The organism is Streptomyces sp. TLI_146 (assembly GCF_002846415.1).
Taxonomy (GTDB): Bacteria; Actinomycetota; Actinomycetes; order Streptomycetales; family Streptomycetaceae; genus Streptomyces.
Genome location: NZ_PJMX01000001.1, coordinates 2,102,877 through 2,158,216 on the forward strand (window position 1 = coordinate 2,102,877; position 55,340 = coordinate 2,158,216).

The window sequence follows — 55,340 nt, forward strand, 5'->3', positions numbered from 1 at the left end:
TTCACCCGGTTCTACCGGCTGAGAAGCAGCTCACTGCCCGGGCCGCTGAACCGGGGCCATGCCGCCGGGGACATCTTCGACCACTACGCGGGCGTGCTGCACCCCGGCGATGCGGGCACCTTCGCGATCGCCCTGGGCACCCTGCCCGGCGACACGGAGCTGGACCGGCTGCGCCACTCCGACGCCTTCACCGCCGTCGCGCGCGCCACTCCGGGCCTGACCGCCTGGCTCGACGACGCCGTGAGCGCGCCCATCTCCGGCGTCCATGCGATCGGCGGCCCGGCCAACGTCCTGCGTGCCACCGCCGTACGCCCGCCCGTGGCGGGCCTGTTCCCGGTCGGGGACGCCGCCTGTGTCACCAACCCGCTCTACGGGCGGGGGATGTCGCTGGCGCTCGCGCAGGCCTTCGGCCTCGCCGACGCGCTGGCCGCGCACCCCGCGGCGGAACGGACCGAGGCCGCGGCCGGGTTCACCGACGCGCTCCTGCGGCCGTGGTACGAGCACGCGGCGAGCGTCGACCGGGAGCGGATCGGGCGCTGGAGCGCCCACGTGCACGGCCGCGCCCTGCCGCCCGCGTACTCCGGCTGCCCCAACACGTCCATACGGGCGGCCGCCGCCCAGGACGGGACGGTGTGGCGGGGGCTGATGCGGGTCCTGATGGGGCTGAGCACTCCGGACGAGGTGTTCGGGGACGAGAAGTTCCGTCACCGAGTGGCCCAGGCGCCCCGTGGCGCGGTTCCGGCGAGCACGGCGACCCAGCCCCGCCAGGAGCTCCTACACGCCCTCCTGGCGGCGGAAGGAGACCCGTCGTGACGCCCGTCGCAGCGCCGTCCTCCCGCCGCGTGCCCGCCGTGGCGGAAGGAGCGCGCCGCCGGGTCCTGCTGGCTCCGATCACGATCACCCCCTCCAAACCGCTCGCCCCGTCCCACCTGAAGGGTCTGTTCTGGACGGACGTGATGTACCGGGCGACCGCGTGTCTGGCGGACGTCGACTACCGCTACAGCCACTCCACGTACCACCTCACCGAACAGACCCTGGGGTTCTGGGAGTTCCTCGACCGCACCCACGGGGACACCGGTTACGCGGAGCTGACGGAGGACGACATCGGCTCGCTGTACGTACGCCACCGCGCGGCGGCTGACCGGGTTCCGGCCGCCGCGCTGCGCCCGTACGCCGACGCCGTCGAGCACCACGGCTGGGTGCACCCGGCCGCCACCCGGATCCTCGAACTGTGGCGGGGGCACTACGCCCGCCTCGGCCTGTACGACCCCGGGCTCCTCGCCCACCAACCGCCCGGCCTCGGCCTGGAGGAGATGCTGGAGCGGCTGCGCGCGCGTGGTCTGTGCCTGGACCACCGGGGGCTCGGCGGACCGGTCTACCTCGACCTGACCCGGCACGGCCTGCCGCTGCGGCAGATCGTCACCGCCGACGGCCGCCCCAACTACCTCGCCTGCGCCCTGCGCGAGCTCCTGCCGCTCGCTCCGGGGTACGACGAAGTGGTGTTCCTGTACGACCCCGAGCTCGACCCGGACTACCAGCTCCTCGCGCGCGTGCTCGCCCCGCTGGGGCCCATCGTGCACCGGGTCCCGGTCGGGCGCGTCCCGGTGGACGGCGAGATCCGCTCGGCCCGTGCGGGCGGCTGGCGGGGCCTGGACGCGGCCTCGCTGATCGAGGCGGCGTCCGCCGACCACGACGACGCGGCGCTCCGGCTCGGCATGCGGCTCTACTTCATCGCGACGCTGGGGCCGGGCCAGGGCCAGTCCCATCGGCCGGAGCTGCTGCACCAGTGTCTCAAGCGGGCCGGCCGTCTGCTGGCCGGTGCGCCCGCCACCGCCGAGCCGGGTCTGCCCGAGCGGCTGGGCGTCCACCGCCGCGACCACGCCCATGTGGACCCGTACCGGCTCACCACGAGCCTGCTCGGCCGGCGCCGCGCCGCGCCCGCGCGCGATCTGCTGGCGGAGGTGTTCCTGTGCCGCTGACCGAGCAGCGACGACCGGCGGGTGTTCCCGAGCCCCTGACCCAGCGACGGCTGCGCGCCGAGGCGTTCCGGCGGCTGCGGCGGGTGCGGCCCGAACTGGCCGCCGCCGAGGGCGAGTCGGATCTGGCCGCGCTGCTGGCGGCGCGCGCCCGGGCCGTCGAGCGGCCGGACGCCGACGCCGTGCAGGCGGTGGCGGTCGTGCGCCACTTCGACCCCGCCGCCTGGGTCCGGGACGCGGCGGCCTTCGCGCTCGGGCTCGCGCCCGGCACGGCGGCGGCCTGGCGGCGCTCATTCACCCGAACGGTGTTCCTGGCCGGGAACCCCGCGAACCTGCTGGGCCGTTACTCCTTCGACCGCCTGGCCGAGGACGGGTCGGTCGGCTGGTGCGGCCCGGCACCGGCCGGGAGCAGCGCGGGGCTGCGCCGCCTGCTCAAGCTGTTCCAGTCCACGGCCACGTTCCCGGTGGGCCCGCCGGGAACGGTCACGGTCCCGGCCCCGACCGCCAGTCGGGGTGCCCCCGGGACGCACCGGCAGGCCCCGACATCGGGGCCCGGCGCCGAACCGCTGCCGCAAGGCGCCGTCCCGCCGCGACCCGGCCCCCCGCCGAGGGCCGGGGTCCACCGCGACCTCTATGTGGCCGCCTCGGGTGTTCCCGTGCCCGAGGCGCTCGTCCACCTCAACCACCTGGTGGTCGAGGCGGCCCTGGACGGCCTGATCACGCCGGGAGACCGGCTGACGCTGCGCTCCGTCCCGAGCCTGACCGGCGCGACCGCGCCCTTCGCCGCGCTCCGCGTCGATGTCGACCGCACCCGTCCCGACCGGCTCCGCGCTTTCGCCGCACTGACCGAGGAGACTCCCGATGACTGACCGCACCACCGTTCCCGACGGCAGCACCCCGGGCACGCCGCCCGTCCGCCTGGGCATCCACGGCTCGCCCGACCTGGCCACCGCGATCGTCCGCGCGGCGGGCCGCGCCGAGAGCGGGGTCGAGCTGGTCGGGTACGACGTGGCCGACCCGTTCCGCGGGCTGCGGGCCAAGGAGCTGGACGTCATGATCGTCAAGTACGGGCTGCGGGAGCCGGATCTGGCGGTGAGCGAGCCCGTCGCGCTCGACCCGCGCGCGGTGATCGTCGGCGCCCACCACCCGCTCGCCGCGCACGCCTCCGTCTCGGTGGAGGAGGTGGCCGCCTACGAGGGATTCCGCTGCCCCGGCTCCTTCCCGGAGTACGTGTGGGACGAGGTGGTGCCGCCGCGCACCCCGAAGGGCCGCCGGATCCGGCGCGCGTACGACATGGGCACGGTGAAGGGCCTGATGGGGACGCTCTCGGGGACCGACGCCGTCCATCTGACGTTCCAGTCCTTGGAGGCCATCGCGCCGGCGCAGACGAGGGTGATCCCGATCTCCGACCTGCCGCCCGCGCCGGTCGCCCTGGCGTGGCTGCGCGATCCCGAACCGGCGGCGCACATAGCCCGATTCGTCGCGGACGCCGAGAACGGGAGCACGGCGCGATGACCGCGGCGGCCGACGGCCGGGTCCCGGTGGTCCTGCTGCACGCGCTCTCCCTGGACTCGTCGATGTGGGACGCGCAGCGGGAGGCCCTGGAGCGGCGTGGACACCTGGTCGTCGCTCCCGACCAGCGCGGCTTCGGCGCCACCGAGCTCGGCGACGAGCCGCCGTCGCTCGACACGGTCGCGGACGACCTGGCCCGCGAGCTGGACGAGCGCGGCATCGCGCGTGCGGTGCTGGTCGGGGTCTCGATGGGCGGCTATGCGGCGATGGCGTTCCTTCGTCGGCATCCCGGGCGGGCGCTGGCGCTCGCCCTGGTGTCCACGCGGGCGGACGCGGACGACGAGGCCGCGCGCACGGCAAGGGAAGGCTTCGCGGCCTTGATGGAGGACCCGGTGAAGGGCCCGGCGGTCATCGAGTCCACCGCGCCCCGGCTGGTCGGCGCCACCACGCACGCCGAGCGTCCGCAGGTGCTGGCCCGGGTCCGTAAGGCGGTGGCCGGGGCCTCTCCCGCGTCGCTGGCCTGGGCCCAGCGGGCGATCGCCGCCCGGGGGACGCGCTGGACGTCCTGAAGGCCACCGATGTTCCGGCCGTGGTGATCGTCGGGGAGGAGGACGAGCTGATCTCGGAGGCGGACACACGCGCCACGGTCGAGGCCCTTCCCCGGGGGCGTCTCGTGGTCGTCCCGGGCTCGGGACATCTGCCGCCGCTGGAGACACCGGAGGCGATCCAGCGCGAACTGGACGCCTTGCTCGCCAAATTGGACGCGTGCACGACGGAAGTGGAGCGCTGATGCTCACCGACGACCACCGGGCCTGGGGGTTCACCACCTCCACCGGACTCGGCTTCACCCACCACACCATCGTCGACGCCCACTTCGACGCGTGCCGGGACGCCTACCTCGGCCTGCTAGGGCAGGCGGGCATCCGGCCCGGCGCGCACGTCCTGGACGCGGGCTGCGGCGGCGGGGACTTCCTGCCATGGCTGGCCGACCTGGTCGGCCCGGAGGGCCGGGTCTCGGCGGTGGACCTGGCCGAGGAGAACGCGGCGCTGGCCGCCGAACGGCTGGCGGAATGGTCCCCCATCTGCCCGGTGGACATCCGCCGCGCCGATCTGCTGGAACTCCCCTTCGCGGACGCCACGTTCGACGCCGTCTGGTGCGCCAACACCGTGCAGTACCTGAACGACTCCGAACTGGCCCTCGCGCTGCGCGAGCTGCGGCGGGTGGTGCGGCCCGGCGGCACGATAGCGGTGAAGGACCTGGACGCCCACCTGATCACGGCCCGGCCGACGGACCCGTATCTCTTCGCGGACTTCTTCCGCGCGGCGGTACGCACTCCCGGATACGCGGCCCAGCTCCTGCGCACCCGTGATCTCCACCGCCATCTGAAGGCCGCGGGCCTGACCGAGGTGCGGCAACAGGCCGTCCTGATCGAGCACTTCTCCCCGCTCACCCCGCAGGCCCGGGCCTTCTACGCGCCGACCTGCGCCCGGCTCGCCGAACAGGCCCTGGCGCTCGGGCTGAGCGAGGAGTGGCGCCGCTTCGCGGACCCGGACGCGGCGGACCACCCGCTCGACGGACCCGACGGATATATCAGCGAGGGCAATGTGCTGGCCGTCGGGACGGTGCCCGGCGAGCGGGAATTGCGCGCGCCCGTCGCTCGTTCTGCGGGAGAGGAGCACATCTAACGGACCTGCGGTCCGCGGGAGGCACGGAGTGAACAGCGAGCAGGACACCATCCGCAGGATCCTCACCGAGACCGGGGACACCTGGGCGGTCGTGGGTCTGTCGTCCAACGAGCGGCGCGCGGCGTACGGAGTGGCGGCGGTGCTCCAGCGGTACGGCAAGCGGATCGTGCCCGTGCACCCCAAGGCCGAGACGGTCCACGGCGAGCAGGGCTATCCGTCGCTGGACGCGATTCCGTTCAAGGTCGACGTGGTGGATGTGTTCGTGAACAGCGAGCTGGCCGGTGACGTGGCCGACCAGGCCGTGGCCGCCGGGGCCGAGGCGGTCTGGTTCCAGCTCGGGGTGATCGACGACGCGGCGTACGAGCGGACCCGGGCGGCGGGGCTCGACATGGTCATGGACCGGTGCCCGGCGATCGAGATACCCCGGCTGGGCTGAGGCTCGCCCCGGAGGCCGGCCCCGGAGACCCGCCCGGGCGACTCGCACACGGCGCTGTACCGGCCGTGCCGCACACCCCGTTCTCGCCCGGTCGCGGCCCGCTGCCGCCTCCCGTCCGCTGTACCGGACCGCCCGGCGCGCTCATACTGGCGCCGTCCCCCAGCTCCCGAACAAACCCACGGGAGGCGTTCCTTGCTCAAGCTCGTCCGCACCCCGGACGGCCGGAAGCTGGCCGTCGAGAGCCGGGGGCACCCCCTGGGCAGACCGGTGTTCCTGCTGCACGGCACACCGGGCAGCCGGCACGGCCCCGCTCCCCGCAGCACCGTGCTCTACCGGATGGGCGTCCGCCTCATCACCTTCGACCGGCCGGGGTACGGGGACTCGGACCGGCGGCCGGGGCGCCGCGTCGTGCACGCGGCGGAGGACGTGGCGGCGATCGCCGACGCCCTGGGCATAGGCGAGTTCGCCGTGGTGGGGCGCTCCGGCGGCGCGCCGCACGCGCTGTCGTGTGCCGCGCGCCTTCCGGGGCGTACGGCCAAAGCGGTGGCGCTCGTACCGCTGGCGCCGCGCGACGCGGACGGCCTCGACTGGTTCGACGGCATGACCGAGGACAACGTCCGGGCGTACACGATCGCGGCGGGCGGCCCGGAGGCGGTGACCGCCGCGTTCGAGCTGCGGGCGGAGGAGATACGGGCGGATCCGAGGGCGACGGTCACCGCCATGCACGGCATGGTGCCGGAGCCGGACCGGGAGGTGCTGACGGACGCGGCGATCCGGGCGCTGCTCGTCCGCAACTTCGCGGAGGGGCTGCGCTGTTCGGCCGACGGATGGGTCGACGACGTGCTGGCGCTGAGCTCGCCCTGGCAGTTCCGGCCGGAGGACATCCGTACGCCGGTGCTGCTGTGGCACGGAGAGCAGGACGTCTTCGCGCCCGCGCAGCACACCCGGTGGCTGGCCGAGCGGATCCCGGGGGCACGCCTGGAAGTACCCCCGGACGCGGCGCACTTCGGCGCGCTCGCGGTGTTCACCCGCGCCCTGCGCTGGGCGGCGGCCTGCTCCTAGGCCGGACGACCGCCCGTGGCACGACAGGGCCCACCCGCCTCTGAACCTGCTGCCTGGACCAGAGACAAAGCGAGGAAAGCCCCCGTCCCTGGACCTCCCTAGACCGGCTGGATCTCGATGTCCCGGTCCAGCCGCTGCCAGGCGCGGGCCGCCTCCGCGATCGGATGGTCCACGCCCAGGCGTTCGGCGGCCGGTTCGATCACCGCCGCGCGCATCCCGGCCGCGTCGTCGCCCCGGTCCGCCGCCCGCAGGGTGACCGCCAGGTTCGACCGGCAGACCAGCACGTCCGGATGCCACGGCCCGAGCTTGTCGAGCAGTCCCTCCAGCGCCGCGTACTCCCACCGCTCGGCCAGGTCTACCCGGCCCAGGTCTCCGTACACGTTCGCCAGGTTGACGGCCGCGCAGAGCGTGAACGGGTGCTGGGGGCCGAGCGCCCGCTCCAGCCGGTCGCGGACCTCCTCGGCGTCCGCGACCGCCTCCTCGGCGCCTCCGGTCGCCCGCAGATGGACGACGGCGTTGGCCGCGCACGCCAGGCTGTAGGGGTGGGACTCGCCGAGCGTCCCCCGGTAGCCGTGCAGCATCTGCCGGGCCAGGTCGAGGGCGTGCGCCGGGTCGCCGGTGGCCGCGAGGTCCGCGGCGAGGCTCACCCCGCAGGCCAGGGTGTCGGGCGAGGCGGGCCCGTACCGGTCGCGGAACCGCTCGTACGTCTCGCCCGACAGCCGCATCGCCTCGTGCGGATGCCCGGCCCTGCGCAGCGAGACGGCCAGGCTCTTGGCGGCGCGCAGCACCTCGGGCGCGTGCGGGTCCAGGACCCGGCGCAGCCCGTCCACGACCTCCCGCAGGACCTCCACCGACACCGCGTACTCGCCGGTCTCCCGCAGGTCCCCGGCGAGGTTCATCTTGGTGACCAGGGTGTAGGGGTGGTCGTCGCCGAGCAGCATGCCGCGCCGCTCCACGGTCCGCTCGTCGAGCCGCCGGGCGGCCTCGCTGTCGCCGGTGAGGCGGTAGTCGATGGCCAGGTTGTGCGCGGCGATCAGGGTGCGCCGGTGGGCCTCCCCGAAGAGGCGGCGCATGCCCCGGTAGACCCACAGGTCGCGTTCGAGCGCCTCGTTGAACCTGCCGACGGCGCGCAGGTCGGCGGCCAGGCTGCCGGTGACGATCAGCACGCTGGGGTGGTCGTCGGCGGGATGGTCGGCGTGGAACAGGCGCAACTGGCGGGCGAGGGTGTCCTCGTCCATCGTCAGTGCTTCCTGGTATCTGCCCTGCGCGCGCAGGGCGTTGGCCAGCTCGAATCGGATGTTGAGGGTCTGCAGCGCGTCCTCGCCGAGCCGACGGCTCCAGATCCGGTCCAGCTGGGCGCCGAAGACCCGGGCGCTCTCCAGTTCGCCGCGCCGCAGGAGGTAGCGGATCCGGTCGACCATCAGGTCACGGGCCTTGGCGTCGTCGCTGTCCGCGATGCCGGAGGCGTTCAGATGGGGCCAGATCAGCTCGAAGGCGGGCCAGCTCTTGGGGTCGTTCACCGGGTCGTCCCGGTCGACGCCCTCGGTGGGCCGGGCCTGCGCCAGGATGCGGTGGACCACGCTCTTGGTCTCGGTCTGCTCCTCGGGGGTCAGCGCGTCGCGCACGGCCGCCTGGACGAGGCGGTGCACCTGGATGCTGCTGTCCGCCGGGTCCACCTTGGCCAGGGCGAACCGGTTCAGCGTCTGGATGACCCGGCCCAGCATGTACCGCTCGCGCAGATCGGCGTCGTACGGGAGCAGCGCGTCGAACATCGCGTCGCTGCCGATGAGCCGCATCGAAACGGGTTCGGCGGAGAAGAACGCGCAGATCTCCAGCAGGCGCACCGCGGCCCTGGACTCCTCGCGCAGCCTGCTGATGGAGATGGCCCAGGTCGCGCCGAACCGCAGCCCGTACCCCTCCGGCGTGCCGAGCGAGAGGACCGTGGTGCTCTGCTCCGCGAGCTGGCGCAGATAGGCGTCCACGGGCGTCGCCGTCTCGGCGAGCCAGGCCGCCGCCACCTCCACGGCCAGCGGCAGATCGCCCACCGCGTTGGCGACCAGGTCGGCGTCCTCCGGCGGCAGGCCCGCCACCCGCCAGGTCAGGTGCTCCACGCTCTCGAACCGGGTGAAGACCTCGACCTGGGTGGTCTCCACCCGGTTCGTGGCCGGTTTGTTGCGGCAGGTGGCGAGCAGATGGCCGTAGACGGCGGCGGGGAGCGGCCCGATGGCCGGGGGCAGCCGGCGCAGCGCCTCGTCCGGGTCCTCCACGTTGTCGAAGATCAGCAGCCAGCGCGGGTAGCGCTCGCCGCGCCACAGCTCCTGGAGGGCCGCCAGGGCCGCCTCGGCCACCACGTCCCCGGTCCGCAGGCCCATCTCGGCGGCGAGCTGCGCCAGCGAGGCCAGCACCAGGTCGGGCCGCTCCGCCTCGATCCACCACACCAGGTCGTAGTCGGCCCGGAAGCGGTGCGCGTATTCGAGCGCCACCTGTGTCTTGCCGACGCCGCCGAGTCCGTACAGGACCTGGGGCAGGCGCTGTGCGGAGCGGCTGTCGCCGCGCAGTTGGTCGCGGACCCGGTCGAGCAGGTCGGTGCGGCCGGTGAACCAGCTGTTGCGCGGCCGTACGTTCCAGATCCGGGGCGCGTTCCCGGGGAAGCGGGGCCGGTCGGGGGCGCACGGGAGCGCGGCGGCGGCCTCGGCCCGGCCCAGCGCGCCGAGCAGCGCGGCCGCCGCCTCGGCCTCGTCCACCCGCACCAGGTCCACCGCCCGCAGCCCGCCCGGCGGCGGTGTGAGCCGTACGTCGCCGACGCGCACGGGCAGCACCTGGCGGCGCCCGCCGGCCCGGTCCGGGGCGGGCCCGCTGTCCCACAGCCCGCGCCCCGCCCGGGACTTGAGGTAGGGCGGGGAGGCGATGTGCAGGACGCGGTGGGCGCCGTCCTCGCCGGTCTCCGGCTCCATCAGGGCGGAGCCGGGGTCGCGGACGTCCACCGGGAAGGTGCGGAAGCCCGCCGCGCCGAGCACGGCCGAGAGCCAGTCCACCCACATCCGGTCCTCGGACACGTGGTTGAGCACGATGTTCGCGGGCGAGGTGGGCCTGCGCCGGGTGAAGGCGGCGACATGGGCGAGCCGCAGCGACTCGTCGATCGGCGGAAGGCCGGTGACCTGCCCGTGGGTGAGCACCGAGGTGAGCCGCTCGCAGGCGGCGAGCAGGGAGCTGCCGAGGTTGGGCGGGTCGCCGAAGGTCGCCAGGACCTCCTCGTAGGCGTAGAAGGGCCGGTACGGAATCTCGACCGTGCCCCAGTAGCTGTCGGCGGACTCGCCGGTCAGGCCGCTGGGGAGGCCTTCGAAGTACTCCCGGGCGAGCGCCCGCCCGGCGTCGGCCTTCTCCTTCTCGCCCTCGTCGATACGGGTCGGCACGGGCAGGATGCGGATGTTCCGCTCCTGGTAGCGCTCCTCGATGTAGCGGGCGACGGCCGAGGCGCCGTCGATGCTCTGGTCGCTGAGGGTGAAGCAGACGACGAGGACCTGGGGCATCTGGACGGTGCAGATGTCGGCGATGTCGCTCAGCCCGGTGCGGCTGTCGATCAGGGTGAAGTCGTAGTGGCGGCGCATGTCGTCGGCCATGGCGTCGAAGAACTGGCCGCCGCCGGAGTGCTCGTAGAAGTGGTCCCAGTCCATCCGTCCCACGACCGAGGAGTAGTCGCGGTTGCGGCGGCCCGCCGAGAGGAAGTCCAGGCTGCCGCCACTGGGGAAGGACCAGTCGAGGGTGACGGCGTGCGGACGCACGCGCGCGTAGGCGCGGTGCCAGTCCGGGGCGCGCTCGCCGGGCCGCCGGGCCTCCTCCTGGTACTCGGTGATCAGGTTGATCAGGCCCGGCGTCGCCTCCAGGTCGCGCAGGTTGAGGAAGGGGTGGAAGAACCGGTGCAGTCCGGGCGCCTCCAGGTCCCAGTCGACGGCGAGCACCCGGTGGCCGTTGGCCGCCAGGATCCAGGCGCAGTTGGCGAGCGCCATCGTGCGTCCGGTGCCGCCCTTGTACGAGTAGAACGTGATGACGGTCCCGTCACGGTTCTCGGCCATCTGGGGGGCCCTCCACCTGCTCGGCCTTGCTCTTCCCGGCGGCGCGCTGTTCTCGCTGGTCCCCGGGGCGGGCGCGGGCCGCCCGGCCGAGCCCGACCCCGTCCGGCAGGACGTGGGGCAGCGGGCTGCCGGGCCCGGCCGGCCGACCCGTGCGCGCGGCGCTCTCGTAGTGCCTGACCGCCGACCGGACCGCCCTGGGGAGCTCCTGGCTGAAGGCTTCCAGAGTAGGCAGCCCGCCGCCCTGCGTCAGGTGGCCGGGACTCTGCCGCAGCCTTGTCGCGAGCACCTCGTCGGCGACATGGCGCAACTCGGCTTCGCGCGGCGGCGATTCGGGGTCGGCGCGGTTCCAGGGAACCATCACGCTGAGCCACGGGCGGGGCTCGGCGCAGAGCAGCCGCACCAGTTCCCGGTGGCGCGGCGAGTCCAGCGCCCAGCGGTCGAGCAGCAGCAGCCCGGGGGCTTCGGGCGGGCCCGGGCGCAGCAGCCGGTCGGCGCTGTCGTCGAACTCCGCGAGGCGCACGGTGTAGTTGAGGTTGACGACGAGGTCGGCGGTGTGGCGGGCCAGCGGCCGCGCGGACAGCGGGTGGTACGGGTTCCAGTCGCTGGGCCGGGGGCCGTAGCAGTCGGGGCCGCGCCCGCGCGGCAGTCCGTCACGGGAGCAGGCGAGGACGGTCACCTCCAGGTCGCGGCCGGGGCCGGGGGCCGTGCCGAACGCGGAGGTGAGCGTCGCGTAGTCCTGGAGCGGGTCGCCGTCGGCCACCCGGGTCCGCTCGGCGACGCTCACGATGCGCTTGGCGAGCTGGTAGACGGCGTGTTCGTAGTGGTCGCGCAGATAGCTGAGCTTGATCATCCCGTAGAAGCCCTCGTCGGCGTACTCCTCGCCGAAGTCCGCGTGGTCGAACCGCAACCGGCGGGCGGGCTCGGGGAGTTGGTGCGGCAGGACGGGGATCCAGAGCGCGGGGATGATCGCCGGGGGCGCGCGGTGCTCGCTGCGCGACTGGTGGAGGGTGTCGCGCTCGGCGAACGCGAACCACTCCCGGCCGCACTGCTCGCTGAGGAAGTAGCGCGGCGAGTAGAGCGGGACGAAGACGCGGCAGTGCGCCAGCGCCTCGGTGATCTGCCCCTGCCAGTCCTCACCGGGGCGTACGTGCTGGTCCATGAACCCGGCGGGCACCCCGGCCGGGAGCGCGGTCAGCTGCATCACGTGCGCGGACAGGTCGCGGAAGAAGCGCTGCACCCAGAGGTCGGGGTCCTTGTCCCGGGGATCGTTCTTCGGTGTGTGCGCGTAACTCAGGAAGAAGTACGGCCTCGGCTCGTGCCCCCCGCCCCGCGCGGCTCCGTGCAGCACCGCTCCCTCCCGGTCCGAGTGGGTGGGTCCCCAGTGTAGAAAGCGAGCGATCCGCGGCGGAACCGCTTGTACGAGCCGATTCGGGGGCGGCCGGTCACCCGCGCGGCGCGTTGCGGGCCCGCCAGGCGTCCCGGTGGCGCCGGGCGGAGTCGGCGGCCGCGGCGAGCGCCTCGGGTGCGACCCGCTCCTCCCGCCAGGCCGATGCGGTCTCCCCCATCCCGGCGACGAAGCGCTTGCCCGGGCCGGTGAGCGCGCCGCAGCGGGCGAGCGTGTCGATCGCCTCCGTCGTCTGCCGCCGCCAGCGCGCGAACTCCGCCTCGGCCCGGCCGCGCGCCGCCGGCGTGTCCGCGGTACTGCGCCGCACCCGCCAGAAGTCGGTGACCGCCAGGTGCGCGTACGCCCCTTGCAGCAGGGCGCCCAGCGGTCGCGGGTCGTCGCGCCAGGGGGCGTAGTAGCGGCCGGTGTCCTCCGGGTCGTACAGATCGCAGCTGTCCAGCACCGCGCCCAGCTTCACGTGCTGGAACTCGTGGACGATCAGGAGGGCGAGCAGCGCGGGGGCGGCCGGGCGGGCGGCGCCCACGGCTCCGAAGGCGTCCCGGCAGGTGGCGCTGGTGTCACTGCCCGCCCGCGGCCTCAGCGGGGTGATGGACCGCAGCCCGGCGGCGATCCCCGGTGCGTACGCGGGCAGATGACGCTGGATCAGGGACCAGGCCCCGGCGAGCGCGTCGGCCCAGGCGCGCGCCCCGGACGCCGGGAGCCGCTCGTCGGCGGGCCAGGGATAGCGGTCGCGCAGCGGGTCGGTGTCCTCCAGGGCGACGGTCCAGCCGCTCGCCTCGAAGAGCCGTACCGGCTGCCAGTGGGGGGTGCGGCCGTCCAGGCCCTCGCCCCATCCCATCTCGATCCTGCGGCCGCCCGCCCTTACGGTGAACCCGTAGGCCTGCGCGGTCAGTTCGGCCTCCTCGGCGCCGCCCGGCAGCAGGGCCCGGCCGATGCCGGGCAGCCGCAGGGTGCCTTCGCGCAGCGGTACGACGACGGTGTCGGCGCGCCGGGCGCGCAGCGCCGCCGACGCCGCGAGCTCGGCCAGACCGCCCGCGAGCGTGCCGGGTTCACGGCCGCCGAGGACGCCGAGCGCCCAGGGCCGGAAGTAGGGGTGGGCGAGGGCCGTCTCCAGGGCGTGCGGGGCCGCCGTGTCCAGGTCGAGCAGCAGCTCCCAGGCGGCGGCCGCCCGGCGGTCCGACGGGTCGGCCCGGCCGCCGACGGCGGCGAGCAGACCGCGGTTGAGGTCGAGCTGGGCCAGCGCCAGGCGGGCCACGGTGTCGGCGCCGCCGAATCCGGCGGCCAGCTCCTCGAAGTCGGCCGGTTCCAGGGCCTGTTCGGCCTCGGGCCGGACGGGCTCACCGGCCCGGGCGTGCGCCGGGCGCTCGGGGAGCGACTCGTGCGTGCGGATGTTCATGATCAGCGCCATCAGGTCGGGGCAGAACACGGACGGATTGTCGAAGCCGGTTCCGGTCCGGTAGCGGTGGGCGTAGAGGCCGCCGCCGCAGGACGCGACCACGGGACAGGAGGTGCACTGCGCGCAGAGCGCCTCGATGCCCTTCTGGCGGGCCAGCATCCCGGGGTGGGTGAGCACGTCGTCGAGGCTGTGCTCGAAGACGTTCATCCCGGTGGCCGGGGCGCCGTCGTAGGACGTCTTGAGGCTGTCGGCCTGCTCGAAGGTGCCGTCGGTCTCGACGACCACCAGATCGGCCGGGGCGAGCCCCAGGGATTCGGTGAGGCTGCTGCCGCCGCGCAGGGTGCGCTGCACGGATTCGAAGAGCCGTACGGGGACCGGGCGCCCCTGCCCGTCCCAGCGCCGGTACACGACGTCGAGCCAGTCCGCGTACGGCGTCGGCGAGCCCGTGGGGCGCGGCGGCGGGTGGTCCCAGGTGGCGTGCGGGAGCAGGAAGTCGATGCGCGGCGGGTGCAGCGCGGCCAGCGCGTCGTACACCGCGACCGGGTCGTTCGCCAGGTCGATGGTGCACAGCAGCCCGGCGAACAGCTCCCGGTAGCGGGGGCGGCCGAGCAGGGCGACCGCGTCGAGGACCCGGGCGTGGCTGCTGCGGCCGTCGGCGTAGCGGCGGTGGCGGTCGTTGGCGGCCTTGTCGCCGTCGAGCGAGATGCCGACGCGGATGCCGAGTTCGCGGAAGAGCTCACAGAACTCCTCGTCGAGCAGTACCCCGTTGGTGTGGATGCGCAGATCGAGGGCGCTGACGCCGCGCAGGGCGCGCCCCAGCTCCTCGGCGGCGCGTCTGAGGAGGGCGGGCCCGGCGAGCAGCGGCTCGCCGCCGTGCAGCACCACATGGACGGCGGGCAGCCGGTGGGCCCGGGCGTGGGCGGCGATCCCGGCCGCGGTGGCGGTCAGGGTCTCGTGCGAGACCGCCCTGGGCCGGCCGCGCCAGCTGGTGTCGGCGTGTTCGTACACATAGCAGTGGTCACACGCCAGGTCGCAGCGGCTGTGCATCTTCAGTACGACCTGCGACACCACCGGAGGCGACCGGTCCACGGCGGATGGCCTCCGGCTAGAGCGCCGACTGGAAGGCGGCGACCGGCACCGTCGAGGCGTGCTCGGCGGCGATCAGGCGCTGTACCGCCGCGGGGAGTTCCCCGCCGCGCGCCTTGGCAGCCTGTGTGTGCAGTGAGGGCCGTTCACGGCCCTGGCGGTCGGTCGCCGGACAAGGTCGTTCGGCGGCCGTGACGAGATGTCCCATGGATCCCCCCACCGGCGGGCGTGCGTCGCTGCGGGAGGGCTTTTGCCCTCTCCGCACTTGTCTTCCCCGCTTCGGCCACTCTCGCACAGGTCCGCGCCGGATCGGTCCGACTCCCGCGCATGGATGGCCAGTTCGCGCCACCCGCCGGAGGCCGACCATACGCCCCACGGGCCACTCTGGCACCGCGGGCCACGGCGCCGGAGCGGTCAGCGTTCGAACGGGACCGAGATCGCCATGGTCATCTCCACCGGCTCGGTGCCGTCGTTGCGGTAGGTGTGGCTCGTACTGGCCTCGAAGGAGACCGAGTGGCCCGCGGGGACGGGGTGTTCGACCCCGTCCACCACGAGGGTGAGGGTGCCCGCGGTGACATGGATGAGCTCGTGGGTGCCCGTCGGGTGCGGGTCGGAGGAGCTGCCGTCGCCCGGCATCAGGCGCCAGCGCCACATCTCCAGCGGGCCGGTGGCCTCGGTGCCCGCGAGCAGCGTGCTGGAGCTGCCCCGCTCGGTGGACCAGAGGCGGACGGCCTGGTCCGGCGGCACGATCCGCACGCTGGGCCCGCTCTCGTAGTCGAGCAGGGTCGTGATGCTCACGCCGAGGGCGTCGGCGATCTTCACCACGGTGCCGACGCTGGGGTTGGTGCGGGCCTGCTCGATCTGGATGAGCATGCCGCGGCTGACCCCGGCGCGGGAGGCGAGCGCGTCCAGGGTGAAGCCGCGCTCGGTGCGCCAGCGCTTGACGTTGCGGGCCAGGGAGTGGGTCAGCAGATCGAGGTCCGACACATTCCGTCCATGATGGGGGCCGCCAAGGACGACCGGCTAATATTTTGGATAACAAGTTCAGTATAGTGAACTACGGTCCGGTGCACCGGACCGTTCACCGCACTGTACTGCGAGGCGCTCCCATGACGGCACAGACGGCACTCTTCGCCCTGGCCACCAGCCTCCTGTGGGGGCTGGCCGACTTCGGCGGCGGGCTGCTCACCCGGCGCACGCCCGCGCTGACCGTGGTCGTCGTCTCGCAGACCATCGCCGTGGCCGTCCTCGGCGCGGTCGTCGTGGCGACCGGCGGGTGGCACGAGGCCGGGCCGCAGCTCTGGTTCGCGGTGGCGGCGGGCGCGGTCGGCCCGGTCGCGATGCTCAGCTTCTACAAGGCGCTGGCGCTCGGCCCGATGGGCGTGGTCTCCCCGCTCGGCTCGCTCGGCGTGGCCGTGCCGGTCGGCGTCGGCCTGGTCCTCGGCGAACGGCCGGGGCTGCTCCAGCTCGCCGGGATCGCCGTGGCGGTGGTCGGCATCCTCATGGCGGGCGGCCCGGAGTTCCGGGGCGCGCCGGTCCAGCGGCAGGCGATCGCGCTCACGCTGCTCGCCGCCTTCGGGTTCGGCGCGGTGATGGCGCTGATCGCCGAGTCCTCGACCACGGTCACCGGTCTGTTCCTCGCGCTGTTCGTGCAGCGCGTCACCAATGTCGCGGTCGGCGGGACGGCGCTGTACGTGTCCGTGAGGCGCGGCGGCGCGGCGCTGCCGGAGGGCGGCCGGGCCGTCGTCGTGGCCGCGCTGCCCGCGCTCGCCTTCGTGGGGCTGGCCGATGTGGCCGCGAACGGTACGTACGCGATCGCCGCGCAGCAGGGGCCGGTCACCGTCGCGGCCGTGCTCGCGTCTCTGTACCCGGTGATCACCGCGCTCGCCGCGCGGGGTGTGCTCAAGGAACGGCTGCGCGGAGTGCAGGCCGTAGGGGCGGGGGTCGCGCTGGTGGGGACGTTGCTGCTGGCGACGGGTTGACGCGGCCGGGGGGTTGCCCGCGTGCTGGTCGCACCCGCAGTGTTTACAGCCCCGCACCCCTCAAGGCGCGCTCACACCTCGTCCGCCGCCAACTCCGCCACCGCCAGCAGCTGTTCCGGCGTCACGCCCTCGGGGATCGGCACCGGGGCCGGTGTGCGCAGGGGCGGCTGCCAGCCGTTCTCGCGGTCCCAGGTCCGTACGACCCTCGCGGGCGCCCCGGCCACCACCGCGTGGTCGGGCACCTCGCCCCGGACCACCGCGCCCGCCGCGACCACCACGTTGCGGCCGAGCCGGGCGCCGGGCAGGACGACCGCGCCGGTGCCGAGCCAGCAGCCCGGCCCGATCTCCACCGGCTCCATCCGGGGCCACTGCTTGCCGACCGGCTGGTGGGGGTCGTCGTAGCTGTGGTTGGTGGAGGTGATGTAGACGTACGGGCCGCAGTACGTGTTCGAGCCGATGGTCACCGTCGTGTCCGCGATGACGTGGCTGCCCCGGCCGAGCACCACGCCGTCCCCGAGGGTGAGGATCGGCTCGGCGCCGAGGTCGAGGCCCGGCATCATCCCGGCCGTCAGGGTGACCTGCTCGCCGATGATGCAGTGGTCGCCCAGCTCGATCCAGGCCTCGCCGAAGACCGTGCCCTGCGGGAACGCGAGCCGGGTGCCGGAGCCGATCCGGCGGAACCGCAGCCGCCCGGGGTGCTCGGCGGTGATCGCCCCCGCCTGCTGCACCCACTGCCAGCCGCGCTGGACCGCGCCCGCGGCCAGCCGGCGCCGCCAGGCGGTCAGCGATGAGAACGTGTTTCTGTTCTTCGGCACCCGCACACGGTACTCACCGCCGACTGCGCCGGTCAGCGCCGGGACCTGTGATCTTCCGCTCAGCCCGGACCCGGCAGGTCAGCCCCGGTGCGCCTCTCGATGGTCCTTCGCCAGGCCCAGGTACATCAGCGCGTTGACCTTGATGCCCTCGCGCTCCTCGTCGCTGAGCTCGCGCCTGACCTTGGCGGGCACACCCGCGACGAGCGAGCCGGGCGGTACGACCATCCCCTGCGGCACCAGCGCCTGCGCGGCGACCAGCGAACCGGCGCCGATCACGGCCCCGTTGAGGACGGTCGCCCCCATGCCGATGAGCACGTCGTCCTCGACCGTGCAGCCGTGCAGCACGGCGTTGTGCCCGACCGAGACGCGCTCGCCGACCGTCACCGGGAAGCCGGGGTCGACATGGACCGTGCAGTTGTCCTGGATGTTGCTGTCGGCGCCGAGCACGATCGGGCCGCAGTCGGCCCGCAGCACCGTGTGGTACCAGACGCTCGCCCCGGCGGCCAGGGTCACCTCGCCGAGCACCACGGACGTCGGCGCGGTGAACGCCGCCGGATCGACCTGCGGCTTCTTCCCGCCCACCGCCACGACCAACGCCTGCTCTGCCATGCGCCACTCCTTCGTACGGATCTCATCGCGCCCAGGGGCACGGTAGGCGACGGTTCACCGGGGTGTGCGCCCGGGTGGCCCGTACGATCACCGGATGGCACTCTTCCGGATCGACCGGCGTACGCAGGCGGGCCCCGACGAGGTCTGGCGGCGGCTCACCGACTGGAGCCGCCACTCGGGAAGCGTCCCGCTGACGCGGATCGCCGTCACCACTGCCCCGCCCACCGCCGTCGGCACGGTCTTCGTGGCCCGTACGGGCATCGGGCGCCTCGCGTTCGAGGACCCGATGGAGGTCATGGAGTGGGAGCCGCCCGAGCGGGGGCGGCCGGGGCGCTGCCGGATGGAGAAGCGCGGGCGGCTGGTCACCGGGTGGGCCGAGATCGAGGTGCGCCCCGGTCCCGAGGGGGCCGGGGCGCTGCTCGTGTGGCGGGAGGACCTGCGGGTGCGGGGGCTGCCGCGCGCCCTGGACCCGGTGGTGTCGCGTGTGGGCCGGTATGTGTTCGGCCGCGCGCTCACGGTCCTGCTCGGCGGCTGAGTCAGTCGACGGCGGGCACGTTCTCGGCCGGGGCCGACTCGATCTCGGCCGACGCCTTCTTCGCGCGGTTCTTGACCACCAGCATCGAGACCACGCCGAGGACGGCCGCGAGGCCCAGACCCACGTACGAGAAGTTCTTCAGCCACGACTCGGCGACCACGCCGATGTAGTAGATCGCGGCCGTCGTGCCGCCCGCCCAGCAGATGCCGCCGAGCACGTTGGCGATGAGGAACTTCCAGTACGGCATGTGCAGCACGCCCGCCAGCGGGCCCGCGAAGATGCGCAGCAGCGCGATGAAACGGCCGAAGAAGACCGCCCACATGCCCCACTTCTGGAAGGACTTCTCGGCCATGGCGACATGGCCCGCGCTGAAGTGCTTGGGGAACTTGGCGCCGAGCCAGGCCAGCAGCCCCCTGCCGCCCTTGCGGCCGATCGCGTAGCCGATCGAGTCACCGACGACCGCGCCCACCACGGCGGCGGCGCCGAGGATCACCGGGTTGATGTGGCCCTGCTGGGACGCCAGCAGCGCCGAGCTGACGAGGACGATCTCGCCCGGCAGCGGAATGCCGAGGCTCTCCAAGCCGATGACCAGCCCCACCAGGAGGTAGACACTGACGGCGGGGATGTTCTCCAGCCACTCCTGGATGTGCAACGCCCGTTTCCTCCCGATAGCGACGGGCCGACGCCCGGCGTGCGCCCCCCTTGGCGCACGCCGGGAAGCCTACCCGCTCACGCCGAGTCGGCGGCGTCCCAGAACGCGCACCTGTGCGCGCGGGCGACCGTGGTGACCACGGCGTTGCCGCCCGCCGACGCCGTGCGCAGCCGCAGCACCCGGCCCGGGGCCCCGTCGCCGGACCCGTCGGGCATCGCCGGCTGCCCGGCCGCCCGGGGCGGTCCGCCGTGCAGGAAGGAGCCCCAGTACGCGGTCATCTGCCGGGCCAGCGCCCGCTGGGCGGCGTCGAAGGGCGCGTCGAGCCCGAAGTGCCGGAAGAGGTACTGGACCTCGTTCACATGCGTCGCCCCGAAGCCGAAGTCGGTGTGCAGGGCGCGCAGCGAGGCGAACGGGGGCGAGGTGCGGTCGGCGAACTCGTACGCGTAGACCGGAACCCGGGCCGCCGCCGCCCGGTCGAGCCGCAGCGCGGGGCAGGCCATCAGGTGGTCCCCGATGGCGGTGGCGTAGGCGAGCGTGGCCGAGGGGAAGGCGCTCAGCGGGTAGTGCGCGAGGACCTCGGGGGCGCGGGCGGCGCCGAAGTGCTCGGCGACCGCCTCGGGGTAGTCGGCCGCCGCGAGCGGATAGCGGGAGAAGGCGAAGAGCCGCCCCTCGTCCTCGTTGGCCCCGTTGAGCAGGGGCACCCGGGCTACGCGGCCGGTCGCGAACGCGGTGGCGGGCTGCTCGGGCAGGAAGGCGCCGCCGGTGACCGGCCCCCAGTCGAGGCCGGACTGCGCGGCGAGCAGCTCGGCCGCCGACTTGCGGCGCAGACACGCGAGGGCGGTGGTCTGCTCGGCGCACCCGGCCCGGCGGGCGAAGGCGGCGCCGTCGGCCGCGGCCTTCGCGCGGGTCCTGGCCGCGCAGTCGCCGTACGCGCCGCTCTGGATCACGGCCGCGCGGAACAGGCCGCGCGCGGTGGGCGAGGCGAGCTGGGTGCAGACCGAGCGGCCGCCCGCCGACTCCCCGGCCACGGTGACCCGGCCGGGGTCGCCGCCGAAGGCGCCGATCTCGGAGCGCACCCAGCGCAGCGCGGCCTGCTGGTCGAGCATGCCGTAGTTGCCGGAGACCCCGTCCCAGGCCTCCGCGTCCAGACCGGGCAGGGCCAGGAAGCCGAGGGCGCCTAGGCGGTAGTTGACGGTGACGACGACGGAGCCGGTGCTCCGGGCGAAGGCGTCCGGGACGACGTCGGAGCCCGCGCCCCCGGTGAGTCCGCCCCCGTGCAGCCAGACGAGGACGGGCAGCGCGCCTCGCCGGTGCCCGGGCACGTACACATTGAGGGCGAGGCAGTCCTCGGTGTGGGTGGCCCGCTCGTATCCGGGGTCCCAACTGGCGCCCTGGACACAGCGGTCGGCGAACCGGGTCGCGTCCCGTACGCCCCGCCAGGGCGCGGCCGGGCGCGGCGCCGTCCAGCGCAGCGCGCCGACCGGCTGCTCGGCGTAGGGAATTCCCAGGAACTGCCGCCCCTCGTCGGTCGTTTCCCCTGTGAGCAGACCGGAGTGCGTACGTACAAGGGTGGCATCGGGGGTGAGCGCCCCGGCCGGGACGGGGGTGAGCAGGGCGGCCGCGCAGGCGGCCGTGAGCAGCAGGGCCGTGCGGATCCGGGGCGCGAGCCGGGCCGTGCGGATCCGGGCCGTGCGGATCCGGGGCGCGAGCCGGGCCCATATCGCGCCGCCGCTCACCGCCGGACCTCCCCGTGGCCGGTGAGCCGGATGTCGCGCGCGGAGGCGCCCACCTCCACGCGGCGGCGGCCGGTGCCCAGGACCCAGCCGTGCCGGGCCGGGTCCCAGGACGAGAGCGCGCGGGCGGGCAGCGTGACGGTGACCCGGCGGGCGCCGCCCGGGGGCAGCTCCAGGCGCCGGTAGCCCGCGAGCGCGCGCTCGGGCTGGTCGAGGCGGAGGTGCGGCGAGCGGCCGACGTAGACCTGCGCGACCGTGGTGCCGGTGCGGCGGCCGGTGTTGCGGACGGTGAAGGACACCGAGAGCCCGCCGTGCTCGGCGCGCACGGACAGGTCGTCGTAGCCGAAGGATGTGTACGACAGGCCGTGGCCGAAGGGGAAGAGCGGTGCGACGCCCGCCCGGTCGTACCAGCGGTAGCCGAGGTGGATGCCCTCGCTGTACTCCTCGACGCCGTCGACGCCCGGGTAGCGGCGCGGGTCGCCCGCCACCGGGTGGCGCTCGTCGGAGACCGGGAAGGACTGGGTGAGCCGCCCGCCCGGGTCGCAGTCGCCGAAGAGCACCGCGGCCGTGGCCGCCGCGCCCTCCTGGCCGGGGTAGTACATCTGGAGCACCGCGGCGGTCCGCTCCAGCCAGGGCATGGTGGTGCTGGAGGAGGTGTTGAGGACCACGGTGGTACGGGAGTTGGCGGCGGTGACGGCGTCGATCAGCGCGTTCTGGTGGCCCGGGAGCGCGAGGGTGGTGCGGTCGGCGCCCTCGGTGGCGTCCTCGTACGCGAAGAGGACGACGCTCTCGGCCCCGCGCGCCACGCGTACCGCCTCGGCCACGTCGGCGGCCCGGGTCGCCCCGGTGATCCGGCGCAGCCGGAACACCTGCCCGTCGGCGCCGCCCTTCGCGGTGATCTTCAGCGTGTGCGGACCGGCCGCCAGGCGCACGGTGGCCCGGCGCACGGCGAGCCCGTCGGGGGCGGCGCTGACCAGGCCGCCCGCGAAGTACTCGCCGTAGCCCGGGGCGAGCGGGAAGAGCTCGGTGCCGTCGAGCAGCACGACGGGCCGCTCGCGCCCGGAGTAGTGGATGACCAGCGTCCACTCGTCGGCCTCGGCGGCGGTGAGGGTGCCGTCGTAGGTCCAGGTCGCGCCCGCGGCGACGTGCTGTCCCTCGAAGTCGGCGCCGGGCGAGACGGCTCCGGCGGGCAGGGCCCGGCCGAACAGGTCCTCGCCCAGGGCGTGGCGCACCCGCGCGCCCTTGCCCGCCCGCTCCCTGATGGCGTCCAGGGGGCTGGCGGCCCGGTCCGGCACCACATGGGCGCTGCCGCCGCCGCTGACGAAGGGGAGCGAGCCGGTCGGGCCGATCACGGCGATCGAGCGGGCGGCGGCGCCGGTGAGCGGCAGCGCGCGGCGCTCGTTGCGCAGCAGCGTGGCGCCGGCCTTGGCCACTTTGAGGGCGGTGCGGGCACCGGCGGCCGGGTCGCGGTCGGGGCGGGCCGGAGCGCTGCCGTCGAGCAGCCCGAAGCGCTCCATGACGGTCAGGACGCGGCGCACCGATCGGTCCACGAGCGCCCGCGGGACGCTGCCGTCCCTGACCGCCGCCTTCAGAGCGGCGCCGAAATAGGTGCCGTCGGGCATCTCCATGTCGAGCCCGGCCTTGATCGAGGCGACGGTGGAGTGGGCGGCGAACCAGTCGGTCATCACCCACCCGTCGAAGCCCCAGGCCTCCCGCAGCACCCCGGTGAGCAGGTCCGCGTTCTCGCAGGCGTAGGTCCCGTTCACCTTGTTGTACGCGCCCATGACGGCCCCGGCGCGGGCGGCGACCGCCGCCTCGAAGCCGCGCAGCTCCGCCTCGTGCAGGGTCCGCTCGTCGGCCCGTACGTCGATGGACATGCGCTCCTTCTCCTGGTTGTTCAGGGCGAAGTGCTTGACCGTGGCGATCAGGCCCTGCGCCTGGATGCCGCTCACCTCCTCGGCCACGAGATCGGCCGAGAGCAGCGGGTCCTCGGAGAAGGTCTCGAAGTTGCGGCCCGCGTACGGGGTGCGGATCAGGTTGACCATGGGCGAGAGCAGCACGTCCTGGCCGAGCGCGCGGCCCTCGCGGCCGATGACCTCCCCGTACTCCCGGGCGAGCGCCGGGTCGAAGGCGGAGGCGAGCAGCACGGGAGCGGGCAAGGCGGTCGCGTGCTTCGTGACGCGGACCCCGGCGGGACCGTCCGCCAGCCGCAGGGGCGGGATGCCGAGGCGGGGCACGCCGGGCACGTATCCGGCCTGGCCGAGGCTGTGGGGGTCGTCGGCGCCGTGCAGGAAGGTCAGCTTCTCGTCGAGGGTGAGGCGGCGGATCAGCGACTCGACCCGGGGGCTCGCGGCGGGGGCCGCGGCGGACCCGGTCGCGGGGGCACGGGTTCCGGCGGCCCCGGCGGGCCGGGCGCTCCAGCCGGTCGCTGCCGCGGCGACCGTGACGGCGCCGCCGAGCAGCCACAGGGCGGACCTGCGGGAAACGGTGTCGGACATGACCGTCACTCCTTTGTGTGCGGGCACGGCGAGGTGACACGTGCAAACGACAGGACGTGCTTCGGCTTCTGAACACACCATGAGCCAGAACCCCGGTGACGGTTCGTCAGGCGCCACGTGTTGTCCGAGAAAGCTAGGACCGGCCCGGAAAGGAGTCAATAAGTTGAACAAGAAACGGATCCGGCCCCGAGCACATGAGCGCTCGGGGCCGGATCCGTTCGGGAACCGCGTGGATCAGCTGTGCGGCCGCAGGGTCCAGACGACGGTCATCTCGCCGGTGACGGCGCCGTCCTCGCGGGTGATCGCGATGGCGACCGGGAACTCGGGGCGCTCCCCCGCGTCCAGCTCCGCGACGACGTCCGCGATCGGGCGGCCCAGCGTGGCGGTGGCGGTGACCACGCCCATGGCGAGCTTCTTGTAGCCGATCTCCGCCTTGACGGCGAGCGGCACGGCCCGGTTCATCTGGTCGCCGAAGGCGGCGATCACGATGGCACCACTGGCGGACTCGGCGAGCGTGAACATCGCGCCGGCGTGCGGTCCGCCCACGTGGTTGTGGTAGTCGGCCTGGTCGGGCAACCGGACCACGGCCCGCTCGGGGGTGGTCTCCAGGAACTCCAGCTTGAGGGTCCTGGCCATGGGAACGGTCGCGGCGAGCATCTCGCCTACGGACATCTGATCAGCGCTCATAGCATCGGATGTTACCCGTGAGTAGTAGACCTTGACCATCCCCTCACAGGGGCGGACGTTGGAGCTGTGACCTGTCCCCTCTATGGTTACTCGCCATGTGGCAAGGACAGCAGCCGCCCGGGGGCGAGCAGAATCCGCAGGACCCTAACCAGAACCCGTACCAGCAGCCGGGGTACCAGGCACCGAACCCGTACCAGCAGCCGACGCAGCCGGCGCAGCCGGCGCCCGGCGGCTACCAGCAGCCGGGATACGGCTATCCGCAGCAGCAGCCCAACCCGTACCAGCAGCCGACCGTGCCGCAGTACCCGGTGGGGGCGCCGCCCGGACCGCCGATGCCGCCGCAGGACGGCGACGGGGGCAAGAAGAAGACGACCCTGATCGCCATCGTCGCGGCGACCGCGGTCGTGGTCGCGGCGGTCGTCACCGGCGTCGTGGTCATGAAGGACGACGGCAAGAAGGACACCAAGGCCGACGACAACAAGCCGTCGCAGAGCGCCTCGGCTCCGCCGCAGGCCTCCTCGCCCGCCGCCAACCCGCGCGGCGGCTCCACCGAGCAGGAGAAGCCGACCATCGAGGGATGGAAGGTCATCACCAACCCGAAGTGGGGCACGGCCTTCGACGTCCCGTCGGACTGGGAGTTCAAGGGCCCGACCTGGGCGGGCGGCTTCGAGGACCACGCCAACCCCACCGGGAAGCCGATCATCATGCAGTCGGCACCCGCGTACTACAAGCCCAAGTGGTGCACCGAGGACTCCAACCACGACGGCAACACCGAGGACACCGAGCTCGCGGGCACCGGCACCAAGGGCGCCGACGGCGCCAAGAACACCGACGAGGTGGCCGAGAACCAGGTGCCGTGGTGGGTGTACGGCGCGTACACCCAGCCGGACAAGAACATCATCAAGATCGTCAAGCCCGTTCCGTACACCACCAAGTCGGGCATCACGGGCAGCGTCGCCCGTGCCTCGGCGACCGGGGTCAAGAAGACCAGCAAGTGCGACACGGACGGCCAGGCGATCACCTTCGGCTTCAAGAACGCCAAGGGCGACTTCGTGGCCTGGAGCCTCTACTCGGTCACCGGCGTCAACGGCGCGGTCTCCGAGGAGACCATCCAGAAGATCCTCAGCACGGTCCGCCTGGCCGGTCAGCCCACCGGCTGACCTCCGCCGTACGCGGTGACACCCCCGGCACCGCGTACGCGACGGCAATCGGTTTGGCACATCGAGGCGGCGGCGGCGATAGTCCACAGGTGACATCTGCCGCCGCCGTCTCCCGTGTCCGCCGCCCCAAGTGGGCGGGCCGCAACTACTCGCTGCTCACCGCCGCCGCGATCGTGACCAATCTGGGCAGTCAGGGCGCCCTGATCGCCTCGGCGTTCGCGGTGCTCCAGGCGGGCGGCGACGGCGGTGATGTGGGCCTGGTGGCGGCGGCCCGTACCGTGCCGCTCGTCCTCTTCCTGCTCGTCGGCGGCGCGCTCGCGGACCGCATACCCCGGCACCGGGTGATGGTCGCCGCCAACAGCCTCAACTTCCTTTCCCAGGGCGCCTTCGCACTGCTCGTGCTCACCGGCACGCCGCAGCTGTGGCAGATGCTGGCGCTCAGCGCCCTCGGCGGTGTGGGCCAGGCGTTCTTCGGCCCCGCGTCCGAGGGCATGCTGATGTCCAGCGTGGAGGGCGAGGAGGCCGGGCGCGCCTTCGCGCTGTACCGGATGGCGATGCAGGGCGCGGGCATCGGCGGCGCCGCCCTCGGTGGGGCGCTGATCGCCGCCGTCGGACCCGGCTGGGTGCTCGCCGTCGACGCGGCCGCCTTCGCCGTCGCGGGCGGGCTGCGCGCCTTCATCGACGTACGCCACATCCCGCCGCGCGAGCCCGGCGGCGGCATGGTGGCCGATCTGCGCGACGGCTGGCGGGAGTTCATCGGCCGCCCCTGGCTCTGGGCGATCGTGGCGCAGTTCTCGATCGTCAACGCCGTCGTGGTGGCCGCCGACGCGGTGTACGGGCCGCTGGTCGCCCGGGACCACCTGGGCGGCCCGGGGCCGTGGGGTCTGGCGCTCGCCGCGTTCGGGGCGGGCACGGTCGGCGGCGCCGTGGTGATGATGCGCTGGAAGCCGCGCCGGCTGCTGTTCGTCGGCTCGCTCTGCGTCTTCCCGCTGGCACTGCCGTCCGCCGCGCTCGCCGTGACGGTGCCGATCGGGGTGCTGGTCGCGGTGATGTTCCTGACCGGTGTGTCGATCGAGGTGTTCGGCGTCTCCTGGATGACCGCGATGCACCAGGAGATACCCGAGGAGAAGCTGTCCCGGGTCTCCGCCTACGACTGGCTGGGCTCGCTCGCCGTGGTCCCGCTGGCCACCGCCCTGGCGGGTCCCGCCGAGAGCGCCTTCGGCCGGACCTCCGCGCTGTGGGGCTGCGCGGTGGTGATCGTGGTCCTGACGGCGGCGGTGCTGACCGTCCCTGACGTACGGAACCTGACCCGCCGCACCGCGCCGGTGACCGGGGCCACGGCGAATGCGGACGCGGTGGTTCCGCCCGTCTCAGCCGATGCCGAACGCCCCCTCGGGGGGCTCGGGTGACGGCTGCGCCTCGCTGTCCGGTACCGGCCGCGCGCCGCCGGTGAACCGCCGCACCGCGTCGCCGTGCTCGACCCGCGCGGGGAAGGCGTCCCCGGCGGTCAGCCGGGCGAGGGGGGCGATCGGCAACGGCCCGTGCGAGGCCAGCAGCACCACGTTGCCGAACCGCCGCCCGCGCAGTACCGAGGGCTCCGCGATCAGCGCGACCTGCTCGAACACCGCCCGGAAGGTGGCCAGCTGGGGGCGGAGGAAGTCGAAGGGCGCGCCGTCGGCGAGGTTGGCCGCATAGAGCCCGCCGGGCCGCAGCACCCGCTCGGCGGTGCGCGCGTACTCGACGGAGGTGAGGTGCGCGGGCACCCGGGAGCCGCCGAACACGTCCGCGAGCAGCAGATCGGCCGAGTCCGCCGGAGCCTCCTCGGCCCAGGCGCGGGCATCGGCCGCGTGCACCCGGATCCCGCTGCCGTCGGGCAGCGGCAGATGCTCGGTGACCAGGGCGAGCAGCCCTCGGTCGGCCTCCACCACGTCCTGGCGCGAGCCCGGCCGGGTCGCCGCCAGATAGCGCGGCAGGGTGAGCGCGCCGCCGCCGAGGTGGAGCACGTCGAGCGGTGCGCCCGGCTCGCCCGCGCAGTCGACGACATGGGCGAGCCTGCGGGCGTACTCGAACTCGATGTACGTGGGGTCGTCGAGGTCGACGTACGACTGGGGCGCGCCGTTCACGGTGAGCAGCCAGGCCCGCTCCCGGTCCACGTCGGGCATCAGCTTGGCGGTGCCCCAGTCCACTGTCCGGCTGACCGGTATCGGCTCGTTCACCGTCCCATTGTGCGCGAAGCGCCGCGCGCGAAACGCGGTTCGTCGGCTCGGGGCCGTCTGCGGCTGGTCGGGCGGTTCCCCGTGCTCCTAAGCCCAGAGCTCCGCGACGGCTTTCGCGTGGGCCGCCGCCTGGGTGCGGCCCGCTCGGGCGGCCGGGGCGCGGCGGGACGGCTCCAACGAGTTGCGGCCGAACGCGCGGCGGGCGGCGGAGTCCGGGGTGATGAGCTCGACGCGCGCGCCCGCCGCGGCCAGCGCGGCCACCTGGGTGCGCGGCGAGTCCAGCGGGCCGCCACCGAGCGCCAGCGGCGCGAGGACCAGCACCCGGTCGTATCCGGCGGCGAGCTGGGCGTTGGCCGGGGAGTGCACTCCCCCGTCGATCCAGCGGCGGCCCTCGACGGTGACGGCGGGCCACACCCCGGGCACCGCGCAGCTGGCGGCGACCGCGTCCACCAGCTCCACGCCGCTCTCCGGATCGAAGATCCGCAGTTCACCGCTGTCCGCCGCGACCGCCGTGATCCTCAACCGCCGTTGCGGCCACTCGTGCGACACCAGCCGTCGGGCGATCACCTCGCGCCGCGCGGCCTCCTGCCCGGTGCCCCCGGCGAGCGCGACCCGGCCCAGTTTCCTGCCGTACTCCTCGGGCGTACGGGAGGTCAGCGCCGCGCGGGCGAACCGGAACACCGCGGCCGGGCCCAGGTTCGCCGGGACCTCGCCGTCGGGCCGGGCGAGCTGACGCTCATACAGCTGCGGCAGCCCGATCCGGCCCGAGGTGATCTGCGCGGCGACCACCGAGCCCGCCGAGCTGCCGACCACCAGCTCGGCGCCGGTCACGTCGACGCCCGCCTCGGCGAGCCCGTACAGCATGCCGATCTCCCAGCCCACGCCGGTGATTCCGCCCGCGCCGAGCACCAGTGCCGTGTCTCCCATGCCCGAAGCATGACGGAAGACGGCGGGCCCGCCTCCGTCGGGGGGTGCCCCGGGAGACGGGCCCGCCGGGCCGCCGGTCAGAGCAGGCCGGTGACCGTCCCGGCGCCGACCGTGCGGCCGCCCTCGCGGATCGCGAAGCCGAGCCCGGGCTCCAGCGGCGTGTCCCGGCCCAGCTCGACGGTCATGGTGACCGTGTCGCCGGGGCGCGCCACCGCCGCCTCGCCGAGGTCGACGTCCCCGACCACGTCCGCGGTACGGATGTAGAACTGCGGCCGGTAGCCGGTGGCGACCGGGGTAGTGCGCCCGCCCTCGCGCGCCGACAGGACGTACACCTGGGCGGTGAAGCGGCGGCTCGGTGTGACGCTGCCGGGCGCCGCGACCACCGCCCCGCGCCGGACCGCGTCGCGGGGCACCCCGCGCAGCAGCAGCGCCACGTTGTCCCCGGCCTCGGCGGAGTCCATCGGCTTGCCGAAGGTCTCCAGACCGGTGACGACCGTCTCCACGTCCGCGCCGAGCACCTCGACCCGGTCGCCGACGCGGACGGTGCCGCGCTCGACGGCGCCGGTGACGACCGTGCCGCGGCCGGTGATGGTCAGCACGTTCTCCACCGGCAGCAGGAACGGCGCGTCGGTGTAGCGGACCGGCATCGGCACATAGGTGTCTACCGCGTCGAGCAGCGCCTCGATCGCCGCCGTCCAGCGCGGGTCGCCCTCCAGGGCCTTCAGGCCGGAGACCCGGACGACCGGCACCGAGTCGCCGCCGTACCCGTGCGCCGAGAGCAGGTCGCGGACCTCCAGCTCGACGAGGTCCGCCAGCACAGCGTCCTCGCCGTCGGCGACGGCGTCCGCCTTGTTGAGCGCGACCACGATGTGGTCGACGCCGACCTGGCGGGCGAGCAGGACGTGCTCGGCGGTCTGCGGCATGATCCCGTCGAGCGCGGAGACGACGAGGATCGCCCCGTCCAGCTGGGCGGCGCCGGTGACCATGTTCTTGACGTAGTCGGCGTGCCCGGGCATGTCGACGTGGGCGTAGTGGCGGGTGTCGGTCTCGTACTCGACGTGCGCGATGTTGATGGTGATGCCCCGCGCGGCCTCCTCCGGCGCCCGGTCGATCCGGTCGAACGGGACGAAGGTGCCGGTGCCGCGCGCGGCGAGGACCTTGGTGATGGCGGCGGTCAACGTGGTCTTGCCGTGGTCGACATGACCCATCGTGCCGATGTTGAGGTGGGGCTTGGTGCGTACGTATGCCGTCTTGGGCATGGCTGTGTCCCTCGGATGCTGAGCTCTTAATGGCTGGAAGCCGCGACGGGACCCCTGGATCCGGCCGACCCTCCCCCTGCGGGGTCCGCCGGTTCTCTCCGGGAAGGGTCAGCTTCGGGCGCCGTCGAGGGGCGCTGCGGCAGCGATGAGGGCCGCCGCCGCGGCGACCGCCGCAGCAGCGAGGGCAGCCTTCGGCGCGTCCGCGACTGCGGACGGCGCTGCGGGGAAGGCGTGCCGGAACATGCTGCCGATCATGCCCCGGCGCCGGGCGGGCGTCGAATGGTTTTCGGGGGCGGGGAGTTGGGGCGGGCTGGGCCTGTTCGGTCGCGGTCGCGGGCCCCGTGGCGGGTGCGATGCCTAGTGGGGCGGCGCCCTCGCCGCGAGGCGGGTCCCTCGGCACCGGGTGCTGTTCGCCCCGCGTACGGCCGTAAGGCGACGCCCGTTACGGCGATCACATGCCCCTGTCGGTTACTCTCCCCGGATGCTCGACGACCTCGTCGCCCGACCGTCCGCCGGGCTCGCCGTGCGCTGCACCAGGGCCCTGCTCTCGCCCTGGTCGCGGCTGGCCCTCCTGGTGCTCGTGCTCGCGGGGGCCGCCACGGCCGTGCTGCTGCTCGAACCGCAGCGGCTGCTCGCCGACGGCTGGCCGCAGCGGTTGAGCGGCGGCGGCGCGGTGGTGCTGTTCGGTGTGGCGTACGGACTGTGCACCGCGGCGTTCGTGCCGCGTCCGCTGCTCAACCTCGCCGCGGGCGCGATCTTCGGCTCGCAGGCGGGTCTACCGTCCGCGCTCGCCGGGACGGTGCTGGGCGCCGGGATCTCCTTCGGGCTCGGCCGGGTGCTCGGCCAGGACGCGCTGCGGCCGCTGCTGCGGGGCCGCTGGCTCAAGGCGGCGGACGGCCAGCTCAGCCGGCACGGCTTCCGGTCGATGCTGGCGATCCGGCTCTTCCCCGGCGTCCCGTTCGCGGCGGCCAACTACTGCGCGGCGGTCTCCCGGATGGGCTGGCTGCCGTTCCTGCTCGCCACGGGCCTGGGCTCGGTGCCCAACACGGCGGCGTACGTGGTCGCGGGCAGCCGCGCCGCGTCCCCGACCTCGCCGGTGTTCCTGATCGCGATGGCGTTCATCGCGGTGTCGGGCCTGGGCGCGGCGGCGGTGGCGTGGCGCAAGCGGCACCGGTTGAGCGGGCGGGCGCAGGAGCCGGGGGCGTCCGCCGTCTCCGGGGCGCCTGCGGGACCGGGAGCATCCGCCGGGCCGGGGGCGCCCGCGCCCCGGGCGACCAGCACCCCGGCCGCGCCCGCGCCCGACAGGACCGCATAGCTCCCGCTTCATCTCCGGCCTGTACGCTGCCCTGCGACCGGCCGTCGATCGCACCATCACACCGGCCGTCGGATCGTCGTGCCCGCAACCGTCTTCAGCACCCGGGATGGCCCACGCCCCATGTCTTGGTTCGAATCGTTCATACTCGGGCTTGTCCAGGGGCTGACGGAGTTCCTGCCGATCTCCTCCAGCGCGCACCTGCGCCTCACCGCGGCGTTCGCCGACTGGCAGGACCCGGGGCCGGCGTTCACCGCGATCACGCAGATCGGCACCGAGACGGCCGTCCTCATCTACTTCCGCAAGGACATCGTCCGGATCATCTCGGCGTGGTTCCGCTCGCTCACGGACCGGCAGATGCGGAGCGACCAGGACGCCCGGATGGGCTGGCTGGTCATCGTCGGCTCGATCCCGATCGGCGTGCTCGGCATCGTCCTCAAGGACCAGATCGACACCACCTTCCGTGATCTGCGGGTCATCGCGGCCACACTGGTCGTGATGGGCGTCGTCCTCGGCATCGCCGACCGCCGCGCCGCCCGGGACGAGGCGGGCGGCCGCCACCGCGCGGCCAGGCAGCGCAAGTCGCTCCAGGACCTGAGCGTCAAGGACGGCCTGGTGTACGGCATGTGCCAGGCCATGGCCCTGATCCCGGGCGTCTCCCGCTCGGGCGCCACCATCAGCGGCGGCCTGCTGATGGGCTACACCCGCGAGTCCGCGGCCCGCTACTCGTTCCTGCTCGCCATCCCGGCGGTGCTGGCGTCCGGCGTCTTCGAGCTGAAGGACGCGGGCGGCGAGGGCCAGGCCCCGATGGCCGAGACGCTCTTCGCCACGGTGATCGCGTTCGGCGTCGGTTATGTCGTGATCGCGTGGTTCATGAAGTTCATCTCCAGCAAGAGCTTCATGCCGTTCGTGGTCTACCGCATCCTGCTCGGCCTCCTGCTCTTCGCCCTGGTCGGCGCCGATGTGCTGAGCCCGCACGCGGGCGAGGTCACGGGCGGCTAGTAGGGCTCCGGGAGGCGCACCTCACTCCCCGAACACCCCATGCCGCCCCGCACCCCCGGCGAACCGGGCCGCCCCCTCCCCCGCCCGCTCCAGCGACCGCACGCCGTGCGCGAGTTCGTTGCGCAGGGCCTCCCGCTCGGGCAGGGCCTCCTGTTCGAGGAGGGAGAGGCGGTCCTCGCGCAGGCAGAGCTGGGGGAAGGCGGCGATCTCCGAGGCCAGTTTCTCCGCCGCCGCCCGGGCCGTCCCGTTCGGCACCACCCGGTCGGCCAGGCCGATCGCCAGTGCCTCGGGCGCGTCCACCGGGCGGCCGGTCAGGACCAGGTCCATCGCCCGGCCCGCGCCGATGAGCCGGGGCAGCCGTACCGTACCGCCGTCGATCAGCGGCACTCCCCAGCGGCGGCAGAAGACGCCGAAGACCGCGTCCTGTTCGGCCACCCGCAGATCGCACCAGAGCGCGAGCTCCAGGCCGCCCGCCACGGCGTGGCCGGAGACCGCCGCGATCACCGGCTTGGTGAGCCGCATCCGGGTCGGGCCCATCGGGCCGTCGCCGTCCTCGGCCACCGCGTTGCCGTGCTCGGTGCCGATCGCCTTGAGGTCTGCGCCCGCGCAGAAGGTGCCGCCCTCGCCCCAGAGCACCGCGACCGCCGCCTCGTCGTCGGCCTCGAAGGCGCGGAAGGCGTCGGCGAGCGCGCGGGCGGTCGGCCCGTCCACGGCGTTGCGCGCGTGGGGGCGGGAGAGCACCACGGTCGTGACGGGGCCGCTGCGCTCGCTGCGGACGGTGGCGCGGGCGGGGGCGGATTCGCTCGGTGCGGTCATGGCGCCCAGCGGTAGCACGCGCCCCCTGGCGCCCACAAGAGCCGGGCCGTCCGCGTTGTCGGCCGTCGGAGCCCTTGGCCCCTCGCGTCCGCTGCCGGAGACTGAGGCGATGACCCAGCGTGTGGAACTCTCGACCGTGATGGACCGGCTCGCCATCGATGAGATCGTCACCGGGTACGCGGCCGCCGTCGACGACGCCGACTGGTCCGCGTACGGCGAGCTGTTCACCCCCGACGGACGCGCCGACTACCGCGCGGCGGGCGGGGTGGAGGGGCCCGCGGCCGAGGTCGCGGCCTGGCTCGCGGAGACCATGCGGCTCTTCCCGGTCCGCCAGCACTTGATCGTCAACCGGCTGCTCACCCTCCAGGACCTCGGCGGCTATCCCGGCGACCGGGCCCGGGTGCGGGCCGACTACCTCAACCCGATGCGGTTCGGCGCGGGGGACAACGGCGACGGCGGGCCGGTGGAGCCCAACTTCGTCTCCGGCGGCCGGTACGCGTTCTCGCTGCTGCGCACCGATGCGGGCTGGCGGCTGCGCGAGGTGACCGTGCAGGAGAAGTGGCGGCATGTGTCGGGGGCGCTCGGCACGAACTGAACCGGCGTACGGGCGCGTGGCGGAGCGGACTCGCCGGGCGCGCGGGCCATCTGGGCGCCGCCGCTCCGCTGCCGCAGACTGAGGGCGCACACTGGGGAGACGCTCGGGCGGAAACCACTGCTCACGGGCGGGGCGAGGAGGCGCGGCATGCGGGTTCCGGTCGGGCTGCGGCACACCCTCACGGGGCTGCGCCACCGTCTCATGGTGTCGCGGTGGTGGCGGGGCGCGGCGGCGCTGCTCGCCGGGGCGCTCCCGGCGCTGGCGTTCCCAGCGCCCGCCCTGTGGTGGTTCGCGTACGTCGCGCTGGTGCCGTGGCTGCTGCTGATCCGCTCGGCCCGCGACGGGCGGCGGGCCGCGCTCGACGGCTGGCTGGGCGGCACCGGGTTCATGCTCGCCGTGCACCACTGGCTGATGCCGAGCCTGACCGTCTTCATCGTCGTCCTGGCCGCGCTGCTCGGGCTGCTGTGGGCGCCGTGGGGCGCCCTGGTGCGCTCGACGCTCGGCGGGCCCGGCGCGGGCAGGCCCTCGCCGCAGCGCGCGACGGCCGCGCTCGCCGTGCTGCCCGCGGGCTGGCTGATGGTCGAACTGGTCCGCTCCTGGCAGGGGTTGGGCGGCCCGTGGGGGGTGCTGGGCTCCAGCCAGTGGCAGGTGGCTCCGGCGCTGCGGCTCGCCTCGGTCGGCGGGGTCTGGCTGGTGAGCCTGTTCGTGGTGGCCGCCAACGTCGCGGTGACGGTGCTGCTCGTCTCCCGCCCGGCGCGGACGCCCGTGGTGGCCGCGGTGCTCGCCGGGGCCGTCGCCGCCGGGGCCGTGTGGGCCTGGGCGCCGCGTCCCGAACGGGCGGGCCGGATGCGGGTCGCTGTCGTCCAGACGGGCATGTACGAGGGCGGCGACGTCCGCTTCGCCCGCAGCGAGGCCCTGACCCGGTCGCTGGCCGGGCGGGACGTGGACCTAGTGGTGTGGGGCGAGAGCAGCGTCGGCTCCGACCTGACGGCCCGGCCGGACCTGGCGGCCAGGATCGCCGCGCTGTCGCGGGCGGTGGGCGCGGACATCCTGGTGAACGTGGACGCCCGCCGCGCCGACCGGCCGGGGATCTTCAAGAGTTCGGTGCTGGTCGGGCCGGACGGGCCGACGGGCGCGCGCTACGACAAGATGCGGCTGGTGCCGTTCGGCGAGTACATCCCGGCCCGCTCGCTGCTCGGCTGGGCCACCTCCGTCGGCAAGGCCGCGGGCGAGGACCGGCGCCGGGGCTCGGCGCCGGTGGTGATGACGCTGCCGGACGGGCTGCGGTTCGGCCCGGTGATCTGCTTCGAGTCGGCGTTCCCGGACATGAGCCGCCATCTGGTGCGCGAGGGCGCCCGGTTGATCGTCGCCCAGTCGTCGACGTCGTCGTTCCAGCACAGCTGGGCGCCCGCGCAGCACGCCTCGCTCGCCGCGCTGCGCGCCGCCGAGACGGGCCGCCCGGCCGTGCACGCCACGCTCACCGGGATCAGCGCGGTCTACGGCCCGGACGGCGAGCGGATCGGCCACTGGCTCGGCACCCACCGCAGCACCGCCGAGGTCTACGACGTGCCGCTCGCCGACGGCACCACGCTCTATGTCCGGTTCGGCGACTGGGCGGTGTACGCGGCGCTGCTGGTCCTCGCCGCGTACTTCGCGTTCACCGGGCGGCGCTCGCTCAGGAGGCCTGCTCCAGAGCCTCCCGTACCACCCGCTCGCACAGCTCATGAGTCGCGAGAGCGTCCCGTGCACTGAGCGTCTTCCCGGCCCGTACGGCGTCGAGGAAGGAGTGCACGGACTGCTCGATGCCGCGCTGGCGGGCCACCGGCACCCAGTCGCCGCGCCGGCGCACGGTCGGCTGGCCCTTGTGGTCGACGACGTCGGCCAGGTTGAGCACCTGCCGCTTGGTGTCCTGGCCGGAGACCTCCAGGATCTCCTCGGTGGAGCCGTTCATCCGGTTCATGGTGCCGATGGCGGTGAAGCCGTCGCCGGACAGCTGCAGAACGACGTGCTCCATCAGTCCCTCGCGTACCCGGGCCCGTACGACCGTGTGCTCGATCGGCCCCGGCGCCAGGAAGCGCAGGGTGTCCACGACGTGGATGAAGTCGTCCAGGACCAGGGTGCGCGGGTCCTCGGGGAGCCCGACGCGGTTCTTCTGCATCAGGATGAGCTCACGCGGGTGCTCGGCGCACTGCGCGTAGCCGGGCGCGAGCCGCCGGTTGAAGCCGACGGCCAGGCTCACCCCGCGCTCCTCGGCGAGCTCCACGAGCCGCTGGGAGTCGGCGAGTTCGTACGCCATCGGCTTGTCGACATAGGTCGCCACGCCCGCTTCGAGCAGCCGGGTCACGATCGTCGGGTGCACGGCGGTCGGCGCGTGCACGAAGGCCGCGTCGAGGCCCTGCGCGAGGAGCGCGTCGAGCTCGGTGTGGCGCTGCGCGAGCGGGACGTGGTGGGTGTCGGCGACCCGCGCGAGGGTGGCGGGGGTGCGGGTCTGCAGATGCAGCTCCACCCCCGGCAGGGTGGTCAGGACCGGCAGATAGGCCTTCTGCGCGATGTCCCCGAGTCCGATGCAGCCGACCTTCACGAAGTCTCCCGTCGCCGTCCGGCTTTCTGCTTCCTTGCCTGGTCAGCATACGTGGGCCGGAATCGGGCCGGTCCTCGCCCGATATCCCGTGGCGGTGGCGGGGGCGATCCGTGAGGATGACCGCCATGACGACGATGGAGACACCCGAACGCCAGGAGCCCGCCCTCGACGCCGACGAGCTGTCGATGCTCGTGGGCTGGCTGGACTACCACCGCGAGACGCTGGCCGTGAAGTGTTCCGGCCTCACCGACGACCAGCTCAGGACGGCCTCCATGCCGCCCTCCACGCTCACCCTCATGGGCCTGGTGCGGCACATGGCCGAGGTCGAACAGCACTGGTTCAGCAATGTCTTCGGCGGCGAGCAGGGCGCGCCGCACTACTTCACGGACGAGGACCCGGACGGCGACTTCCACCCCGGCCCCGAGGACACGTACGAGGAGGCGCTCGCCACCTGGCGCGGTGAGATCGCCAAGGCCCGCGCGCACGCCGAGGGACACGCCCTCGACGACCTGAGCGCCGGCACCTCGCGCGGCGGGCAGCACTTCAACCTGCGCTGGATCTACACCCACATGATCGAGGAGTACGCGCGCCACAACGGCCACGCCGATCTGCTCCGCGAGGGCGTGGACGGGTCGACCGGCGACTGACCCGTCACCCCCGGCCGTCACTCGTGCGGGCCAATCCCGGCCCGCACGCGCGCGCAACAGGCCCCGCACCCAGCAGAGTTGAGCGGGTGCACCGAACACGAACCACAGTGAGGCTCCTCGTCGGGGTGGCCGCCCTGGCCGTTTCCGGCTGTGTCACCGTCCCGCGCGGTCCCGCGCCGGGGCCGCCCGCGCCCGCGGGGCGGACCAGCGAGCAGGCCGACCGCAACGTCCGGCCCCAGATCGTCCAGGCCCCCGTCCGCGAGGCCCTGGACGCGGCCCTGCCGCCCGTCCCGGAGCCCCGCGCTCCGGCCGCGCGCCCCTCCCCCGCTCCGCGCCCGCACCCGCGCGCCGCCCGTCCGGCGCCCGCGCGCCCGCGCCCCGCGCCGCACCCGGCCGTGCCGCATGTGCCGCATGTGCCGCATGTGCCGAGTCCCGCGCCGCTCATCGGGGACGACGTCTGCGACCTGGGCAGGTCGCTGGGCGGCTGGCGTCCGGACAGCCCGGAGGCCCGCATCTGCGAGGGGACGTACGGGAAGTAGCGGCGGGCCCCTCGGCACCTGCGGCGACAGGCCCGGGAGCCGCGCCGGAGCCTCAGCGCGATTGTCGGTGCGGGCGGCTAGCGTCGAGGTGACCGGATGCGTACGACAGGCTCGCGGAGGCCGCAGTGACGGAGCAGCAGGAGGCGTCGGAGGACGTCGTCATGACCCGGATCGGGCAGGCGCTGATGCTCCTGCACGGCGGCGACCGGGAGGAGGCCCGCAACCGCTTCGGCGTCATCTGGGCGGAGATCGGCGAGCACGGCGACCCGCTGCACCGCTGCACGCTGGCGCACTACATGGCGGACGCGCAGGACGACGCGGGCGACGAACTCGCCTGGGACCTGCGGGCGTTGGCCGCCGCCGATGGGCTCGGCCAGGACCGGCCCGACGCGCACCGGGCCTCGCTCGCGGTCCGGGCCTTCTACCCGTCGCTCCATCTGAACCTGGCGGCGGACTATGTGAAGCTGCACCGCCCGGACGCCGCCCGCATCCATCTGGAGCGGGCGCACACAGCCCTGGACGCGCTCGACGACGACGCGTACGGGAACGGGATCCGGGCGGCGCTCGACCGGCTGGAGGGGCGGCTCGACGGCGTCTGACGCCCGCGCCGACGGGCGCCCGCGGGCCCCGTCGGGCAGGCACCCCCGGGACGGTCAGCCCAGGTTCGGGATGCGCCAGTCGATCGGGTCGTGGCCCTGCGCCGCGACCGCCTCGTTGATCTGGGTGAAGGGCCGCGACCCGAAGAACCGCTTGGCCGACAGCGGCGAGGGGTGGGCGCCCTTCACCACCACGTGCCGCTCCTCGTCGATCAGGGGGAGCTTCTTCTGCGCGTAGTTCCCCCACAGCACGAAGACCGCCGGGTCCGGGCGGGTGGCGACCGCGCGGATCACCGCGTCGGTGAACTTCTCCCAGCCCTTGCCCTTGTGCGAGTTGGCCTCGCCCTCGCGGACGGTCAGCACCGCGTTCAGCAGCAGGACGCCCTGCTCGGCCCACGGCATCAGATACCCGTTGTCCGGCACCGGGTGGCCGAGCTCCTCCTGCATCTCCTTGTAGATGTTCCGCAGCGACGGGGGCGTTCTGACTCCGGGCCGGACCGAGAAGCACAGCCCGTGGCCCTGGCCCGCGCCGTGGTACGGGTCCTGGCCGAGGACCAGGACCTTCACCTTGTCGTACGGAGTCGCCTCCAGCGCGGCGAAGACCTCCTCGCGCGGCGGATAGACGGGACCCTTCGCCCGCTCCTCCTCGATGAAGTCGGTGAGCTCCTTGAAGTACGGCTTCTGGAGCTCCTCGCCGAGGACGCCGCGCCAGGACTCGGGCAGCATGGCGATGTCGGTCACGTCAACAACCTCCGTGGGACGTTCGGTTCCGCACCCTGCGGTGCGAGATACCGAAAAACCTACCGGCCGCCACTGACAACGCCCGCCACGCCCGTTCCGCCGGGCCTCCTACCAGCTGGTCTTGCGGTGCAGCTCCCACATGCACATGACCGTCTGGGGGTCGATGGCCCGCTCGCCGCCCGCGATCTCGTCGCTGGCCGCGACGTACAGCTTGCCCTGCCACAGCGGCAGCAGCCGCACGTCGTCGGAGAGCACGTCCTGGGCCCGCTCGAACTTCTTGCTGACCGCGCCCCGGTCGGAGACCTCACGGGTCTGCGGGATCAGCTGGTCGACGATCTCCTTGGGCTCGTACGGGGTGCCGACCGCGTTCTCCTTGCCCACGAAGGGGGCGATGAAGTTGTCCGGGTCCGGGAAGTCGGGGAACCAGCCGCGTCCGAAGACGGGGTAGTCGCCGGCCTGCATCCCCTGCGTGTACGCCTTCCAGGGGCGGTTCTGCAGGGTCACCGTGAACAGCCCCGAGGCCTCCAGCTGCCGCTTGATCTCGGCGAACTCCAGCGCCGTGGACGAGCCGTAGCGGTCGGTCGTGTACCAGAAGGTGAGCGGCACCGGGTCGGTGATCCCGGCCTTGCGCAGGATCGACTTCGCCTTGGGGGCGCTGGGCGCGCCGAAGGTGTCGAAGAAGCTCACGGTGTGCCCGGCCACACCCTTGGGCACCATCGAGTACAGCGGCTCGGCCGTGCCCTTGTAGATCTTGGCCACCAGCGCGTCCCGGTCGACGAGCTGGGCGACGGCCCTGCGTACGGCCGGGTTGGCGGCGAGCCGGTCCCTGGGGTTGAAGACCAGGAAGCGGATCTCCGTGCCGACCGTCTCGACCAGCTGGAGGGGCTTGCCCTCGGCCTTCTCGTTCTGGACGTCCACGACCTCGTCGGCGGTCAGGCCCCGGTAGGTGACGTCGATCTGCTTCTTCTTGAGGGAGTCCACCATGGCGGCGGAGTCCTTGAAGTAGCGGATCGAGACGGCGTCGTTCTTGAGCTGCGCGAACCCGGCGTAGTGCGTGTTCTTCTTCAGCTCGGCCCGGTCGCCCGCGCGGTACGACTCCAGGGTGTACGGGCCGGAGCCGGTGAGGCCGCCGTCCTCGCGCAGCGCGTTCGCCGGGTAGGCCTGGGGGTCCACGATGGACATGGCGGGCGCGCCGAGCACGAAGGGGAAGGTCGCGTCCGGCTTGTTCAGATGGAAGGTGACCGTCCGCTCGTCGTCGGCGGTGACCCGGTCCAGGCTGGTGAGCAGGCCCTTGGGGCCCGCCTTCACATTGATCTTCACAATGCGGTCGATCGAGTACTTGACTGCGGCGGCGTCGATCTTGTCGCCGTTGGAGAACTCCAGGCCCTTGCGGAGCGTGCACTGGTACGTACGGCTGCCGGGGCCCTTGAACTGGCAGTTCTCCGCCGCGTCCGGCTGGGGCGTGTTGCTGCCGGTCGGAAAGGACAGCAGCGTCTGGAAGACGTTACGGAACAGTTCCCAGGAGCCGTCCCAGGAGGCGGCCGGATCGAGGGTGCTCGGCTCGCTCACCGTGCCGACCTTGATCGTCTGCTCGGTCTCCGAACCGCTCCCGGAGAGCAGTCCGCAGCCGCTCAGCAGGGACATCGCCGATATGGACGCAAGGGCCGCGGTGGTGCGCAGGCATATGGTCCGGTTGAACACGTGCACGCTCCTCGTTCAGCCATGAGTCGGCAGACCATACCGCAGCGCCCCGCCCGGTCAACTGGAGGACCGGACGGGGCACTTGTGGTGATTGAGGGGCAAACCGGGCGACTACTCACCGGTACGAAGATCACTCTACGCGACGCACGCGCGCGTACGCGCGGCGGCGCCCCCGCGCGTCAGTGCACGCCCGCCCCGAGGAACAGTCCTCCGTCGACCACCAGCGTCTGCCCGGTCACCCAGGCGGACTGCTCCGAGGTGAGGAACGCGACCGCTCCCCCGATGTCGGAGGGCACCCCGAGGCGCTTGAGGGGGTAGGCCGCGGCGGCCTCCTCCTCGCGGCCCTCGTAGAGCGCCTGGGCGAACTTGGTCTTGACCACCGCCGGGGCGATGGCGTTGACCCGCACGTCCGGCGCGAACTCGTGCGCCAGCTGGAGGGTCAGGTTGACCATGGCCGCCTTGCTCATCCCGTACGCGCCGATGAAGGGCGAGGGGGCGAGGCCGGCGACGGAGGCGATGTTCACGATCGCGCCGCCGTTCTCCTTCTGCCAGGCCTTCCAGGTCTGCTGGGCGAAGCCGAGCGCCGAGATCACATTGGTCTCGTACACCTTGCGCGCCACGTTCAGGTCGAGCTCCGCCATCGGGGAGTAGACCGGGTTGGTGCCCGCGTTGTTGACCAGGAAGTCGACCCGGCCGAAGGCCTCCATGGCGCGCTCCACCGCGACGGCCTGGTGGGCCTCGTCGTGGGCCTTCCCGGCGACGCCGATGACCCGGTCGGCGCCGAGCCGCTCGACGGCCTCCTTGAGGGCGTCCTCGCCCCGGCCGGTGATGCAGACGCGGTCGCCGCGGGCGACCAGCGCCTCGGCGACGCCGTAGCCGATGCCCCGGCTGGCGCCGGTGACCAGGGCGACCCGGCCGGAGAGCCCGGGGAGCTGAGTGTCCGTCATGATGTGTTCTCCCGGCTTCAGTTGAGGGGCCCGCCGGCCACGTACAGCACCTGGCCGGAGACGAAGCCCGCGTCGTCGCCGGTGAAGAAGGCGATGGCGCCCGCGATGTCGTCGGGCCTGCCGACGCGCTGCACGGGGATCTGGGTGGCGGCCGCGGCCTGGAAGTCCTCGAAGCCCATGCCGACCCGGGCGGCGGTCTGCGCGGTCATCTCGGTGACGATGAAGCCGGGAGCCACGGCGTTGGCGGTGACGCCGAACTTGCCGAGCTCGATGGCGAGGGTCTTGGTGAAGCCCTGGAGGCCCGCCTTGACGGCGGAGTAGTTGGCCTGGCCGCGGTTGCCGAGCGCGGAGGACGAGGAGAGCGAGACGATACGGCCCCAGCCGGCGTCCACCATGTGCTTCTGGACGGCCTTGGCCATCAGGAACGCGCCCTTGAGGTGCACGTTCACCACGGTGTCCCAGTCGGACTCGGTCATCTTGAAGAGCAGGTTGTCGCGCAGCACGCCCGCGTTGTTGACGAGGATGGTGGGCGCCCCGAGCTCGGCGGCGACACGCGCGACGGCGGCCTCCACCTGGGCGCCGTCGGAGACGTCGCAGCCGACGGCGAGCGCCTTGCCGCCCGCCGCCGTGATCTTCTCGACGGTGTCCTTGCAGGCCGCCTCGTCGAGGTCGAGTACGGCGACCGCGCGGCCCTCGGCCGCGAGCCGGACGGCGGTCGCGGCGCCGATGCCCCGGGCCGCCCCGGTCACGATGGCTACGCGCTGCTCGGTGGTGGACATGCTGTTCTCCTCGCCCTGGGGATCCGCGGCTCCTCGTCCCTGAGCAACCGCTTAGTAGCTTCAGCAGACGAGACGCTAGAAGCCCTGGCACCCGGTGTCAACGGCCCACGGATCCCCCGGCGAAGGTCACACCCGCGCGGGCCCGCGCCCAGGCCCTGCCCTAGCGGACCAGCAGGTCGAGCAACCGCTCGGTCTCCGCCGCCGGATCCGCCGTGAGCCCGGTGTGCACCGGCCCCGGCTGCACCACCGTCGAGCGCGGCGCGATCAGCCAGCGGAAGCGGCGCCCGGGGTCGTCGCCCGCCGCCTGCCCGGCCGCCTCGCCGCCGCCGCAGACCCCCTCGACGGCGCGCAGCGCCGCCCGCACCCCGACGACGTCCGCGTGCGGGTCGAGCGCCCTCAGCTTGGCCTCGTCCAGATGCGTACGGGCCGCCACGAACGACTTGGCCCGGCAGTAGACCAGCACTCCGGCGTTGAAGCACTCCCCGCGCTCGACGCGCGGCACCACGCGCAGCAGCGCGTACTCGAAGACGTCGCGGTCGCTCACTTGCCGTCCTTCTCGCCGGACCGGCCGGCCTTGCTGTCCTTGGTGGGGTGCGGCCAGGGCTTGAGGTGGTCGGTGAGCCAGCCGGGGGCCTGCGACGGGGTGTCCTTGGCAGGCGCGTCCAGCGTGATCCGCTCGTGGATGTCGGCGGCGCGGGCCAGCAGCGGCGCCACGTACGCCCGGCGCAGCGCGTCCGTCGTGTCGAAGCCGGGCTCGTCCACCAGCCACTCGTCGGGCACCAGCGCGGTGACCTCGGTCAGCAGCTCCTCGGTCACCAGCGGCGCCAACTCGGCCGCCGCGGCGGCCACATCGGGCCCGAACGGGGCGAGCGCGTGGTCCGAGGCGTTGTACGGCTTGGCCGCCGAGGCCTGCGCGCCCGGCCAGTTGTGGTGCCAGATCATCGTGGCGCCGTGGTCGATGAGCCAGAGATCACCGTGCCAGACCAGCATGTTAGGGTTCCGCCACGAACGGTCGACGTTGTTGATCAACGCGTCGAACCAGACGACCTTGCCCGCCTCTGCCGAGCTCACCTGGTAGGCGAGCGGGTCGAACCCGATCGAACCGGGCAAGTAATCCATTCCGAGATTCAGTCCGCCGCTCGCCTTCAGCAGCTCCTGCACCTCCTGGTCCGGCTCCGAGAGCCCGATGACGGGGTCGAGCTGAATGGTGACCAGTTCGGGGACGCGCAGAGCGAGCCGTCTGGCGAGCTCCCCGCAGATCACCTCCGCCACCAGGGTCTTGCGGCCCTGTCCGGCACCGGTGAACTTCATGACGTACGTACCGAGATCGTCGGCCTCGACGATCCCCGGGAGCGAGCCGCCCTCACGCAAAGGCGTGACATAGCGGGTCGCTGTCACTTCATTGAGCATCCGCCCAGGCTACTGGGACGGATGCGACTGTTCGATCACTCGACCGCACGATGAACCCCCGAAGGGACGCTTCGCCATGCCCACCGAAGAGAAGACCCCCCAGGCCCCGGCCGCCGAAGACCTGCCCCTCCAGTTCGCCCGCACCAGGCGCTTCACGCTCGGCGCGCCCCGCGGCCTCACGGTCTCCCCCGACGGCGAGCGGGTGCTGTTCGTCCGCGGCGCCGACGGGCGCTCCCCGCTCAGCTCGCTGTGGCTGTTCGAGGACGGCGAGGAGCGCGTCCTCGTCGATCCGCTCGCTCTCGGCGAGGGGGACGAGGTGCCCGAGGCGGAGCTCGTCCGCCGCGAGCGGGCACGCGAGACGAGCGGGGGCATCGTCGGGTACGCCACCGACACGGCCGTCCGCACGGTCGTCTTCACCCTCTCCGGCGCGCTCTGGGTGGCCGGGACGGACGGCGGCGCCCCGCGCCGGATCCCGACCGCGGGTCCGGCCGTCGACCCGCGCCTGTCCCCCGACGGCACGCTCGTCTCGTACGTGACCGGGCGCGCCCTGCACGTCGTACGCGCCGACGGCACGGGCGGGCGCCAACTGGCCGCGCCGGAGGGCCCGGAGGTGTCCTACGGCCTCGCCGACCACGTCTCGGCCGAGTCCATCGGCCGCACCCGCAGCTCCTGGTGGTCCCCGGACGGCTCCGCGCTCCTGGTGGTCCGGGTGGACAACTCGCCTGTGCAGCGGTGGTATCTGAGCGATCCCTCGGACCCGGCGAAGGCTCCGCGCGTGCTGCCGTACCCGGCGGCGGGCACGGCCAACGCGGAGGTGTCGCTGGTCGTCGTCCGCGTCGACGGCGAGCGGGTGCCGGTGCGGCTGCCCCGGTCGGCGGACCCGGAGTCGCACCCGGCCGGTACCTGGACCGACCGGGCCTTCGAATACGTGGTGGAGGGCGGCTGGGACGGGGCGGGCCCGTTCGCCACCGTCCAGAGCCGGGACCAGCGCACGGCGTACCGGCTCGCCATCGACCCGGCGACGGGCGAAACCGAGGTGACGAGCCGTCACCATGACGACCACTGGCTGGAGTTCACGCCGGGCGCGACGGCGCTCGCCCGTCGCGGGACCGCTCTCCCGGACGGGCTTCCCGCCGGTCTGCAAGTGCGCGCGATACTCGGCTCGGCCGGTGACACGCTCTACTTCACGGCGAGCGACGAGCCGACGGAGACCCATGTCTGGGCGTACGCACCCGCCTCCGGCTTCACCCGCGTCACCGAGGAGCCCGGGGTGCACACGGCGGCCCTCGGCGGCGACACCCTCGTCCTCGACAGCCGCACCCTCCACGAGCACACCGTCACCGTCCTGCGCGACGGCAAGCCGGCGGGCCGGATCGGCGTGCTGACCGAGCGGCCGGTGGTGACGCCGAGGCCGGTGTTCCTGTCGCTGGGCGAGCGCGAGCTGCGCACGGCGCTCTATCTGCCCTCCTGGCACCGCGAGGGCGCGGCCCGGCTGCCGGTCGTCGTGCACTCGTACGCGGGTCCGGGCATGCAGACCGTCGTACGGGCCAACGCCTGGCACCACGCGGTGAACCAGTGGTTCGCCGAGCAGGGCTTCGCGGTCCTGTCGATCGACGGGCGCGGCACTCCGGGGCGCGGCGAGGCGTGGCGCACCTCCATCCACGGCGACCAGCTCACCCCGGTCCTGGAGGACCAGGCGGACGCGGTGCGGGCGGCCGCCGAGCGCTACCCGGATCTGGACACGGGCCGGGTGGGCATCCGGGGCTGGTCGTTCGGCGGGTATCTGTCGGCGGCCGCCGTACTGCACCGGCCCGATGTGTTCCACGCGGCCGTGGCGGGCGCGGCCCCGACCGATCTCATGCTCTACGACACCCACTGGAAGGAGCGCTATCTCGGCCACCCGGACGTGCAGCCGGAGAACTACGAGCGCTGCTCACTGGTCGCGCACGCCCACAAGCTGACCCGGCCGCTGATGCTCGTACAGGGGATGGCGGACGACAATGTGCTGCCCGCACACATGCTGCGGTTCTCGCAGGCACTGCTCGCGGCGGGCAAGCCGCACAGCGTGCTTCCGCTGGTGGGAGAGAGCCACTTGGTCACCAAGGAAGGTGTGGCCGACACCCTGTTGTGGCTCAATCTCGACTTCCTCAAGAAATCCTTGAACGTCTGAACAAGCGGTCGCGCCTGGCCGTATCCCTTCATGCAGCCCCGTGTAGCAAGGTGAAGGGAAAGCCAGTATGAGCACCCAAGCTCTTCCGTCCGAGCCGGGCCCGGCCCGCCGTACCGTCGTCGCGGCGGTCGGCGGCGCCGGGCTCGCGGCCGCGCTCGCCGCCTGCGGCGACTCGGACAAGTCCGGCGACGCCGCCAAGTCCTCCGGTGACGGGGGTACGGGAGGAACGGGCGGCACGGCCGGAGGGGGCGACGCCGGGTCGGCCGGCGGCGGGGTGCTGGCGAAGACCGCCGACATCCCGCAGGGCGGCGGCAAGGTCTTCCCCGACCAGGGCGTGGTGGTGACCCAGCCGACGGCGGGCACCTTCAAGGCGTTCTCGGCCACCTGCACCCACCAGGGCTGCACGGTGAAGGACGTCGTCGGCGGCACCATCCACTGCCCCTGCCACGGCAGCAAGTACGACGCGGCCACGGGCAAGGTCACGGGCGGCCCGGCGCCGAAGCCGCTGCCCGCGAAGACGATCAAGGTGGAGGGAGACGCGATCAAGCTGGCGTGAGGGACGCGCTCTCAGGCCCGGCGCGGTCCCTTGAGGCAGGCGACGATGTCATCGGTCGTGGCGACGGTGGCGACCAGGGCCAGCGTGTTGCGGATCATGGCGGGGGTGTACTCGGCGGGCACCCCCGCGATGGCGTCCACCGGCACCACGGCCGTATAGCCGAGGTTGACGGCGTCGAACACGGCATTCGGTATCGCCACGTTCGCCGAGACACCGCTGACGATCAGGGTGCGGCAGCCGAGGTTGCGCAGCAGCGGGTCGACGTCCGTCCCCGCGATCGGCGAGAGCCCGTGCAGCCTGCGGACCACCAGGTCCTCGTCCGCCACGTCGATGCCCTCGACGATCCGCACCGCCGTCGTGCCGGAGTACTGCTGTACGGGCAGCCGTTCGGCGGCCCGGAACAGCCGGGCGTTGCGGGACGCGCCGCGCCCGTCCGGCCGCCGCTCGGCCACCGCGTGCAGGACCTGGACGCCCGTCTCGTGCGCGGCGGCGACGAGCCGGGCGATGTTGTGGAGGGCCCCCGACGACCGCGCCACCTTGGCGAGTTCGGGCAGCGCGCTGTCCAGGCCGACGACCCCCTGCTGGCACTCCACGGTCATCAGCACGGTGGAGGCGGGATCCAGTTGCGCGGCCAGCCGTCCGCCGCGCGGTTCGTTCAGTCGTTCGTTCGTCGCCATGGCGCGGGAGGCTAACGGGCATTGCGCGAGGGGGAAAGGGCGCGCATGATTTCTGACACCCAGTCAGTTCACGGGTCAACTCACCCGAGGAGCCGCCCGATGACCTCAACCCAGCGCCGGGGCCGCCGGATCATGATGACGGACGCCGAACGGGACGCGTTCCTCACGGAACAGCGCACCTGCCGGGTGGCCACGGTCTCCCCCGACGGCCACCCGCACGTCGGAGCACTCTGGTACGTCTGGGACGGAACCGCTCTGTGGCTGTACTCCATCACCCGCAGCCTGCGCTGGTCCCAGCTGCTCAAGGACCCCAGGATCGCGGTGGTGGTGGACGCGGGCGAGTCGTACGGGGAACTACGCGGCGTAGAACTCCGGGGCAAGGCGGTCCCCGTCGGCGAAACCCCGCGCACGGGCGAGCCGTGCCCCGAACTGGAGGCCCCGGAGCGCCAGTTCGCGAGCAAGAACTTCGGCCTGAAGGAAATGGTCCACGACGGCCGCCATGGGTGGCTGCGCCTGATGCCGGAGAAGATCGTGTCGTGGGACTTTCGGAAGCTGACCGATTCCCACCCCGCCGGCGCTTGAGGGGGCAGGGACCACGGGCCCGCCTTCAGGGGGGCAGGGGCCGAGGCCCCGCCCTTCAGGGGCGCGGGGAACTGCGCGCCCAGCCACAAACGACCGGCAGACGAACGGGGTCCGGGGGCGCAGCCTCCGGGAGAACCACCTCAACCCCCCACCCCCGGAGGGTTACGGGAAGGGGCGGGGCGGGGACAAGGCCGCCGCAGGCGCCCCGCAACCTCACCCCACCAAACCCCGGCCGGCCAAGGCCAACGCCTCCACCGCAGCCCGAATGGAAGGCCGCCGATCCGCATCCGCCCGCCACACCGCGTACACATGCCGCCGCATCGCATCCCGCACCGGCACCACCCGAACCCCCTCGGGAACCGGCCCCCGCCCGAGCCGAGGCGCGACGCTCACCCCCAACCCGGCCGCCACCAGCGCAAGCTGCGTCGCGTGCTCACGCGCCACATGCCCGATGCGCGGCTCGACCCCCTTCCCCCGCAACGTGAACATCAGCCACTCGTGGCAGAACTCGCCCTCGGGCCAGGTGACCCACTCGTCCGAGGCGAACTCCTCCAGATCCACGTCCGAGCGCCCCGCGAGCCGGTGCCCCACGGGCATCGCCACATCGGCCAAGTCGTCGAGGACCGACCGCTTCGCCAGCCCGTCGGGCAGCGGCAGCGGCTTGTTGTACCAGTCGAGGACGACCGCCAGATCGAGGTCCCCGAGGAGCACACCCCGTACGGAGTCCTCCGCCTCCAACTCATCCGAACGGACGGCCAGTTGAGGGTGCTCGGCACGCAGAGCCGTGAGCGCCGCCGGGAACAGCCCGCGCGCGGCGGTGGCGAAGCCCGCGATCCGCAGCTCGCCCACGACCCGGCCGCGCTGGGCCTCCAGATCGGCCTGGGCGACCTGGACCTGGGAGAGGATCCTCGCGGCGTGCTCGGCGAGCAGCCGGCCCGCGTCGGTGAGGCGCACGCCCCGCCCGTTCTTGGCGAGCAGCGGCTGCCCCGCCTCCCGTTCCAGCTTCGCGAGCTGCTGGGACACGGCCGAGGTCGTGACGTGCAGATTGTCGGCGGCGCCGCCCACCGAACCGTGGCGGGCCACCGCGTCGAGGGTCCGCAGGCGCTCCAAGTTCAACATGTAAGCGATGCTAACCGAACCGGTCCACTTTTTCTCGCTTGTGCTACGAGGTTGAACAGACCAGGCTGATCGCCATGAGCACCGTCACCCCGCCCCGGCCCCCGTCGGCCACGGCCCCGTCCACCTCCACTTCCACCCGCCGCCCGGCCCTGGACTGGCGCGTCCGGTTCGCGGTGCTCTCGCTGGTCTGGGGGTTCAGCTTCCTCCTGATCAAGGTGGGCACGGACGGCTACGCCCCGTTCCAGGTCACCTTCGGGCGCCTCTTCTTCGGTACGGCGGTGCTCGCCGTCGCCATGGCCGTCAAGCGGGAGCGGCTGCCGCGCGGCGCCCGCACCTGGCTCCATCTGGCGGTGGCGGCCCTGCTCCTGAACGCGCTGCCGTTCTCGCTCTTCGCCTACTCCGAGCTGACGATCCCCTCCACCCTCGCCGGGATCTGCAACGCGACCTCCCCGCTGTGGGGCATGGCGCTCTCACTGGTGGCGCTCTCCGAGGACCGGCCGACCCGGCGCCGGGTGGCGGGCCTCGGCCTCGGCTTCCTCGGGGTGCTGACGGTCCTGGGCGCCTGGCAGGGCTTCAACGGCCTGGATCTGAAGGGCACCGCGATGGCGCTGCTCGCCTCGCTCTGCTACCCGGTCGGCTGGATCTACGTGCGCCGTACGCTGGCGGGCAGCGGCCACTCCAACCTGTCGCTGATCGGCTCCCAGCTGGGCCTGGCGACCGTGCAACTCGCCCTGGTCACCCTGGTGTTCGCGGGCTTCCCGACCTCGTTCCCGGTGGTCCCGCTGCTCGCCGTCGCCGCACTCGGCGCCTTCGGTACGGGCTTCGCGGTGCTCGTCCAGTACGGCCTGGTCAACGAGGTGGGCCCGACGACCGCGCAGATGGTCACCTACTTCATCCCGGTCATCGCCACGGCGGCCGGAGTGCTCGTGCTCGGCGAAAGCCTGAGCTGGAACACGCCGGTCGGCGCGGCGATCGTGCTGGCGGGGGCGGCGCTGACGCAGAGCCGGGCACGGCGCGCAGGCTGAGTGGCCGCCCGTTGCGGTCCCGGATCACCCCCAGGGGCGCGGGGAACTGCGCGAGCAACCGGCCACCGGCCCGCAGCCAAAACCCGGACCGGCGAAGCTAGTCGTACCGCCACCCCGGCGAAGACCCCAGCGCCGCCACCACGGCGTCGGCGGCGGACCCGATGTCGGCCGGGGCGAGCGAGGAGACGGTCAGCCGGATCCCCGGCGGCGCCGACATCCGGAAGCGCGCCCCCGGCGCCACCGCCCACCCGGCATGCAGCAGCCGCGCCACCGCCGCCGTCTCGTCGGGCACCGGCACCCACACACTGAACCCGCTGCGGCCGTGCGCCGCGACACCCCGCGAGCGCAGCGCGCGCACCAGGGTGTCGCGGCGCTCGCCGTAGGAGCGGGCCACGGCCGCCGGGTCGAGCACGCCCGAGGTCCACAGATGGACGACGGTCCGCTGGAGCAGCCGGCTGACCCATCCGGGGCCCAGCCGCTGACGCCCGCGCACCCGGTCCAGCGTCACCGCGTCCCCCGTGAGCACCGCGAGCCGCAGATCCGGCCCGTACGCCTTCGCCACCGATCGTACGAACGCCCAGTGCTCGACGACCGGGGACAGCGGGGCGAGCGGCACCTCGACCATGCCGTGGCCGTGGTCGTCCTCGATCAGCAGGACCGACGGATGGGCGGACAGCACCGCGCGCAGGGCGCGGGCGCGGGCCGCGCTGACGGCCGCCCCGGTCGGGTTCTGCGCCCGGCAGGTGACGACCAGCGCCCGCGCCCCGCCCGCCAGCGCACTCTCGACGGCCTCCGGCAGCGGCCCCTCGTCGTCGAGCGCCACCGGCACCGGCCGCAGCCCGAGCGCCGGAACGAGGTCGAGCAGCGCGCCCCAGCCCGGGTCCTCGATGGCGACCGCGTCACCGGGCCGCAGATGCGCGGCGAGCACCCGCTCGATCGCGTCGAGCGAGCCGGAGAAGACGCCGACCGGGCCCGCAGGCACCCCGTCGGCGTCAAGTGCCGCGCGGGCCAGCCGCGCCAGCTCCGGGTCCACCGGGTCCTGCCCGTACAGCGCGGGCCGCTCGGCGTGGTCGCGGGCGGCGGCCGCCAGCGCGTCGCCGAGCGGCGGCAGCAGGGCCGGGTCGGGATTGCCGTCGGCGATGTCGCGTACACCTACGGGCACGTCGATGCGCTGGGCGTCGCGGGCGGTGCTGGCGGGGCGCGGACGCACCCGGCTGCCCCGGCGGCCACCGGTCTCGATGACGCCCCGGTCCCGCAGCAGCCGATAGGCAGCCGCGACCGTATTGGGATTCACCCCCAGCTCGGTCGCCAACTCCCGCAGCGGCGGCAGCGGTTGCCCCGGCTCCAGCTCCCCGGCACCCACCGCGCGCTCCACGTCGGCGGCGATCTCCGATGCGCGACGCCCCACGATCCGATACTCTCCTAGCACAAACATAACTATGCACTAGTGCAATGGAGAACGCAAATGTCCGACACCGCTGCCTACGAGCCCACCGAGCGCACCGTGCCGACCCGCTCGCGCGAGCGGGCGTCGTACGACCGCGAGCTGGTGCACGGGATACTCGACGAGGGATACGTCTGCCACCTCGGCTTCGTCCGCGACGGCGCCCCGGTCGTGCTGCCGACGCTGTACGGCCGGATCGGCGAGCGGCTGTACGTGCACGGCTCGACGGGTTCGCGGCCGCTGCGCATGACCGGCAAGGCCGACCCGGGACTCGCTGTCTGCCTCACCGTCACGCACGTCGACGGCCTGGTGCTGGCCCGCTCGGCCTTCCACCACTCCCTCAACTACCGCTCGGTCGTGGTGCACGGCATCGCGTACGAGGTCACCGACCCCGAGGAGCGGCGCACCGCGCTGGACGCGCTGGTCGACCAGGTGGTGCCCGGCCGCTCCTACGACTCGCGGCAGGCCAACGCCAAGGAGCTCGCCGCGACCGCGGTGATCCGCCTCGACCTGGAGGAGGTGTCGGCGAAGGTGCGCACCGGCGGCCCCAACGACGAGCCGGAGGACAGCGCCCTGCCGCACTGGACCGGGGTGCTCCCCCTCGTCCGCGGGTACGGCACGCCGATCCCGGCCGACGACCTGGACCCGTCGGTGGAGCTGCCGGGGTACCTCGCGGCGCTGTGAGGGGCGCTGTGAGCGGCGCGGCGCACGCGAAGCGCCGGACGGGCGTGGCGAATCCCGCCCGTCCGGCGTGTGAGGTCGAGTCGGGCCGAAGGCCGACGATCAGGGGGTGACCAGGGTCGCCCGGGCCCTCGCGGCACCCGCCTCGGACACCGCGAGGCCGACCACCGCGACCAGCAGCAGCAAGGTCCCGGCAACCGTGGCGGCGCTCAGCGGCTCACCCAGCACGGCCACCGCGAGCAGCGCCGCGCTCACCGGCTCCAGGAGCATGATCACGGAAACCGTCGCGGACCGGACGACGGCCGCGCCCGCGAAGTAGAGGGCGTAGGCCAGCGCCGTGGGCACCGCCGCCACGTACAGCAGCAGCACGGCCACCCGCACCGGCTCGACGGTGTGCGGCACCAGTCCTTCCGCGCCCGCGAGCGGCAGCAGCAGGACCGAGGCGATGGCGAACGCCCAGGCGGTGGTGGTGGAGGGGTCGGCTGCCTCGCCGCTCCGGCCGAGCTTGCGGGTGAGGAGCGTGATGCCCGCGTACCCGGCCGCCGAGAGCAGCGCGAGCAGCACCCCGGCGGGGCGGACCGTGCCGCCGCCGTTGCCGAGGACCAGGACCGCGAGCCCGGCGAGCGCCCCGGCCACGGCGGTCAGCCCGGCGCCTCCGATCCGCTCGCCCATGGTGAGCCGGGCGCCGACGGCGATGAGCACGGGCCCGGCGCCGAGAGTGACCACGGTCGCCACGGCCAGGCCGGTCGAAGCGACGGCGGCGAAGTAGGCGCTCTGGAAGACCGCGAGGCCCACGCCGTTGCCGAGGATCCGCAGCAGCCGCCTGCCGAGCGGCTCGGCGGGCCTGAGCGCCGGGCGGCGCCGCAGCGCGCGGGCGGCGAGCAGCAGGACGAGCCCGCCGACGCAGCGCCAGAAGGAGAGGGCGAGCGGGCCGAGGTCGCTGGCGTCGAAGACCAGCGCGGCCGCGCCGCCCGCGGTGCCCCAGGCGACACCGGCGAAGACGAGATAGAGCAGGCCGCGCCCGACGGGCAGGCCGGAGGAAGAGGAAGCGTTCGACACGTACGTACTCCGAAGAGGAAGACGGGAAAGGTCGCATGCCTGGAGTACGCGGGCAGCGACGAGCCGCTCGGGGACTGCCCGAGCCCGGTCTTCGTCTGGGTGCGGCCGCCCGCGCTTACGCGGCGGGAGGCGGCAGGACGGTCGAATGCATGATCGTCACCCTACGGGGCGGTCCGACCGGCCGACAACTCGCTTTCGGGCGCGGGCACCTCGTGGACCGGCGCCTCTTGAACGGGCACCCCTTGAAGGGTCGCCTCCTGAACGGTCGTCTCCTGAAGGGTCGCGTCCTGCACTGGCGTCTCCTGAACGGGCAGCGGATGCCCGTCCCCGCCCGCCACCGGGCCCGACGGCTCCTTCGGCGCCGAGGACTGCGCGATGAAGGCGCCGACCAGGACCACCGCGCCGCCCGCGATCTGCGGCGCGGAGAGGTGCTCGCCGAGCAGCACCCAGGCCAGGACGGTCGCGATGACCGCCTCCAGACAGGCGACCACACCGGCCACCTGCGGCGACAGCTTGCGCACCGAGATCACCCCGGTGACGTACGCGATCACGGTCGCGACCAGCACGATCCAGCCGAGCAGCAGGCCCGCGGGCACGTCCGTACCGTTCATGTCGGCGCTGCCGCCGAGGACCGACCAGTCCATCCCCCAGGGGCGGGCGACCAGTGTGAGCAGGACGGAGCCGATGAGCAGGCCGTACGCGATGACGCCGATCGGGTCGGGCGCGTCGTCCGTGTCGCCGCCCTGGTCGGACAGGACGAAGTAGCCGACCTGGCAGCAGGCGGCGCCGAGGGCGAGCACCAGGCCGAGGACGTCGAAGCTCAGCCCGGACCAGATCTCGACGACGGAGGCGAGGCCGCCCACAGCGAGCACCACGCCGATGGCCGCCGCCCGGGTCACGGGCCTGCGCTGGACGAACCGGACCCAGCCGAGGACGAGCGCGGGCGCCAGATACTCGACGAGCAGGGCGACGCCGACCGGGATGCGGGATATCGCCGCGAAGTAGCAGGCCTGGACGCCGGCGACGGCGAGCAGGCCGAACCCGGCGAGCAGCGCGGGCCGGCGCACGAGCAGACTCCGGTGGCGCCAGGCCACGGGCAGCATGACGAGCGCGGCGCCCGTCACCCGCAGCCACACCACGTGCAGCGGGTCAAGGCCCGCCTCGATCAGCGGCTTGGCCGCGACACCCGATCCGCCGAATGAGAACGCCGAGGCCAGGGCCAGTCCCAGGCCGACGTTCCTCCCCTGAGACGCCTGCATCGGCACATCATGACAGGAGAAGTCAGGACCGTCACCCCTGTGACACCTGTCGAGACGGCGGACCCTGTGCAAGCCGTGCCGCGAGCTCCCCGGCGTCCACTCCGGCGTGGTCGAGGACCTCCACGGCCCGGCACTCCGGGTCGGCCGCGAGCGCCGCGAGAAGGTCGGTGCCTCCTACCCGTATCTCACCGCGGGCGCCGGCCCGGGACAGGGCGGCCTCCATCGCGGTGACCGCGGCGGGCGACCAGCCGGGCTGGGTGAGCAGCGGCAGCGCCCCCGAGTCCTCCACCGACCCCTGCCAGCGCAGCCCGTATCCGATGGAGCGCTGGACGAGGTAGCCGAGCACTCGCGCCACCTGCGGCGCGCCATCGAAGGCGGCCCGCACCTCCGGGTCCGTCTCCATCAGCGAGTGCAGCAGATGGGCGGTGTCGATCTGCCGGTCGCCGTCGCGCAGCGCCCGCCTGCGGGCACCCGCGACCACCGAAGCCATCTCGTCGGTGAGCCGGGCTTCGAGGTCGGGGGCGGCGGGGACCGGAGCCGGGACCCGCGGGATCGGGAGGTGCACCCTCCTACCCCATCAGGACACACACCCCCCGGGCATCCCCGCCGGGAAGCATTCCGCATCCCACGTTGGGTGGGTACGGATGACCGGGTTCTCCTCCTTATGGATGAGATTTGCGGTTTACGTCTCAGGGGCGCGCACGGCCGGGCCGTACGCCCCGCACGCAACCACACCGCCGCCGGACACGTCCCCTCCCGTACGACACAGCCGCCCCGGCAACGGCGGGAGGGGACCCGATGCGCTGGATGGTCGCCCTGCTCGCCGAGGACGGGCTGCAGTACGTGTACCGCGTGTACGCCCCGGGGGACGCCCTGCCCGGCGATCTGTTCTGGGCCGCCTTCCACTGCCACGACGAGTCACAGCGCCCGCGCGCGTCCGACCTCTTCGACTCGGCGCAGATCTGGGCACTGCCGGTGAGCGACGCCAGGATCTGATGCCGGTCAGGGCGTGATCTGACGGTTCATCAGTATTGAATGTTCACGACTCCCCGGCTACGTTCCGCGACACGTTCCCGGTTCGCGTCCGGACCCACGCCCTGGACCCGCGGTCCGGACTCGCGTTCCTTAGTGAAGGGGTGGTCGCATGGCCGAGGTCAGCGCTGAGGCGCGCCTGGAGGCTCCGGCGGAGAAGGTCTGGGCCCAGCTGACGGACTTCACCGCGTACGGCGAGTGGAACGCCACCCACACCAGCTTCCCGCACGGCGGACCGGAGAAGCTGGAGCTCGGCGCCAGCTACGCCGAGAGCATGAAGCTCATGGGCTTTCCCGCCGAAGTCACCTGGACCGTGGACGAGTTCGAGGCGGGCCGGCTGCTCGGCATCAAGGGCAAGGGCCCGA

56 protein-coding genes (2 of these 56 cut by a window edge) are annotated in these 55,340 nt (G+C 73.5%); 27 read left to right on the top strand and 29 right to left on the bottom strand.

The window, feature by feature from the left end; genetic code table 11:
• The 9 genes from BX283_RS40570 to BX283_RS09685 form a co-directional block, all read left to right on the top strand.
• On the top strand, positions 1-813 hold the 3' portion of the coding sequence (locus BX283_RS40570; protein WP_180357118.1) for a hypothetical protein. The gene continues 612 nt to the left of window position 1, outside the view; the window shows 813 of its 1,425 coding nt (coding positions 613-1,425); the start codon falls outside the window, past its left edge; it ends in the stop codon at positions 811-813.
• Positions 810-1,979 carry a hypothetical protein gene (locus BX283_RS09655; RefSeq protein ID WP_257582383.1) on the top strand — a complete coding sequence of 390 codons (1,170 nt, stop codon included), beginning with the start codon at positions 810-812 and terminating at the stop codon, positions 1,977-1,979. Before BX283_RS40570 ends, BX283_RS09655 begins: the two co-directional genes overlap by 4 nt.
• The gene (locus tag BX283_RS09660; protein WP_257582385.1) at positions 1,970-2,845 is read left to right on the top strand and encodes a DUF6182 family protein; all 876 of its coding nucleotides are present in this window, start codon (positions 1,970-1,972) and stop codon (positions 2,843-2,845) included. Before BX283_RS09655 ends, BX283_RS09660 begins: the two co-directional genes overlap by 10 nt.
• Positions 2,838-3,491 (top strand): LysR substrate-binding domain-containing protein, encoded by a 654-nt coding sequence (locus tag BX283_RS09665; RefSeq protein WP_101387227.1) that lies wholly within the window; start codon positions 2,838-2,840, stop codon positions 3,489-3,491. Before BX283_RS09660 ends, BX283_RS09665 begins: the two co-directional genes overlap by 8 nt.
• On the top strand, positions 3,488-4,057 hold the full coding sequence (locus BX283_RS09670) for an alpha/beta fold hydrolase (protein WP_257582387.1): 570 nt from the start codon (positions 3,488-3,490) through the stop codon (positions 4,055-4,057). The genes BX283_RS09665 and BX283_RS09670 overlap by 4 nt, the downstream gene beginning before the upstream one ends.
• Complete coding sequence (locus tag BX283_RS41520) at positions 4,054-4,278, top strand: alpha/beta fold hydrolase (RefSeq protein ID WP_373979557.1); 225 nt, start codon at positions 4,054-4,056, stop codon at positions 4,276-4,278. Before BX283_RS09670 ends, BX283_RS41520 begins: the two co-directional genes overlap by 4 nt.
• Complete coding sequence (locus tag BX283_RS09675) at positions 4,254-5,174, top strand: class I SAM-dependent methyltransferase (protein WP_257582389.1); 921 nt, start codon at positions 4,254-4,256, stop codon at positions 5,172-5,174. The genes BX283_RS41520 and BX283_RS09675 overlap by 25 nt, the downstream gene beginning before the upstream one ends.
• Before the next feature lie 28 nt (positions 5,175-5,202).
• Entirely contained in the window at positions 5,203-5,610 is a 408-nt protein-coding gene (locus BX283_RS09680; RefSeq protein WP_257582390.1) for a CoA-binding protein, read from the top strand.
• 192 nt (positions 5,611-5,802) lie between these two features.
• Complete coding sequence (locus BX283_RS09685) at positions 5,803-6,672, top strand: alpha/beta fold hydrolase (protein WP_101387230.1); 870 nt, start codon at positions 5,803-5,805, stop codon at positions 6,670-6,672.
• A gap of 98 nt (positions 6,673-6,770) precedes the next feature.
• On the opposite strand, the gene fxsT is transcribed toward BX283_RS09685, so the two are convergent.
• The 5 genes from fxsT to BX283_RS09710 all read right to left on the bottom strand — a co-directional run bounded on the left by fxsT (position 6,771) and on the right by BX283_RS09710 (position 15,619).
• A complete protein-coding gene (gene fxsT / locus BX283_RS09690; RefSeq protein ID WP_101387231.1) occupies positions 6,771-10,745 on the bottom strand; it encodes an FxSxx-COOH system tetratricopeptide repeat protein in 3,975 nt (1,324 codons plus the stop codon).
• Complete coding sequence (locus BX283_RS09695) at positions 10,729-12,093, bottom strand: TIR-like protein FxsC (RefSeq protein WP_257582391.1); 1,365 nt, start codon at positions 12,091-12,093, stop codon at positions 10,729-10,731. The genes fxsT and BX283_RS09695 overlap by 17 nt, the downstream gene beginning before the upstream one ends.
• A gap of 94 nt (positions 12,094-12,187) precedes the next feature.
• Positions 12,188-14,635 carry an FxsB family cyclophane-forming radical SAM/SPASM peptide maturase gene (locus BX283_RS09700; RefSeq protein WP_101387232.1) on the bottom strand — a complete coding sequence of 816 codons (2,448 nt, stop codon included), beginning with the start codon at positions 14,633-14,635 and terminating at the stop codon, positions 12,188-12,190.
• A 16-nt stretch (positions 14,636-14,651) separates the two neighbouring features.
• Positions 14,652-14,840: a hypothetical protein gene (locus BX283_RS09705; protein WP_101387233.1), complete on the bottom strand. Its 189-nt coding sequence runs from the start codon at positions 14,838-14,840 to the stop codon at positions 14,652-14,654.
• A 206-nt stretch (positions 14,841-15,046) separates the two neighbouring features.
• Positions 15,047-15,619 carry a helix-turn-helix domain-containing protein gene (locus tag BX283_RS09710; RefSeq protein ID WP_101387234.1) on the bottom strand — a complete coding sequence of 191 codons (573 nt, stop codon included), beginning with the start codon at positions 15,617-15,619 and terminating at the stop codon, positions 15,047-15,049.
• A gap of 122 nt (positions 15,620-15,741) precedes the next feature.
• On the opposite strand from BX283_RS09710, the gene BX283_RS09715 reads away from it, so the two are divergent.
• Positions 15,742-16,614, top strand: coding sequence for a DMT family transporter (locus BX283_RS09715; RefSeq protein ID WP_101387235.1), 873 nt, complete (start codon positions 15,742-15,744; stop codon positions 16,612-16,614).
• A gap of 71 nt (positions 16,615-16,685) precedes the next feature.
• Here BX283_RS09715 and BX283_RS09720 read toward each other — a convergent pair whose 3' ends face one another.
• A complete protein-coding gene (locus BX283_RS09720; protein WP_101392248.1) occupies positions 16,686-17,429 on the bottom strand; it encodes a DapH/DapD/GlmU-related protein in 744 nt (247 codons plus the stop codon).
• Positions 17,430-17,507: 78 nt separating this feature from the next.
• Entirely contained in the window at positions 17,508-18,038 is a 531-nt protein-coding gene (locus BX283_RS09725) for a gamma carbonic anhydrase family protein (protein WP_101387236.1), read from the bottom strand.
• A 94-nt stretch (positions 18,039-18,132) separates the two neighbouring features.
• Here BX283_RS09725 and BX283_RS09730 point away from each other — a divergent pair, with 94 nt between their 5' ends.
• Complete coding sequence (locus BX283_RS09730) at positions 18,133-18,573, top strand: Immediate-early protein 2 (RefSeq protein WP_101387237.1); 441 nt, start codon at positions 18,133-18,135, stop codon at positions 18,571-18,573.
• Between the two features lies 1 nt (position 18,574).
• Here BX283_RS09730 and BX283_RS09735 read toward each other — a convergent pair whose 3' ends face one another.
• From BX283_RS09735 to BX283_RS09750, 4 genes are all read right to left on the bottom strand, one after another.
• Positions 18,575-19,225 carry a DedA family protein gene (locus BX283_RS09735; RefSeq protein WP_101387238.1) on the bottom strand — a complete coding sequence of 217 codons (651 nt, stop codon included), beginning with the start codon at positions 19,223-19,225 and terminating at the stop codon, positions 18,575-18,577.
• Positions 19,226-19,302: 77 nt separating this feature from the next.
• A complete protein-coding gene (locus BX283_RS09740; RefSeq protein WP_257582394.1) occupies positions 19,303-20,961 on the bottom strand; it encodes a carboxylesterase/lipase family protein in 1,659 nt (552 codons plus the stop codon).
• On the bottom strand, positions 20,958-23,456 hold the full coding sequence (locus BX283_RS09745; RefSeq protein ID WP_101387239.1) for a glycoside hydrolase family 3 C-terminal domain-containing protein: 2,499 nt from the start codon (positions 23,454-23,456) through the stop codon (positions 20,958-20,960). The genes BX283_RS09740 and BX283_RS09745 overlap by 4 nt, the downstream gene beginning before the upstream one ends.
• 234 nt (positions 23,457-23,690) lie before the next feature.
• Positions 23,691-24,128 (bottom strand): DUF4442 domain-containing protein, encoded by a 438-nt coding sequence (locus tag BX283_RS09750; protein ID WP_101387240.1) that lies wholly within the window; start codon positions 24,126-24,128, stop codon positions 23,691-23,693.
• Between the two features lie 110 nt (positions 24,129-24,238).
• Here BX283_RS09750 and BX283_RS09755 point away from each other — a divergent pair, with 110 nt between their 5' ends.
• Positions 24,239-25,303 (top strand): hypothetical protein, encoded by a 1,065-nt coding sequence (locus BX283_RS09755; protein WP_101387241.1) that lies wholly within the window; start codon positions 24,239-24,241, stop codon positions 25,301-25,303.
• 89 nt (positions 25,304-25,392) lie between these two features.
• Positions 25,393-26,712: an MFS transporter gene (locus BX283_RS09760; protein ID WP_101387242.1), complete on the top strand. Its 1,320-nt coding sequence runs from the start codon at positions 25,393-25,395 to the stop codon at positions 26,710-26,712.
• Here BX283_RS09760 and BX283_RS09765 read toward each other — a convergent pair.
• The 4 genes from BX283_RS09765 to BX283_RS41525 all read right to left on the bottom strand — a co-directional run bounded on the left by BX283_RS09765 (position 26,674) and on the right by BX283_RS41525 (position 29,948).
• A complete protein-coding gene (locus BX283_RS09765) occupies positions 26,674-27,519 on the bottom strand; it encodes a spermidine synthase (protein WP_101387243.1) in 846 nt (281 codons plus the stop codon). The genes BX283_RS09760 and BX283_RS09765 overlap by 39 nt on opposite strands.
• A gap of 87 nt (positions 27,520-27,606) precedes the next feature.
• Positions 27,607-28,446 (bottom strand): patatin-like phospholipase family protein, encoded by an 840-nt coding sequence (locus tag BX283_RS09770; RefSeq protein ID WP_101387244.1) that lies wholly within the window; start codon positions 28,444-28,446, stop codon positions 27,607-27,609.
• Positions 28,447-28,523: 77 nt separating this feature from the next.
• Positions 28,524-29,705, bottom strand: a complete 1,182-nt coding sequence (gene tuf / locus BX283_RS09775; RefSeq protein ID WP_101387245.1) for an elongation factor Tu — start codon at positions 29,703-29,705, stop codon at positions 28,524-28,526.
• Between the two features lie 108 nt (positions 29,706-29,813).
• On the bottom strand, positions 29,814-29,948 hold the full coding sequence (locus tag BX283_RS41525) for a hypothetical protein (protein ID WP_257582398.1): 135 nt from the start codon (positions 29,946-29,948) through the stop codon (positions 29,814-29,816).
• Between the two features lie 238 nt (positions 29,949-30,186).
• On the opposite strand from BX283_RS41525, the gene BX283_RS09780 reads away from it, so the two are divergent.
• Positions 30,187-31,020: a TVP38/TMEM64 family protein gene (locus BX283_RS09780; protein ID WP_101387246.1), complete on the top strand. Its 834-nt coding sequence runs from the start codon at positions 30,187-30,189 to the stop codon at positions 31,018-31,020.
• A gap of 120 nt (positions 31,021-31,140) precedes the next feature.
• On the top strand, positions 31,141-32,019 hold the full coding sequence (locus BX283_RS09785; protein WP_101387247.1) for an undecaprenyl-diphosphate phosphatase: 879 nt from the start codon (positions 31,141-31,143) through the stop codon (positions 32,017-32,019).
• 21 nt (positions 32,020-32,040) lie between these two features.
• Here BX283_RS09785 and BX283_RS09790 read toward each other — a convergent pair whose 3' ends face one another.
• The gene (locus BX283_RS09790) at positions 32,041-32,835 is read right to left on the bottom strand and encodes a crotonase/enoyl-CoA hydratase family protein (RefSeq protein WP_101387248.1); all 795 of its coding nucleotides are present in this window, start codon (positions 32,833-32,835) and stop codon (positions 32,041-32,043) included.
• Between the two features lie 109 nt (positions 32,836-32,944).
• On the opposite strand from BX283_RS09790, the gene BX283_RS09795 reads away from it, so the two are divergent.
• Both BX283_RS09795 and lnt read left to right on the top strand, forming a co-directional pair.
• A complete protein-coding gene (locus BX283_RS09795) occupies positions 32,945-33,430 on the top strand; it encodes a nuclear transport factor 2 family protein (RefSeq protein ID WP_101387249.1) in 486 nt (161 codons plus the stop codon).
• 147 nt (positions 33,431-33,577) lie between these two features.
• Positions 33,578-35,182, top strand: coding sequence for an apolipoprotein N-acyltransferase (gene lnt / locus BX283_RS09800; RefSeq protein WP_101387250.1), 1,605 nt, complete (start codon positions 33,578-33,580; stop codon positions 35,180-35,182).
• Here the strand turns inward: lnt and BX283_RS09805 are convergent.
• A complete protein-coding gene (locus BX283_RS09805) occupies positions 35,106-36,011 on the bottom strand; it encodes a Gfo/Idh/MocA family protein (RefSeq protein WP_101387251.1) in 906 nt (301 codons plus the stop codon). The two genes, lnt and BX283_RS09805, sit on opposite strands and share 77 nt — an antisense overlap.
• 134 nt (positions 36,012-36,145) lie before the next feature.
• Between BX283_RS09805 and BX283_RS09810 the strand changes: the two genes are divergently transcribed.
• From BX283_RS09810 to BX283_RS09820, 3 genes are all read left to right on the top strand, one after another.
• Positions 36,146-36,658 carry a DinB family protein gene (locus BX283_RS09810; protein ID WP_101392250.1) on the top strand — a complete coding sequence of 171 codons (513 nt, stop codon included), beginning with the start codon at positions 36,146-36,148 and terminating at the stop codon, positions 36,656-36,658.
• Positions 36,659-36,744: 86 nt separating this feature from the next.
• Positions 36,745-37,197, top strand: a complete 453-nt coding sequence (locus BX283_RS09815; RefSeq protein ID WP_143676418.1) for a hypothetical protein — start codon at positions 36,745-36,747, stop codon at positions 37,195-37,197.
• A 125-nt stretch (positions 37,198-37,322) separates the two neighbouring features.
• Positions 37,323-37,796, top strand: coding sequence for a hypothetical protein (locus tag BX283_RS09820; protein WP_180357120.1), 474 nt, complete (start codon positions 37,323-37,325; stop codon positions 37,794-37,796).
• A gap of 54 nt (positions 37,797-37,850) precedes the next feature.
• Here BX283_RS09820 and BX283_RS09825 read toward each other — a convergent pair whose 3' ends face one another.
• The 6 genes from BX283_RS09825 to BX283_RS09850 all read right to left on the bottom strand — a co-directional run bounded on the left by BX283_RS09825 (position 37,851) and on the right by BX283_RS09850 (position 43,371).
• A complete protein-coding gene (locus BX283_RS09825) occupies positions 37,851-38,534 on the bottom strand; it encodes a uracil-DNA glycosylase (RefSeq protein WP_101387253.1) in 684 nt (227 codons plus the stop codon).
• 108 nt (positions 38,535-38,642) lie between these two features.
• Positions 38,643-40,178 (bottom strand): ABC transporter substrate-binding protein, encoded by a 1,536-nt coding sequence (locus BX283_RS09830; protein WP_101392252.1) that lies wholly within the window; start codon positions 40,176-40,178, stop codon positions 38,643-38,645.
• Positions 40,179-40,414: 236 nt separating this feature from the next.
• Entirely contained in the window at positions 40,415-41,182 is a 768-nt protein-coding gene (locus BX283_RS09835; protein WP_101387254.1) for an SDR family oxidoreductase, read from the bottom strand.
• A 17-nt stretch (positions 41,183-41,199) separates the two neighbouring features.
• A complete protein-coding gene (fabG, locus tag BX283_RS09840; protein ID WP_101387255.1) occupies positions 41,200-41,961 on the bottom strand; it encodes a 3-oxoacyl-ACP reductase FabG in 762 nt (253 codons plus the stop codon).
• A gap of 160 nt (positions 41,962-42,121) precedes the next feature.
• Positions 42,122-42,505, bottom strand: a complete 384-nt coding sequence (locus BX283_RS09845) for a DUF3037 domain-containing protein (RefSeq protein ID WP_101387256.1) — start codon at positions 42,503-42,505, stop codon at positions 42,122-42,124.
• Positions 42,502-43,371 carry a HipA family kinase gene (locus BX283_RS09850; protein ID WP_101387257.1) on the bottom strand — a complete coding sequence of 290 codons (870 nt, stop codon included), beginning with the start codon at positions 43,369-43,371 and terminating at the stop codon, positions 42,502-42,504. The genes BX283_RS09845 and BX283_RS09850 overlap by 4 nt, the downstream gene beginning before the upstream one ends.
• Positions 43,372-43,447: 76 nt before the next feature.
• On the opposite strand from BX283_RS09850, the gene BX283_RS09855 reads away from it, so the two are divergent.
• Both BX283_RS09855 and BX283_RS09860 read left to right on the top strand, forming a co-directional pair.
• Positions 43,448-45,541 carry a S9 family peptidase gene (locus tag BX283_RS09855; protein WP_101387258.1) on the top strand — a complete coding sequence of 698 codons (2,094 nt, stop codon included), beginning with the start codon at positions 43,448-43,450 and terminating at the stop codon, positions 45,539-45,541.
• 67 nt (positions 45,542-45,608) lie between these two features.
• Positions 45,609-46,097 carry a Rieske (2Fe-2S) protein gene (locus tag BX283_RS09860; protein WP_101387259.1) on the top strand — a complete coding sequence of 163 codons (489 nt, stop codon included), beginning with the start codon at positions 45,609-45,611 and terminating at the stop codon, positions 46,095-46,097.
• An 11-nt stretch (positions 46,098-46,108) separates the two neighbouring features.
• Here the strand turns inward: BX283_RS09860 and BX283_RS09865 are convergent, their stop codons facing one another.
• On the bottom strand, positions 46,109-46,774 hold the full coding sequence (locus tag BX283_RS09865) for a cysteine hydrolase (protein ID WP_101387260.1): 666 nt from the start codon (positions 46,772-46,774) through the stop codon (positions 46,109-46,111).
• A gap of 99 nt (positions 46,775-46,873) precedes the next feature.
• Here BX283_RS09865 and BX283_RS09870 point away from each other — a divergent pair, with 99 nt between their 5' ends.
• Positions 46,874-47,356, top strand: coding sequence for a pyridoxamine 5'-phosphate oxidase family protein (locus BX283_RS09870; RefSeq protein ID WP_101387261.1), 483 nt, complete (start codon positions 46,874-46,876; stop codon positions 47,354-47,356).
• A gap of 213 nt (positions 47,357-47,569) precedes the next feature.
• On the opposite strand, the gene BX283_RS09875 is transcribed toward BX283_RS09870, so the two are convergent.
• A complete protein-coding gene (locus BX283_RS09875; RefSeq protein ID WP_101387262.1) occupies positions 47,570-48,475 on the bottom strand; it encodes a LysR family transcriptional regulator in 906 nt (301 codons plus the stop codon).
• Between the two features lie 74 nt (positions 48,476-48,549).
• On the opposite strand from BX283_RS09875, the gene BX283_RS09880 reads away from it, so the two are divergent.
• Complete coding sequence (locus tag BX283_RS09880) at positions 48,550-49,500, top strand: DMT family transporter (RefSeq protein WP_180357121.1); 951 nt, start codon at positions 48,550-48,552, stop codon at positions 49,498-49,500.
• A gap of 97 nt (positions 49,501-49,597) precedes the next feature.
• On the opposite strand, the gene BX283_RS09885 is transcribed toward BX283_RS09880, so the two are convergent.
• Positions 49,598-50,929, bottom strand: coding sequence for an aminotransferase class I/II-fold pyridoxal phosphate-dependent enzyme (locus BX283_RS09885; RefSeq protein ID WP_101392253.1), 1,332 nt, complete (start codon positions 50,927-50,929; stop codon positions 49,598-49,600).
• Between the two features lie 36 nt (positions 50,930-50,965).
• Between BX283_RS09885 and BX283_RS09890 the strand changes: the two genes are divergently transcribed.
• Positions 50,966-51,628 (top strand): pyridoxamine 5'-phosphate oxidase family protein, encoded by a 663-nt coding sequence (locus BX283_RS09890; RefSeq protein WP_101387264.1) that lies wholly within the window; start codon positions 50,966-50,968, stop codon positions 51,626-51,628.
• A gap of 99 nt (positions 51,629-51,727) precedes the next feature.
• Here BX283_RS09890 and BX283_RS09895 read toward each other — a convergent pair whose 3' ends face one another.
• The 3 genes from BX283_RS09895 to BX283_RS09905 all read right to left on the bottom strand — a co-directional run bounded on the left by BX283_RS09895 (position 51,728) and on the right by BX283_RS09905 (position 54,508).
• On the bottom strand, positions 51,728-52,684 hold the full coding sequence (locus BX283_RS09895) for a DMT family transporter (protein WP_101387265.1): 957 nt from the start codon (positions 52,682-52,684) through the stop codon (positions 51,728-51,730).
• A gap of 161 nt (positions 52,685-52,845) precedes the next feature.
• The gene (locus tag BX283_RS09900; protein WP_101387266.1) at positions 52,846-53,943 is read right to left on the bottom strand and encodes a DMT family transporter; all 1,098 of its coding nucleotides are present in this window, start codon (positions 53,941-53,943) and stop codon (positions 52,846-52,848) included.
• A gap of 31 nt (positions 53,944-53,974) precedes the next feature.
• Positions 53,975-54,508 carry a Clp protease N-terminal domain-containing protein gene (locus tag BX283_RS09905; RefSeq protein ID WP_373979155.1) on the bottom strand — a complete coding sequence of 178 codons (534 nt, stop codon included), beginning with the start codon at positions 54,506-54,508 and terminating at the stop codon, positions 53,975-53,977.
• 233 nt (positions 54,509-54,741) lie between these two features.
• Between BX283_RS09905 and BX283_RS09910 the strand changes: the two genes are divergently transcribed.
• Positions 54,742-54,939 (top strand): hypothetical protein, encoded by a 198-nt coding sequence (locus BX283_RS09910; RefSeq protein WP_101387267.1) that lies wholly within the window; start codon positions 54,742-54,744, stop codon positions 54,937-54,939.
• A gap of 148 nt (positions 54,940-55,087) precedes the next feature.
• On the top strand, positions 55,088-55,340 hold the 5' portion of the coding sequence (locus BX283_RS09915; protein WP_101387268.1) for an SRPBCC family protein. 176 nt of this gene lie beyond the right edge of the window; 253 of the gene's 429 nt are visible here — the first part of the coding sequence; the start codon lies at positions 55,088-55,090; its stop codon lies off the right edge, out of view.

Excerpts from the sequence above, each read along its gene's own strand:
- BX283_RS09785 (WP_101387247.1), top strand. The coding sequence starts at position 31,141 with ATGTCTTGGTTCGAATCGTTCATACTCGGGCTTGTCCAGGGGCTGACG.
- BX283_RS41525 (WP_257582398.1), bottom strand. The coding sequence starts at position 29,948 with ATGTTCCGGCACGCCTTCCCCGCAGCGCCGTCCGCAGTCGCGGACGCG.
- BX283_RS09730 (WP_101387237.1), top strand. The coding sequence starts at position 18,133 with ATGGCACTCTTCCGGATCGACCGGCGTACGCAGGCGGGCCCCGACGAG.
- BX283_RS09810 (WP_101392250.1), top strand. The coding sequence starts at position 36,146 with ATGGAGACACCCGAACGCCAGGAGCCCGCCCTCGACGCCGACGAGCTG.
- BX283_RS09790 (WP_101387248.1), bottom strand. The coding sequence starts at position 32,835 with ATGACCGCACCGAGCGAATCCGCCCCCGCCCGCGCCACCGTCCGCAGC.
- BX283_RS09880 (WP_180357121.1), top strand. The coding sequence starts at position 48,550 with ATGAGCACCGTCACCCCGCCCCGGCCCCCGTCGGCCACGGCCCCGTCC.
- BX283_RS09795 (WP_101387249.1), top strand. The coding sequence starts at position 32,945 with ATGACCCAGCGTGTGGAACTCTCGACCGTGATGGACCGGCTCGCCATC.
- BX283_RS09870 (WP_101387261.1), top strand. The coding sequence starts at position 46,874 with ATGACCTCAACCCAGCGCCGGGGCCGCCGGATCATGATGACGGACGCC.
- BX283_RS09745 (WP_101387239.1), bottom strand. The coding sequence starts at position 23,456 with ATGTCCGACACCGTTTCCCGCAGGTCCGCCCTGTGGCTGCTCGGCGGC.
- BX283_RS09910 (WP_101387267.1), top strand. The coding sequence starts at position 54,742 with ATGCGCTGGATGGTCGCCCTGCTCGCCGAGGACGGGCTGCAGTACGTG.
- BX283_RS09725 (WP_101387236.1), bottom strand. The coding sequence starts at position 18,038 with ATGGCAGAGCAGGCGTTGGTCGTGGCGGTGGGCGGGAAGAAGCCGCAG.
- fabG (WP_101387255.1), bottom strand. The coding sequence starts at position 41,961 with ATGTCCACCACCGAGCAGCGCGTAGCCATCGTGACCGGGGCGGCCCGG.
- lnt (WP_101387250.1), top strand. The coding sequence starts at position 33,578 with ATGCGGGTTCCGGTCGGGCTGCGGCACACCCTCACGGGGCTGCGCCAC.
- BX283_RS09770 (WP_101387244.1), bottom strand. The coding sequence starts at position 28,446 with ATGGGAGACACGGCACTGGTGCTCGGCGCGGGCGGAATCACCGGCGTG.
- BX283_RS09835 (WP_101387254.1), bottom strand. The coding sequence starts at position 41,182 with ATGACGGACACTCAGCTCCCCGGGCTCTCCGGCCGGGTCGCCCTGGTC.
- BX283_RS09860 (WP_101387259.1), top strand. The coding sequence starts at position 45,609 with ATGAGCACCCAAGCTCTTCCGTCCGAGCCGGGCCCGGCCCGCCGTACC.
- BX283_RS09665 (WP_101387227.1), top strand. The coding sequence starts at position 2,838 with ATGACTGACCGCACCACCGTTCCCGACGGCAGCACCCCGGGCACGCCG.
- fxsT (WP_101387231.1), bottom strand. The coding sequence starts at position 10,745 with ATGGCCGAGAACCGTGACGGGACCGTCATCACGTTCTACTCGTACAAG.
- BX283_RS09830 (WP_101392252.1), bottom strand. The coding sequence starts at position 40,178 with ATGTCCCTGCTGAGCGGCTGCGGACTGCTCTCCGGGAGCGGTTCGGAG.
- BX283_RS09670 (WP_257582387.1), top strand. The coding sequence starts at position 3,488 with ATGACCGCGGCGGCCGACGGCCGGGTCCCGGTGGTCCTGCTGCACGCG.
- BX283_RS09755 (WP_101387241.1), top strand. The coding sequence starts at position 24,239 with ATGTGGCAAGGACAGCAGCCGCCCGGGGGCGAGCAGAATCCGCAGGAC.
- BX283_RS09865 (WP_101387260.1), bottom strand. The coding sequence starts at position 46,774 with ATGGCGACGAACGAACGACTGAACGAACCGCGCGGCGGACGGCTGGCC.
- BX283_RS09875 (WP_101387262.1), bottom strand. The coding sequence starts at position 48,475 with ATGTTGAACTTGGAGCGCCTGCGGACCCTCGACGCGGTGGCCCGCCAC.
- BX283_RS09890 (WP_101387264.1), top strand. The coding sequence starts at position 50,966 with ATGTCCGACACCGCTGCCTACGAGCCCACCGAGCGCACCGTGCCGACC.
- BX283_RS09715 (WP_101387235.1), top strand. The coding sequence starts at position 15,742 with ATGACGGCACAGACGGCACTCTTCGCCCTGGCCACCAGCCTCCTGTGG.
- BX283_RS09750 (WP_101387240.1), bottom strand. The coding sequence starts at position 24,128 with ATGTCCGTAGGCGAGATGCTCGCCGCGACCGTTCCCATGGCCAGGACC.
- BX283_RS09855 (WP_101387258.1), top strand. The coding sequence starts at position 43,448 with ATGCCCACCGAAGAGAAGACCCCCCAGGCCCCGGCCGCCGAAGACCTG.
- tuf (WP_101387245.1), bottom strand. The coding sequence starts at position 29,705 with ATGCCCAAGACGGCATACGTACGCACCAAGCCCCACCTCAACATCGGC.
- BX283_RS09705 (WP_101387233.1), bottom strand. The coding sequence starts at position 14,840 with ATGGGACATCTCGTCACGGCCGCCGAACGACCTTGTCCGGCGACCGAC.
- BX283_RS09850 (WP_101387257.1), bottom strand. The coding sequence starts at position 43,371 with ATGCTCAATGAAGTGACAGCGACCCGCTATGTCACGCCTTTGCGTGAG.
- BX283_RS09900 (WP_101387266.1), bottom strand. The coding sequence starts at position 53,943 with ATGCAGGCGTCTCAGGGGAGGAACGTCGGCCTGGGACTGGCCCTGGCC.
- BX283_RS09780 (WP_101387246.1), top strand. The coding sequence starts at position 30,187 with ATGCTCGACGACCTCGTCGCCCGACCGTCCGCCGGGCTCGCCGTGCGC.